Below are 57,001 nucleotides of genomic sequence, written 5' to 3' on the forward strand. Positions count from 1 at the left end.
ATGATGCAAGAAAAATACGCTTTACCCGGTAACGATACCCGCCTGCCCGTAACCGTTTTGTCGGGTTTTCTCGGGGCCGGGAAAACGACACTGCTTAACCATATCCTGAACAACCGTGAAGGGCGCCGCGTGGCGGTGATCGTCAACGATATGTCGGAAGTGAATATTGATGCGTCACTGGTGCGCGACGGGGGTGCAGAGCTGTCGCGCACCGACGAGAAGCTGGTGGAGATGAGCAACGGTTGCATCTGCTGCACATTGCGCGAAGATCTGCTGCTTGAAGTAAACCGCCTGGCACGCGAAGGGCGCTTCGATCAGCTGGTGATCGAATCGACCGGCATTTCAGAACCCCTGCCAGTCGCGGAAACCTTTACGTTCGAAGATGAAACCGGGGAGAGCCTGTCCGCCGTGGCACGCCTGGATACCATGGTGACCGTTGTCGATGGCTACAATTTCCTGCACGACTATGAATCCCGTGACAGCATCCGTTCACGCGGTGAGTCGCTGGGTGAGGGCGATGAACGCTCGGTCGTCGATCTGCTGATTGAGCAGATTGAATTCTGCGACGTACTGATACTGAACAAAATCGATCTCATCAACCCCGATCAGCGCACACGGTTATTTGCCATCCTGCGCAGCCTCAACCCCCGCGCACGCATTGAATGTGCCCGTTTTGGTGAAGTTCCGCTGGACCGGGTACTGAGTACCGGTCTGTTTGACTTTGACGAGGCGGCACAGGCTCCGGGCTGGATGCAGGAGTTACGCGGCACCCATGTCCCGGAAACCGAAGAGTACGGTATCAGCAACTTTGTCTGGCGCGCCCGTCGCCCGTTTCACCCCGAGCGTTTCTGGGTATTATTTTCCGCAACACTGCCAGGCGTCGTGCGTTCGAAAGGCTATTTCTGGCTGGCATCACGGCCTGGTTATGCCGGCAACTGGTCGCAGGCTGGGGGCGTGGCACGTCAGGGGATGGCGGGTAGCTGGTGGGTCAGCGTGCCACGCGAACGCTGGCCACAGGATGAGGAGTCCCTGCTGGACATTATGCACCACTGGCAGGAAGGCATCGGGGATGCCCGACAGGAACTGGTATTTATCGGCATAGAGATGGATGAAGCCAGGCTGCGTCAGCAGCTGGATAACGCACTGCTGACGGAGAGTGAGATGGCGGCTGGCCCGCAGAGCTGGGCCAGATTGCACGACCCGGTTCCCGCCTGGTTTAACTGATCACCCCTGCCAGGGACGGCAGGTACCCGGTTAATTATTGCATCTGGCGTTGGCGCTCAGTATCGTGTGCGCAATTTCTTCAGACTCGCCGGACACCACAATGACCTCTCATACCCCAAAAGATCCTTTGCATGGCCTGACGCTGGAAGCCCTGTTAACTGCGCTGCAAGCGCGTTATGGCTGGGAGGCGCTGGCGAAGCGCGTCAATATCAACTGTTTCAAAAGCGATCCGAGCATTAAATCCAGCCTGAAATTCCTGCGCCGCACCCCATGGGCGCGTAAAGAAGTCGAAGAGTTGTACATTGCTTCACTGGATGAGGTGGAAGAAGCCCCGGCAGACAGCCCCTGGGGCAACTGGCAGGGAAAGAAATAGTCGCCTGATCGCGCGCTGATGGTGCAACACATTTTATAAGTGGCACACATTATGCTTAATACGCTTATCCAATTTCATCGCTGGAGAGCGTCTAATGCGTGCCACCACACCTTCACCGCTTATGTACCTGACAGCATCGCGACAGTGTGAAATTGCTAATCTGCGTAATTTGCTCCATACCGGCCATCTGACAGCCATCATCAGCCAGCTTATCCATGAACTGCAGCGCGAACGCGGTGCCAGCAATATCTGGCTCTGTTCTCAGGGACGGATGTTTGGCGACGAACTCCCCCAGCGTGCACGCCAGGTCAGCCAGATCATCGCCAGTATGATGGCAAAACTGCCCGCCATTCCCTCTCCGGAGAACGCATCACAGGGCAGCAGCCGGGTATTCAGCAGGATTGCCTCTGCGATCTACGCGCTGAGCGAGCTGCCCGCGCTGCGGGATGCCATCCGCCAGTTCACGCTTAGCCACGCCCAGGCCATGGCACAGTTCAATCACATTATCCGGCAGTTGCTGAACCTCGCTTTTGAAATGATCGATACCGCTTCTGACCCTGAAGTATCCCGCGCCCTGATTGCTATGTTCAGCTTTATTCAGGGGAAAGAGCTGGCAGGGCAAGAAAGAGCCACCGGATCTGCCGGTTACGCCGCGGGTGAATTCAGCCAGGAGCAGAGCGAGAGGATGGTGGCGCTGATCGGTGCACAGGAGCGCTGTTTTTCCAGCTTCAGCCAGTTTGCCGATGAGGAAAACCTGCAACGCTGGCGCAGCATTGCCACCTGCGACAGTGATGTCGAACGGCTGCGGCGCATTGCCTGCACACGCACAACGCCGGAAGCCGGAGGGACAGAGATGGCCCTGCGCTGGTATCAGCTGATGACCCGTCGTATCGACGGCCTGAAGGTGATCGAAGATGGCCTTGCGCACCACCTGACCCGCTGCTGTCACGACAGCATACGCCGTGCTGAAACCCGGCGCGAGGAGCAGGAAGAGGATATCCATCAGGCGGTCAGCGGGCTTGAAAATCGCTCAGCGTACAGCGTTTATGTGGCAGGGCGCGACGGGTTTCAGCAAGAGGTACAGCAACTGGATAGCGGGGGGCTGACACCGCAGTTGGGACGTTCAGTACTGGAGCTGGTTCAGGCCCAGTCCGAGAGGTTACAGGCCCAGGACAACGAGCTGGCTGCGATGCGTGCCACGCTGAATGAACGTAAACAGATTGACCAGGCCAAGGTGTTGCTGATGCGTCACCACAACTATAACGAAGAGCAGGCCTGGCAGACCCTGCGTAAGATGGCGATGGACCAGAACAGACGTATTGCCGATGTTGCCATCGCACTGCTCTCCGTGGCCGCCGCTTTTACGTCACGCGCAGAGTAATACTTGCACAAACAGTGGGCACTCTGTGCTTCGCAATGGGGCACGGGTCGTTCGCTGTGAACTTCTCAACAGGATAATCCGCACGGCAAACGCCTGACACCATGCGGTTATTCCTTCCTCTCCTGACCTGGCACATCGCTTGCATGACTAAAAAAACATAATGACGCATTTTTGCACCAATGGCGGTGTAAGAGTGCTTTGGATAAAGGCGTCCAACCGCATGCTCAGGCATGTCGGTAGGACGCCTTTTTTTATGCTTTTTTTCAGGAAGCCAGACGATGAGCAAACCGATTTTTCCGCTATCCAGACGTCAATTTCTCACGGGTAGCGCCCTTCTGGGCGGCAGCTACCTTGTTCCCGGGCTGATGAACAGCGTCTGGGCTGCCGGCTCCGATGCCCCGGAGAAAACCAATATTCGGGTAGGCTTCATTCCCTTAACGGACTGTGCCCCCGTCGTTATGGCGGCGGTAAAAGGCTTCGACAAAAAATATGGCATCACCCTGACTCCGACCAAAGAAGCGAGCTGGGCTGCCGTGCGCGACAAACTCACCTCGGGAGAGCTGGATGCTGCACATGTGCTGTACGGCATGATCTATGGCTTGCAGCTGGGTGTCGCCGGGCCACAGCATGATATGGCGAACCTGATGACACTGAATCAAAACGGCCAGGCAATCACGCTATCAAATCAGTTGAAAGAAGCAGGCGTCACTACGGCGGAGGGGCTGAAAAAGACCATTGCAGCTCAACCCGCAGGCAGCTACACCTTTGCTCACACCTTTCCCACCAGCACCCATGCCATGTGGCTTTATTACTGGCTGGCCAATGCCGGTATCGACCCTTTTGCCGATGTCCGTACCGTCGTGGTACCGCCGCCACAGATGGTGATGAACATGAAAATCGGCAATATGAGCGGCTACTGCGTAGGCGAGCCATGGAACCAGCGTGCCATCAGCGACAACATCGGTTTTACCGCCGAAACCACCCAGAATATCTGGCCCGATCATCCGGAAAAAATCCTGGGCACCCGTGCAGCATGGGTGAACGAGAACCCTAACAGCGCGCGGGCACTCACCGCCGCCGTGCTGGAGGCCGCACGCTGGATCGATGCCTCTGACGACAACCGCCGTGAAACCGCGCAGGTGATCGCCAGCCGCGCCTACCTCAACACCAAACCTGAAACCATTGAGGGCCGCATGCTGGGCCACTACGACAACGGTCTGGGAAAACGCTGGCAGGATGCACACCCGATGCGTTTCTTCAACGACGGGCAGGTCAACTACCCCTGGCTGTCTGACGGAATGTGGTTCCTCACGCAGCAAAAACGCTGGGGTCTGCTGAAACAGGAGCCGGATTATCTGGCCGTGGCAAAGCAGGTTAACCGCATTGATATCTACACACAGGCAGCCAGCGCGGCAGGCAGCATCTCACTCCCGCAGAGCGGGATGCGCAGCAGCACCCTGATCGACGGCAAAGTCTGGGATGGCAGCAATCCGGCAGAGTATGCCGCCAGTTTCGCCCTCAAAGCAGGAGGTCAGTCATGAAAAATCAGGCAACCGTCATACCGCTGGTGAACGAAACCACCACGCAGCATGCACAAATCATCCCGCTGAATAACCACCCTGCACCTAAAACGCGGCGACGCTATACGCTGCGCCCGCTGTTCCAGCGCATCATTCCTGGCGTATGTGGGATGATCCTGCTGCTGGGCGTGTGGCAGATTGCCGCACTCTACAGCACCGGTTTTCCCGGACCGCTCTCCACCTGGCAGGCGGCAGTCACGCTGTTCGCCGATCCCTTCTACAACGCCGGGCCCAACGACCAGGGTATTGGCTGGAACGTCCTGGCTTCGCTGCAGCGTGTCGCTATCGGGTTTGGCCTGGCGGCACTGGTCGGGATCCCGGCGGGCTTTCTGCTGGGAAGATTTCTGTTTTTAGGGCGCATGTTCAGCCCGATTATTGCCCTGCTGCGCCCCGTCAGCCCGCTGGCCTGGCTGCCCATTGGTTTGCTGCTGTTCCAGCGCGCAGAACCGGCTTCCAGCTGGACTATTTTCATCTGTTCCATCTGGCCAATGGTGATCAATACGGCAGAAGGCGTGCAGAGAATTCCCCGGGACTACCTCAACGTTGCGCGGGTGCTCAACCTCTCCGAATTCACCATTATGCGCAAAATCCTGTTCCCGGCGGTGCTGCCCGCGGTACTGACCGGCGTACGCCTCTCCATTGGCATTGCCTGGCTGGTCATCGTCGCCGCCGAGATGCTCACCGGAGGCCTGGGCATCGGATTCTGGATCTGGAACGAGTGGAACAACCTCAACGTGGAAAACATTCTTATCGCCATTGCGATTATCGGTGTGGTCGGTCTGCTGCTGGAACAGGTGCTGATGCTGCTCGCACGCCGCTTTTCCTGGCATGACAGCCAGCAGGAGAACAAATAATGCCGAACATTATTGATGTACAGCAAGTCAGCCAGCGCTTTAACACCGCCCAGGGCGATTTCCTCGCGCTGGATAACGTCAGCTTCAGCATCCGCAAAGGCGAAACCCTGAGCCTGATCGGGCATTCCGGCTGCGGGAAATCGACGCTGCTGAATCTGATCGCCGGACTGACGCTGCCCAGCGAAGGCGGTCTGCTGTGTGATAACCGGGAGATCGCCGGGCCGGGACCAGAGAGAGCGGTGGTGTTTCAGAACCACTCGCTGCTGCCATGGCTGACCACCTACGACAACGTGGCGCTGGCGGTAAACCAGGTCTTTAAAGGCAGTATGAGCAAGGCAGAACGACACGAATGGATCCTGGAAAATCTTGAACAGGTGCAGATGGGGCATGCCCGTGATAAACGGCCGGGCGAGCTCTCCGGCGGCATGAAACAGCGCGTCGGTATTGCCCGCGCGCTGGCCATGAAACCCAAAGTGCTGCTGATGGATGAGCCTTTTGGGGCTCTGGATGCGCTGACCCGCGCCCGTCTGCAGGACGCCGTGATGAGTATTCAGCAAAAACTGAATACCACCATCGTGCTGATCACCCATGACGTCGACGAAGCGGTGCTGCTCTCCGACCGCGTGATGATGATGACTAACGGCCCGGCGGCAAAAATTGGCGAGATCATGAATGTAACACTGCCCCGTCCCCGTTCCCGGGTGGCGCTGGCGGATGACCCGCAGTATCACCAGTTGCGTCAGCGCGTGCTGCATTTCCTCTACGAAAAACAGTCAGCGGCATAAGGGGCACATCATGGCGGAACATCTGGTGGTGATCGGCAATGGGATGGCAGGCATGCGTATGGTGGAAACCCTGTGCCAACTGGTGCCTGGCCGTTACCGCATCACAGTGATTGGCCGTGAACCGCTGGGCAACTACAACCGCATCATGCTTTCTCCGGTACTGGGCGGTGAAAAAGCCTTCGAGGAGACACTGCTGCATACGCCCGACTGGTACCACCAGCACGGCATCACGCTGTACAGCGGAGAAACCGTGACATCACTGGACTCGCACCGACAAACGCTGACCACCGGACAGCGGACCCTGAAGTGGGATCAGCTGGTGCTGGCCACCGGCTCGCTGCCGGTTTTTCCTGAGATCCCCGGTATCCGGCTGCCGCATGTTCAGGGATTTCGCACCCTGGCAGATGTCGAACAGATGCTCAACAGCACGGGCCCTGTGGTCGTACTGGGCGGCGGACTGCTGGGTATCGAAGCTGCCGCGGCCCTGCGCCTGCGCGGACGCGCGGTCACGCTGATCCATCGAAACAGCTGGCTGATGGATCGGCAGCTTGATCCAGAAACCGGTGGTCTGCTGGCCGCCACACTGGCGCAGCGGGGTATCGACTGCCGCCTCGACACCGCGCTGAGCCGTGTCGATCCGACCAGGGTAACGCTGCGTGACGGCACCCGGCTTCCCGCCACCTGCGTGCTTATCGCTATCGGCGTGATACCCGACACCGCGCTGGCACGTGAAGCCGGGATCCCCTGCCAGCGCGGCGTGGTGGTAGATCGTCAGTGTCGTACCGCCCTGGCAGGTATCAGCGCGCTCGGTGAGTGCTGTGAAATCGAGGGTGAAACCTTTGGTCTGGTCGCCCCCTGTTTCGCCCAGGCAAAGGTGCTGGCACAGCGGCTGGCGGGCATGCCCGTTGCGGACTATGTCAGTGAAGACAATGGCACTCGCCTGAAAGTCAGCGGCATTGAGATGTTCAGCGCCGGGGATATCTCCTCACGACAAAACCGGCACAGCGCCAGCGCCTTTGATCCCATTGCGGGTCACTACCGGCGCCTGTTTTTTCGACAGCAACAGCTTGTGGGGATCCTGCTTTACGGGGATACCGGCGACAGCGCCACCCTGCTTGCCCACCTGCAGAACGCGACCCCACAGAGTCCGCACCTGCTGCTTAACCCGGAACACACAACGCAGCCACAGGCTGCAGGACATCATCAGATGAGCAAACCGACCCTTGTTGTTATTGGCCACGGCATGGTAGGCCACCATTTCCTTGAGCAGCTGGTTAACCGACAGCTGCATCAGCAGTTTCATATTGTGGTGTACGGTGAAGAGCGCCATATGGCCTACGACCGGGTACATCTTTCGGAATATTTTGCCGGTAAGGGTCACGCCGAGCTGTCGATGGTGAGTGACCATTTTTTTGACGACTATGGCATCGAACTACGCACCCACTGTGCGGTAACGGAAATTGACCGCCAGCGCCGCTGTGTTCGTGATACCCGCGGTCACGAGATGGCATGGGACAAACTGGTACTGGCCACCGGATCCTGGCCTTTTGTGCCGCCCATCCCCGGAGGGGACAGCGACAGCTGCTTTGTCTATCGCACGCTGGATGACCTTGATGGCATCGCCGCTAAAGCACAGAGCGCGCGGCACGGCGTGGTGATTGGTGGTGGCCTGCTAGGCCTGGAAGCGGCCAATGCGTTGAAGCAGCTCGGTCTGGAAACGGCAGTGGTGGAGTTTGCCCCGCGCCTGATGGCCGTACAACTGGATGAGGGCGGGGCGGCCATGCTGCGGCACAAAATCGATGCGCTGGGGGTACAGGTGCTCACCGGTAAATCCACCCAGGAGATCGTCCGTCAGCAGGATGGCCGCTTACAGCTCCGCTTCGCGGATGGCAGCCAGATCGACACGGACCTGGTGCTGTTCTCAGCGGGTATACGCCCGCGTGACCAGCTGGCTGCCGCTGCCGGGCTGACCCTCGGACCCCGTGGCGGTATCGATATCAATAGCAGCTGTATCACTTCCGATGACGATATTCTGGCCATTGGCGAATGTGCACTGTGGAACGGGCAAATTTTTGGGCTGGTGGCACCAGGCTATCAGATGGCACGCGTGGCTGCGGCGGTACTGGCCGGGGAAGAAGCCGCATTTACCGGTGCCGATATGAGCACAAAGCTGAAACTGCTGGGCGTGGAGGTGGCATCGTTTGGCGATGCCCACGGCCGCACGCCTGGCAGCAAGAGCTACTACTGGAACAATGAACCGCAGGAAATCTTTAAAAAAATTGTCGTCTCTGCCGATGGCAAACAGCTGCTGGGTGGGATCCTGGTGGGCGACAGCAGCGAGTACAGCACGCTGCTGCAAATGATGCTGAACGGTATGCCGCTGCCTGCCGCTCCCGAACATCTGATCCTGCCGCAGCGGGAAGGCGGGGCGGTAAAAGCGCTTGGCGTGGCAGCGCTGCCGGACAGTGCCCAGGTCTGCTCCTGTCATAACGTCAGCAAAGGCGATATCTGTGCAGCGGTATCCGGCGGCTGTGGCGATATGGCTTCGTTAAAAAGCTGTACCAAAGCCGCTACCGGCTGCGGCGGTTGCACAGCGCTGGTAAAACAGGTGATGGAGTATCAGCTGGCCAGTCAGGGCGTGGAGGTGAAAAAGGATATCTGCGAACACTTTGCCCACTCACGCCAGGAGTTGCATCACCTGATACGCGTCGGAGAGATCAAGAGTTTCGATGCGTTGCTGGCGAAGCATGGCCGCGGGCTGGGCTGTGAGATCTGCAAACCTCTGGTGGGATCACTGCTGGCATCGGTATGGAATGAGTACCTGCTTAAACCCCAGCATCTGCCGTTACAGGACACTAACGATCGCTATTTTGCCAATATTCAGAAGGATGGCACCTACTCAGTGGTACCACGGGTCCCGGCGGGTGAAATCACCGCACGTGGCCTGATTGCCATTGGCGAGGTCGCAGAGCGCTATAATCTCTACAGCAAAATTACCGGCGGGCAGCGCATCGACCTGTTCGGTGCCCGCCTCGAACAACTGCCGGATATCTGGGAGACGCTGCTGGCCGCAGGATTTGAGACCGGGCACGCCTACGGAAAATCACTGCGCACGGTGAAATCCTGTGTGGGCTCCACCTGGTGCCGCTACGGTGTTCAGGACTCCACGGGTTTCGCGATTGCGCTGGAAAATCGCTATAAGGGGCTGCGCGCGCCGCACAAAATCAAAATGGCGGTCTCTGGCTGTACCCGTGAGTGTGCGGAGGCACAGAGCAAAGATATCGGCGTGATCGCCACCGAGAAGGGCTGGAATCTTTACGTCTGCGGTAACGGCGGTATGAAACCCCGCCACGCTGACCTGTTTGCCAGCGATCTTGATGACGCCACGCTAATCCGCTACGTCGACCGCCTGCTGATGTTTTACATCCGCACCGGTGACCGGCTACAGAGAACCAGCGTCTGGATGGACAATCTGGAAGGAGGGCTGGATTACCTGCGCCAGGTCGTCATTGACGACTCGCTCGGCATTGCTCATGAGCTGGAACAGGAGATGGCCCGGGTGGTAGACAGCTACCAGTGTGAATGGCGTACCACGCTGGAAAGCCCGGACCGTCTGGCTCTGTTCCGTTCAACACTCAACAGCAGCCTGCCTGATGAAACCGTGCAGTGGCAGCAGGAACGCGGGCAGATACGTCCGTCCGATGCGCCTCTGGCGATTGTGCAGGATGCCACCCCTCTTCCCTGGACCGATATCTGCCGACTGGATGAAATTCCGGCGCAGGCCGGGATTGGCGCGCGCATCGGAACCCAGCGCATTGCACTGTTCCGCCTGAACGATCGGGTTTTCGTGCTGGATGATAACGAACCTGGCACGCGGGCCAGCGTCTTGTCACGCGGCATACTGGGCGATGCAGGCGGCGAACCGATGGTCATTTCACCGCTGTATAAGCAGCGTTTCCGCCTGAGTGATGGTCAGGCGCTTGACGGTAGCGGGCTCGCCGTACGTTGCTGGCCGGTGAAAATCGAACAGGACCGGGTCTGGGTAGCCAGTGAGGAGATGGCGCAGGTTCAGGTGGTAGCCTCATGAACACCACCTGTCCCTACTGTGGTGTCGGCTGCGGAGTGACCATCACCCGCGATGACAGTGACAGGGTGCAGGTCAGCGGTGATAAACAGCACCCGGCCAATCTGGGCCGCCTCTGCGTCAAAGGGGCGGCACTGGGCGAAACACTCGGCCATCAGGGCCGCCTGCTGCATCCGCAGGTCAACGGTGAGCGCGTAAGCTGGGAAAGCGCACTGGACACGGTGGCAGACCGCCTACAGACGGTGATCGGCGAATACGGCCCGCAAGCCGTGGCCTTTTACGCCTCAGGGCAGCTTCTGACCGAAGATTACTATGTGGCTAACAAGCTGATGAAAGGCTTTCTTGGCGTGGCCAATATTGATACTAATTCCCGGCTCTGCATGGCCTCGGCAGTGGTCGGCTACAAACGGGCACTGGGTGCAGATGCCGTCCCCTGTTGCTATGACGACCTGAACCATACCGATCTGGTGATCCTGGCGGGTTCCAATACCGCCTGGGCGCACCCGGTGGCGTTCCAACGCCTGGTTCAGGCCCGTAAAGAGAATCCCCGCCTGCGCGTAGTGGTGATTGACCCACGGCGTACCGCCACCTGCGATATTGCCGACCTGCATCTGGCGCTGAAGCCGGGCAGCGATGCCGCGTTGTTCACCGGTTTGCTGAACTGGCTGGCGCAGCATGGCGGTATCGATAACGAGATGCGTGCGGTCGTTAACGGGCTGGATGAGACGTCAGAATCCGCATCCGCATGGAGCAGCGAAGCGGTAGCGGACTTCTGCCAGTTGCCACAGGAGAAGGTGGAAACGTTCTTCCAGCTGTTCCTTCACGCCAGCAACGCACTGACGCTCTACTGTATGGGCATCAACCAGTCGAGCAGCGGCAGTGACAAATGTAACGCCATTATCAATGTCCACCTTGCCAGCGGAAAAATCGGCCGGGCAGGCAGCGGGCCATTTTCACTGACCGGGCAGCCCAATGCGATGGGGGGCCGCGAAGTGGGCGGTCTGGCCAACCAGCTGGCGGCGCATATGGGGTTCAGCGCGCAGGAGGTGGATCGGGTGGCACGATTCTGGCACAGCCCGGGGGTAGCCGATAAACCCGGTCTGATGGCCGTCGATCTGTTTCACGCTATCGGCTGCGGGAAAATCAAAGCCGTGTGGATTATGGGCACCAACCCGGCAGTGTCACTGCCGGATGGTCTGACGGTGACGCAGGCGCTGAAGCGCTGTCCGCTGGTGATCGTATCGGACGTCTGTGCACAGACGGACACCACTGCACTGGCCGACATACTGTTACCCGCCCAGGGATGGGGGGAAAAGAACGGCACGGTGACCAACTCTGAACGCCGGATTTCACGTCAGCGTGGTTTTGTTGCACCGGCAGGCGACTCACGCCCGGACTGGTGGATCCTCGCCAGGGTCGCACAGCGTATGGGGTTTCCTGAAGCGTTTAACTGGCAGCATCCTGCAGACATTTTCCGGGAGCACGCGGCACTCTCGGGCTTTGAGAACCAGGGCACCCGGGCCTTTGATATCAGCGCACTGGCGGATATCACTAACGCGCAGTGGGATACGTTGAAACCGATACAGTGGCCGGTTAACGCAGCACATCCCGCAGGGTGTACACGCCTGTTCAGCGATCGCCGTTTCTTCCACCCTGATGGCAAAGCCCGCATGCTCCCGGTGGTGCCCACGTTGCCCGTCGCACAGCAAAATGAGCGCTGGCCGCTGCTGCTGAATACCGGCCGCATCCGCGACCAGTGGCACACCATGACACGCACCGGCAACGTGCCGCGGCTGATGCAGCACATCAGCGAACCCTTCTGTGAGCTGCATCCGCAGGATGCCGCCCGGTATCATCTGCGAGAAGGTGATCTGGTACGCGTTCAGTCAGAAAATGGCTGGATAGTGTGCCGTGCGTGCCTCAGCGAAGATCAGCAACCGGGTTCCCTCTTTGTACCGATGCACTGGAATCGGCAGTTCTCCAGCCACGGTAACGTGGATGCGCTTATCGCTGCCAACGTCTGTCCGCACTCCGGGCAGCCGGAGAGTAAGCAGACGGCAGTGCGCGTACGACGCTGGCAAAGTGACTGGCAGGCTGTACTCTGTCTGCCTGGTGACTGGCAGCCCGGCGCAGGGGTCTGGTGGTCACGCATTGCGGAAAACGGCGTTACACGCTGGCTGCTGGCCGGGCAGGGTGACGCGCAAAGCTGGCTGCATCAGCAGGGTTTATTACATGAGATGGCGCTGCAAACCGCTCAGGCTGAGGGCGAATACTTTCATCTGCTGGGCTGGCAACAAGGCAGGCTGGCACTGGCGTTCTGGAGTGCCGCAGAGAGGCCGGCGATCGACGCCCCCGCGGTGGTTGCCGCCTTCAGCGAGCCCCCCACTGATGCTGCCGGACGCTTTGCATTACTGGCAGGAAGGCAGCGGGGAGGTGAGGCACGTGGAAAAACGGTTTGCAGCTGTTTTGGCATCGGAGAAAATCAGATCCTGAACGCCATTGCCGGAGGATGCGGCACCCCAGCCGCACTGGGTACAGCGCTGAAATGCGGCACCAACTGTGGTTCATGCCTTCCTGAGCTGGCCCAGCTGATCGCGCTAACGGCTAACGATAAACGACATAGCTAGCGGCTCAGCTGTATCCAGCGCCGCCCGGTCAGCACTGTCAGCAACACAATGGTCGCACCTGCGGCCAGGTGCATCGTAAAATCAAGCCTGTGCAGGTGAACTTCGTGGCACAGCGACAGCAGCGTCGATGACATAAAAGCGATGCCCGACCCCGCCAGCGCCAGGCTTTGTCGTGGATAAAGAGAGCGGGTGCGGTTAAGGCAGACAATCGAAATCACCATCATCGGCAGGCTGGCCGAAAGCATAAACAGATAGCAGTGAATACCTTCGCCAAAACGCCCGGCGCCGGCAGTCGCGGCAGCAGAGGCCGTGTTCAGCAGGTTGATCGCCAGCCAGACCACGGCCAGCAATGCGGCCCACCTCAGCCTGAGCGGTTTTAGGCCGGCAATACTCAACGTAAACGCCCCGGCCATCGCACTGGCCCCTATGCCAAACGCCAGCACCAGGGTGAGCAGCGCCAGCCCCGCCCCCGGTTGGGACCAGTCGGTGAAACGGCTGTGCCATGCCCAACTGCTCAGCATGCCACAGGGCAGCACGGTGATAATCCAGGCCACCACACGCCAGCCGACGGGCCAGGTACGTTTTACGGGCCGGGCTGACTGGCTGAGTGTGTCGATCAGTTGGTCATGATTTTTCATCATTCCCCCGTCCATATTTACGCAGGTTGAGCATCGCGCGATGCAACAGTGATTTCACGGCAGACACTGACAGATGGCTGGCGGCAGCGGCCTGCGCCAGGCTCTGCTCGCGCAGATGCACACTCTCCACCATCTCGCGCTGACGTGCAGGCAGACTGCCCAGATATCCGGCTAATTCATCCTGAACGGCCCGTTCTCTGTTTTCAGCGCCGTCGCTTTCAGCAGCCTGGTTCAGTAAGGCATCATCATCCTGAACTTCCGGGCGACGTCCGCGCTGGCGTAACGCATCAATGGCCCGCGCCGACGTTATCGCAGCCACCCAGGGCAGGATCGGCCGCTGCGGATCGTAGGTCTGCCGCACACGATGGATCGCCAGCAGTGACTCCTGAACCACATCTTCCACCAGCGCTTCATCACGGATTTTTTGGCGTGCAAAGGCCCGGATGGCAGGCACCATCGCTTTCAGCAGTTGGTTATAGGCGTTCTGATCTCCCGCCTGCGCACTGGCCATCAGATGCGGCCACGTCTGCGCCCGGGTATCCGTTTCAGCCATTCACTGCCCTGATATTCAGCGCAGCGTCAGAAGACATTGCGCTGGCATTCACACACAGATCGCATTAGGTTTTTTTCCCGGTTTCTGTTGCATGGTCGAGCGCGTCGATCACGATACGCGGCGTCAGCACCTGCGGCAGCACCACAGGTTTGCCACCATCGGCGGGGTACACCACATAGAGCGGCAGACCACCGCGTCCAAAATCACTGAGCGCCTGTTCCACATCTGGATTGTATTTTGTCGAATCCGCGACCATATAAATCGTACTGGTACGCGCCATCGCGGCTTTGACCGCCTGTGTTGAGAGCGATGTCCGATCGTTCACCTGGCACGTGATGCACCATGAGGCAGTAAAGTTCACCAGAATCGGTTTACCCTGTCCTTTGATGGCATCAACGTTCTGCGGTGACCAGGCCACCGCAGCGGCGGCATCCGTACCCTCGTCCGCCTCCGTCTGTGAAGAAAGTGAGGTCAGACTGGCCAGCGGCGGCACCACCAGCAGCACAAACAGCGCTGTGGCAAGGTGTTGCGACCAGTGGCGGCGTCCCATCATACGGCGTTTCTGCGCGATGCCATAAAGCCAGGCGGCAAAACTCAGCACGAGGCAGCAGGCCAGAATCAGCGCCAGCGCCGCAGAGCCAGCCTGCCGCTCGAGGACCCAGATAAGCCAGGCGACGGCGCCCAACATGGGAAATGCCAGTGCATGTTTCAGCGTCACCATCCAGGCCCCCGGCGCAGGCAACACGCGTGCCAGCAACGGGAAGAAGGAGACCAGGGTAAACGGCGCGGCAAACCCGAGCGCCAGTGCGGTAAAGATAGCCAGACTGACCAGCGGCGGCTGCGTCAGCGCATAGCCAACGGCACTGGCCATAAACGGTGCACTGCAGGGCGTGGCAACGATAATCGCCAGTGCCCCGGTGAGCGCGGATCCCGTTAAACCGCCGCGCCCGCTGCCCACTTCCCCCACACGCTGTACCGAGAGCCCCACTTCAAACAGCCCAAACAGATTCAGCGCTGACGCCAGCATGACCAGAATCAGCAGGGCAATCACCAGCGGTGACTGGAGCTGAAAGCCCCAGCCAACGGCCGACCCACCCGCACGGGCCAGCAATAATGCGCCGGCCAGCAGCAGCATGGTGATCACCACCCCGCCGAGAAATGCCAGCCCTTCCGCACGGGCCTGAGCGGGTTGGTCGTGATGGCGGATCAGACTCAGTGCTTTCAGTGAAATCACCGGAAACACGCACGGCATCAGATTCAGGATCATGCCGCCCAGAAAGGCGGCTGCGATGGCAGTCAGCATACTTTACCTGCTTAAGTGAACAAGGTTATGCCGGGTTGGCCTGACGGTATTTTTTCACAGCATCCATCGCTTTCTGGATATGCGCATCCGGGTTCTTATCGGTATAACTCAGCAGGATTTTGCCGTCCGGCGCGATGACATAGGAGGTACGGTCAGACAACGTCTGCCCCTTCATCTGCATGGTGCTCTGATACTCGCCGGCAACTTTCGCGCCCGGATCGGCGGCAACGGTAAATTTGTCGCGGCACTCCAGCTGGGAAAATTTGGCAATCTGATCCACATTCCCTGCGGTCACACCAATCACCGTCGCACCCTGTTGGGTAAATTCGTCGGTGGCTTCAGCGAAGTCGTGGGCTTCCAGCGTACAGCCGGCGCTAAAGGCAGCAGGGAAGAAGTACAGCACGACCGGGCCTTTTTTCAATGCCTGCTGAAGTGAGAAGGTGGTCGGTTTCCCGGCCAGCGCCGCCTTAAGCTCAAAGTCAGGGGCTTTTTCACCGACCGCCAGGGCGGCAAAGGCGGACGTCACAGGCAATGCCAGGCCAAGAACGGCAGCAACAGCCAGGGTACTCAGGGTGTTTTTCATACGCATCATGATCTCTCCAGTGTGGCGACAGGCGACAGCGCCTGATGACCTTAACCAGAGGTTCGCCCGACCGCAGGCAAAGGTTGCGGTCGGATGAAAATATTTTTTGAGAAGCCGTCACCTGAAAAACTATTGATGACTTACTGGCTCACGGGATTGCCGGCTGGCGATCGGGAACCCCTGCTCTGAACGCACAACAACTATAACAGCAACCATTAACACCACGAGGAGAGCCCAGGGAAAAGACCCCGTTCCATAATGTTCCAGCAGCAAACCGCCTGTCATGCCTCCCAACGCGATAGCGCTGTTCCACGTCACCACATTCATCGATAACGCCACATCGGCATGCTCACCCGCAGCATCCGCCAGCGCCGTCTGGAGCAGTGTTGCCGCGCCGCCAAACGTCAGCCCCCAAAGGGCTATGCCAGTGTAAATCACCGCCGGGTTGCTCGCATCCAGACCAAAAACGAGGGACACCGCCGCAAAAGTTGACAGTGACAGCAGCACCGCTTTACGTAAATGGGTATCAATAATTCTGCCTGTGATAAAGATCCCGCCCAGGGCAGCAATACCAAAGACCAGCAAGACCCGATCAATGCTTCCGGCCAGACCCGCAGGGGCAATAAACGGCGCGATGAAGGTATACAAAATATTATGTGCAAGCATCCATGCGAGGACAACCCCCAGAACGGAGCGCACGCCGGGAAGACCTAACACGGAACCCAGCTTGACGCCTTTGGTGCCTGGCTCACCCGGGTAATTGGGGACGGCCAGAAGTATCCAGCCAATGAGGATGACCGACAGTCCTGACATCACCGCAAACGTCAGGCGCCATCCCAGAAGTCCACCCATCAATGTGCCTGCCGGCACCCCGAGAGACAAGGCAATCGGCGTGCCGACCATCGCCAGTGCCAGCGCCCGCCCATGAAGCGAGGGAACGACCATTTTCCGCGCATACCCGGCGATCAGGCTCCATGCCAGGCCTGCTGACGCGCCAGCGAGAAAACGTGCGATTAAAATGACGGTGATATGAGATGACAGCGCCGTCAGCGTGTTGAAAATCAGAAATCCGCACACCGTGCTGAGAAGAACGGATCGGCGTGACCATGTTCGGGTCATCATCGTGAGGGGGATGGCGGCCAGTAGCGACCCCACTGCATATGCCGTCACCAGCTGCCCGGCCAGAGACGGTGAAATATTGAGTCCGCGGCTCATTTCCGGCAGGAGTCCGGCGGGTATGGTCTCGGTCAGTATGCAGATAAAGCCTGCCATTGCCAGGGCAAGCAGGGCAAATACGGGCAGTTGCTGAGCTTCTCTGGTGCGTTGCTGTACGTTCATCATTCAACCTGTTCAGTCAATTCGGGGCTTGCCGTTATCGCTTCAGGCGACGATGGCGCTATCACGGGCATACAATATATACCGATCGATACATATGTTGCATTGCCGCTCTCAGCGTTGTCAATTAAATATGTATCGATTAGTATAAATCGCGGAGGAGGTGATAATGAAAACAGGCCGACCAAGACAGTTCGATCGGGATGACGCGGTGATAAAAGCCATGCACCTTTTTTGGGAACATGGTTACGATTCAACCTCACTCGCGATGCTGAAAGCATCAATAGGCAAAGGGATTACAGCCCCCAGTTTTTATGCCGCTTTTGGGTCAAAAGAGGCGCTTTTTAATGAGGCCGTGAACTGTTATCTGAACACGCATGCACAGGTGACAGAATCTTTGTGGGACAGTAGGTTGCCTGCCCGGCAGGCACTGGAGACAGCATTGATACATTCAGCCCGGATGCAGTACGGGGCTGAGCATCCCAGGGGATGTATGGTCACACTCAGTGCCATGTTTACCTGCACGGCAGAAAACAGACATATCCTCATGCCGCTGGAGGCGTCCCGCCGCCGTACCCGTGAAGGAATACTGCATTGCGTAAAAAGGGGCATCAGCAGCGGTGAGTTATCGGATAACGAGGACACACTGGCACTGGCCGTCAGCTTTGACAGTTTCCTAATGGGGATATCGACACTTGCGCGGGATAATGTGCCGCTGGCAGGCGTGGAACGGGCCATTATTCACATGATGGGATTATGGGATGCTGCCCGTGTGATAGCAGAAGAATGATAACGTTTAACGAATGGCGGAACGGCCAGCCCGCGGACGAAAACTACTTCTGCATGCGCGCAATATTGTCATCGATACGTCCCTGTAGGGTGCGCAGCGTCTCAGCGGTGATGCGTCCGGGAAACAGCTCCTCCGCCTTGCTGGCAAAACCGGAGGCAATGGTGCAATGCTTCTCCAGCCTCGCATCTATCTGCGAGGCGGTCAGTTCCGTTTCCTGTTCACCCAGTGCGAGCAGATGTTCGCGGCCAATATCCAGCGCTTCGCCCATCACGTCCATCTGATGATAGCCACCCGGGCCTTCACAGTATGTCACATCATATGCCGGCGCCAGCGTCCACTCGCCACTGGCTGACATACAATACGCGAAGTTCTTCGGATGATCGTCGCGATTGTTGAACACCACGTTGAACACCACCCGTTCAAATGCCAGCGCTTTCTGCCTGACATCATTCGTGCACAACTGGGTGGCACGCAGAAAATTGGTGTAGTCCAGCACGCCCGCCATCTGATAATTGGCCCCGGTGTAGGCCGCAAGACTCTGCATCGGTACACGCAGGCCGTTTTGCCGATCAAATCGCCGCGAAGCAAAAGCAGCCTGTCCGTTGGGAAGGGCAAAATACGCGGTGTCTGGCGTACTGATACGACATTCACGCAGACACTGGGCATAAACAGCTTCGATGGCACAGACTTCCGGATGCTCCTGCCGGGAAGGGAACTTGATGAGCCAGGCCTCAAGCCCCGGAGTGCTGGCGGTGCTGAAGTGACCGCTATTCGGATCGCGATACAGCAGCGCTTTCGGTCTTGCACCCTGTGGGGAACCGCCCATCTGCAACAGCCTTTGCAAAAACTCACCGCCTTCGCCCTCCAGCACGTCCTGCACTTCTGCTGAGAGCTGCGCAAGGGCAATCTCTTCAACCTGGCCTGCGGCCTCAGCCTGCGTCGGTTCAAATGACATCGCCCCCATCGCATTGTTGCCGATCCAGGTCAGTCTCTCTAACGGTCCAATCCGTGCCGCATTTAGCCCGCGCTGGCGAAACAGTCTGTCCATTAACAGCATGCCCCAGCCATCAGGGAGCGCGTCGTAAACTGGGCCGGGAAGGCCCATCTGGTGAACAGGGAAGTCTTTGCGTAAGCGTGGGCCTTTCAGCGGCAGGGTGAGGGAGGCCAGCTCCAGTCCACGACGGATGGCCTCTTCACTGTACTCAAACAGGATCACCGGCCGCCCGGTGATCGCCGTAGAGGATACCAGCGATCCCCAGAGCCAGCGGTCGCCCCATCCTTCGTACCAGACATCCACTTTATTCACCATGATGCGTACTCTTTTTGACCCGCTGACGGGTGGCGGTTTTCTCAAAACGCAGCAAATCGTCCAGACTGTCGATCTGAGGGGCAAAGAGCGACTCCAGCTCTTTCCCACGGCCGAGTACCATCGCCACTCTCACCAGATTTTCAAACCCCACATTGCGCCCGGACTCCAGGTTGGACACGGTGTTCACACCGATCCCGGCCCTGGCAGCCACGTCGGCCTGGGTCATTTGTTGCAGGAGGCGCTCTTTGCGCAGTCGCTCGCAGAGCAACTTAACAATTTCATCGGGCTTGCTGAGGGTTAAATCCATCATAATGGTTTTTATTGCCATTTACTGGTTATAATACCCAATATTATAGAGTTAAATAGCATGCGAGTGAAGGGATTAAGCAGGAATATTTTACATGCCTGTGATTTAGGCAAGTTAAAGAGCAAAGCATTTATTATCATAAAATCAATAACTTAACTTCGCATAACGTTAATTATGTTAAATTACATCTAGAGTTGGTGTTGAAAAAGTCCCGCTTGGTTAATTTTAATGAATTAAAAAATTGGTTTTTTCATTATTAATTTTATTTCACTACTTGGTGACCAAACTTTATCTTTTGTAACTAATGCAGGCAGAAATATTAGGAGGATTAGTGGAAAACTTGCCAAGCGAAACGCGGCTGGCAATATAGACCATTCTAACTTTTTGGTGGAGTCAGGATAAAAAATGATGCGTTTGATAAAAACAAAGAGGAAATAATTTTACAGATACCAGTGTAAAAACTGACATCCGCAATTTTATTATTATACTGCCGTTACAATAAGTGGCTAATCCCGTTTCAATCCATGCACATTAACAAAGTACTCACTTTGCTCAGCACTCATGGTATCGAAGTCGGTTTCTCTCACTACATTAAAAAACATTTTTCTTCTATTCACTCTTAATGGGTGCTTTTCTATTTTTTGATGTTTGAGGAAATCTTTTAATTGCACCGGGTCATTAAAGTGATTAATAATGTCAGAGGCAGATAAAGCATCACTCTCCCACATTGAAAAAGCGGGTTTTTTATCTGTAATTTGAAATTCATCCTCGCGACTTATTATTCCAGAATTAATATAACGCGACCTTATAAGCCTACCAAAAGAAGACGAATCGCTGACGTAGACACCATTAATTTCACCTGGAATAGAGAATGGAAGATTATTCATGATGACGGGTATCAATTCATAATCAATGATATCTTTCCCAAAATTCTCCCTGAATACTTCTGGGTATGAAGTCAGTCCTTCCACCAATCTTTTTACCTGCAATATGGTATCGGAAATTAATTTTTTCTTTTGATAAGCTCTCGTTACAGAACCACCAGACAAATTAGTGTTTTTACACTCTAAGATAAAGGCTTTATCATCCAGTAAGAAAACAGCATCATACTCAAATTCTTCACTACCACGCTTGAACTTAAAACTTTTATTGGTAAGGTTATGTTCATTTAACTTACTGATAATATCCTTTTCAAAGCCGTAACCTTTTTTTGTCAGATCCGCTTGTTTAGACGAGAACTTTGAAAGTACTATGTTACTTATGGCTGGGGAAGTGTATGCAGGAGTAAACAGAAAAAATGAAGAATCTGACATTTTCACAAGTGGCGAATCATATATATCTCGACTATCATCGCCAAATGTAATATTCGCAATAAAAATACCTGCTTTCTCTTCGCTGAATCCTCCGAGTCGCAGCACACTATTTAGTTCGCCCTTAGTATAAACCACTTTATTTTTTATTTTTTTAGACAGATAGGCTATGACAGAATACCCCCTGACCCATTCACGAAGGCTCAACTCTAAAACAACATCATTAAAATCATGACTCGCGACTGCTTCCATCAGCGCATTTAAGTACGGTAACTCTTCAATTATAATAGGCTCTCGCATGGTTCCTGACCAATCAGTAACATACTTTGGCACCCTGCCTTCTATATTATTATTTGCAAGAGTCTCCCAAAAGTTCTGACTTAATTGCCTGGATAGCCTTTCATTAGAAATTTCATCATACCGCTCAAAATCATCAATAGTCCGGTTGAACATTAGAGCGTCTTCCAGACCATCTTGTTTATAATTGTCAGGTATATCTTCTTTTTTTGCAATTTGTATATCATTATCAAAAAGAATGCAGCTTTTAGTACAGGTAATAAGTTCATTCCATAGCAGTGAGTAATAGAACACTTCGGAAGCTTCAGCAATGACCGATTCTTCAACGTGAATTCGCCCTGGGATTATTATTTCTCCTGAATCCGATAACTTATGCTCATAAGAGAACATTTTTATAGTCAACGTTAGAAACCTAACTATTTTATCCAATGCTGAGTCAGGTGAAAATGACTCACCATCTTCATTTAAAATATTTTTACTGTTTAATGTCAATGGTTTAACGTTTTCACCATAAGATTCAATATTTGACTCTACTGAACTGAGCAAATAGCAACCTTTATTTAAAGCATTCTCAATTACAGCCCAGCACTGAGTCTGAACATCCTTCGCCATGAGTGGAGTCGCGTTCAGCTCTGTCTTGATATCGTCAATGTAACTTTCAGACACCTGACATACAGCCAGTATTTTTTTTAAGCTTTCTGAAACCTCCTGACAATTGACATTGGAAATTAATTTACCGAAAAAATCATCTCTCCTCTTCCTTTTTTTAATATCATGCATGTGGAAGTTTTTGAAATTCCTTGTCTCATATTCAACTAAATTTCTGAGGGAAGCATTCACGGAAAACTCAGGCAAAGAATCAACTAACTTTGTGGTTTTATATTTTGAACATTCTTTTGATATTTCTTCAAAATTTATATGTGACATCAAAACTTCCTTTTTATGAAAAAACAAGTTGCTCTTTGGGATTAATCTCATGATATACCCTTTGACTAAAATACTTCCAGTGCATTTTTCAATGTGCCTTTGTTAAGCGTCCTCCACAGCGTCAGCCATTCATCTTCAACACGACTGCACCTTAATCTTCCCCGTGCGGTAAAACTGGTATTCTTCCGCACGCCCTCGCCCTGCGTTCTCACCCCATATCTTGTGCCTTGCCAGCAGTGAATAGCCACTACATGTGGTTTTTTATGCGAATTCCGGCGTTCGGCGGCTGAACCGGCCCGGATTTTTTTTGCGGAATCATCCTGTAAATTGAAGAAACTTCCGCAATGCTGATCGGTCAGCAAATAATTATTCTTCTTGACTAATCACTGATAAAGACTTGTTAACGGGTCAGATCGCCCAGACTATAAGACCCGTTAACAGATTCCCGGAGCGTAAAATGCCAAACATCATTCTAAGTGATATCAGTGCCAGCATTAGCGAATTGAAGAAAAACCCAATGCCAACAGTGGGTTCCGGCAAAGGTTATCCTGTTACCATATTGCACAGAAATCAGCCTGCGTTTTTACTGCATTACTGCTGAACTCTATGAGCGCATGCGTGACGCGCTGGACGATCAGGAACTGGCTCGGCTGGTCATAGATCGTCGAAATCAGGCTCTACATGATGCAGGTCTGGACCAATAATTTACCCTTTCAGTCTGCCTGCCGCTTTCAGCGTCGCTAATCGTCTCTTTTCAATAAAGGGGGCAAGCCGTTCTCTTATCTGTCTGACCTGCTCTTGCGGTGCAGAATGCAGAGATCCGCTATTAAAGGGGGGCTCGGGATCATATTCCAGACCCAGCTGAATGTTTTGTGCGATTTCAACGCCGTAAAGTTCGGCCACCACATACAACGCAAAGTCGATCCCCGACGTCACGCCCGCACCGGTAATACGATTACCATCCCGAACCACCCGCTCACTGACAGGTTCTGCGCCCAGAAGAGCAAGCTGGTCGGACGATGACCAGTGAGACGTGGCTTTATATCCCTGAAGCAACCCTGCCGCCCCCAGGATCAAGGAGCCTGTACAGACGGACGTCACCAGCCTGGCCTGCTGGCTTTGGTGCCTGATAAACGCAAGCGTGCTGTCATCGTCCATCAGGTTTATCTGCCCCGGACCGCCAGGTATGCAAATCACATCTAACGGCGGACAGCTTTCGAAGGTCTGTGTCGGTAGCATCGCCAGCCCGCGATCGGAGATGACAGGGTCGAGGGTCTTCCAGATAAGGTGGACTTTCGCCCCAGGCGCACAGGCAAAAACCTCATACGGTCCGGTCAAATCCAGTGAGGTTAATCCGGGGAACAACAGCATGCCGATAGAAATGTCTGGGAAATCACTCATGGTCGCATCCTGAGAAGGGAAAGATTACAACACCCGTTTAAACAGCCGCTGCACGCTGGCGTAAAGCAGGCCCGCAACATCATCCAAATGGAAACACCATTCAGGATACACGACAGGTTACTCAACATGTTCACGCTTCTTTTGCACAAGGTTATCCGCAGAATGTGCGTCAGCACGTGCCTGTATTGCGCCGGCTCCTCTGAGAGAGCAGCGCACGTCAGGCGCATCCTGTCTGTATCCCACTGATATTTGTCGCCTCTCTCTCACATTTTTTATTGATTAAACAATTTCGTCATGTAATCAATAAAGTTTGGCTTACAGCCGCCGATACCGATCCTAGCCTGGCCCCGCTTCACGGCCGATAATCTGGAAAGCGAATCTGAATATGAGCGGGACTTTTTGTAGCGACGAGGCTAAACGCCTGGCGGCCCTTGAGATGCTGAAGGCCGATGATGCGGACCGTGATGATATTCTCGAAAAATTTACCCGGCTGACCAGTGAGCTGCTGGGCATCCCCGGCAGCTTTGTCTCCATTCTCGATGACGAGAATCAGTTTATAAAAGCATCCTGTAACTTCGACCTTAAACAAACGTCACTGCAGAATGCTTTTTGCCGCCATACGCTGGCGCTGGCAACCGTGCTGGTATGCAACGATACGCATCGTGATCCGCGCTTCAGCCAGCATCCCCTGACGCTTGGGGAGCCTTTTATAAGGTTCTATGTCGGTGCTCCCCTGCGTAATCGTGATGGCATACTCATCGGCACCCTGTGTGTTACCGATATCAAACCTCAGACATTTTCTGATGACAAAATTGAATTGCTGGAGCTGTTAGCCGGTCTGGTCATCGGCTATCTGGATGCGTGGTACATTGCCGGTTATCAGGACGTGGTGACACGGTTACCGAATCGTCAGCGCCTGCTGAAAGATATCGAACTGTTGCAGCAGGCCGGTAACGATGAGACTCATCATCTGACCCTTATCGACTGCATTGATATGCCGCGTGCATATGAGATTGCGCGTTCGGTAGGAATGAATGCGGTAGAAAGCCTGCTCAAAGAACTGACATCCATGCTGCGTTCGCGTCTGCAGCTGGAAGATGACGACGTGCTGTATACCGTCGCGGTTGGCCGTTTTGCGTTGTTGAGTGGCAAGAATAATGGTGCCCGCGCCCGTGAGCTCAGCAAGCGGCTCGGCGGCATACGCGCCCAGATTTTTGACAATATTACGATTGATGCTAAACCGCACCTCGGTGAGGTGAGCTTTGTTCCGGCTGAGTCACAGGTCACTGAAGTGCTGCGTCGGGCGGTCAGCGCCCTGCATGAAGCCATCACGCTGAAGCAGAGTTACATGGCCTACAATGCTGACAGTGATGGCCGTAACAGCCAGAACTTCCGCCTGTTGCATGACCTGGCGGCAGCGCTGCGCGGCAACAAAGGGCTGTACCTGGTTTATCAGCCGCAGATCTCCCTGCTGCACGGTAAACCGGTCGGACTGGAAGCCCTGCTGCGCTGGGATCATCCGCTGTTCGGCAATATTCCGCCGGATGAATTTATCCCGCTGGTGGCACAAACCAGCCTGATGGAAGAGTTAACTGACTGGGTGATCGACCACACCCTGGCGCAGCTGCGTCAGTGGCGCAGTACCGGGCTAAACCTGCCGGCCTCGGTGAATCTGTGCGTCAGTGATTTTTCACGTGCGGACTTTGCCGATAAGCTGGAAGAGAAGATGCTCAATGCCGGGCTTAATCCCGACGATCTGTGCATTGAATGTCTTGAGACCGAGCAGGTACTGGGGAATCCTGATGCACGGCGGGGGCTGGATAAACTTAAGCTGCGCGGTTTCCGCATAGCGTTGGATGATTTTGGTTCCGGCTACAGCAATATCAATACGCTGTGCCGTATTCCGGTGGATGTGATAAAGCTGGACCGATCGCTGATCCAGAAGCTTTCTCACGACCCGGCCAGCGAAGTTATCGCCCGCCATGTCATCACCATGCTGAAAGAGCTGCACTATGTGGTACTGGCCGAAGGGGTGGAAGATCAGCAAACCCTGGCCTCATTGCAGCGTTTAGGCTGTGATGAGATCCAGGGGTTTTATTATTCACGCCCTCTGGCACCGGAAGGTCTTGAGCACTGGCTCAGCAGCCACTACCCGGCGGCCGAAGACAATCAGGACTCAATCCAGACCGTCTGAGTATTGGTAAACTCACGCAGGCCGAAGTGTGACAGCTCACGGCCAAACCCGCTTTTCTTCACGCCACCGATCGGCACACGCGGATCGGAGAAGCTCGGGGAGTTAATAAACATCCCCCCCGTTTCAATCTGCGACGCCAGCTGTTGTGCCCTGGCAAGATCGCGGCTCCACAGGCTGCCGCCCAGGCCGAACTCAGAATCATTGGCCATCTCAACGGCATGCGCAGCATCGTCTGCCACAATCAGCGAGGCCACCGGCCCGAACAGTTCCTGATCAAAGCTGGTCATGCCGGGTTTGACATCACTGAGAACCGTTGGCGCATACCAGTTCCCTTCTCCCGGTAGCGCGTGGCCGCCCAGCAGCAGCGTGGCGCCCTCTTTCAACGTTGCCTGCACCTGCGCGGCCAGTTCATCACGCAGATCGAAGCGTGCCATCGGGCCAATCCAGGTCCCTGACTCACGCGGATCGCCAACTTTCATCGCTTTGACGGCACTGACAAATTTCTCGCTGAACTGTTCAAACACCGCCGCCTCCACAATAATGCGTTTTGCCGCGATACAGATCTGTCCGTTGTTCATAAAACGCCCGGCGATAGCGCCCTTCACGGCCGCATCGATATCTGCATCGGCCAGCACGATAAAAGCATCGGATCCGCCCAGCTCCAGAACGCATTTCTTAATCGCGGCCCCGGAGAGCGCGGCGATGGCCGCACCGGCACGCACGCTGCCCGTTACCGTCACGGCGGCAATACGTTTATCGCCGATCGCCTGTGCCACACCGTCATTGTCAGCATTCACGACAGCAAATAAGTTCTGCGGCACACCGGCATTCGTCAGAATATCTCGCAATAACAGCGCACAGCCCATCACGTTCGGTGCCGGTTTAAGCAAATAGCTGTTGCCCGCCAGCATGATGGGTACAGCACCACGCAGCACCTGCCACACCGGGAAGTTCCACGGCATCACGGACAGCACCGGGCCGAGTGGCAGATAGTCCACGAAGGCTTTGTTACCTTCCACCAGCGTCGGTTCACGCTTGAGGAATGCCGGACCATGCTCACCATACCATTCGCACAACCTGGCGCTTTTTTCCACTTCAGCCAGCCCCTGATCGACAGGCTTACCCATTTCACGGGTCATCATATCGGCCAGTGCCTGGGCCTGCTGACGCAGTCCGCCTGCGATGTTTTGCAACAACGCCACACGGTCGCTCATTGCACTGTGGCGCCACTGCTGAAACGCCGAGTTAACAGACGCCAGCGCCTCGCTGACATCCGCGCTGCTGGCGAAAGGATAACGGGCAATGATCTCGCCCGTCGCCGGATTACGTGAAACTGCTACCGCAGAAGAGACATTTGTCATGATGACCGCCTTATCAGAAAACAGAGAATGTGGCGCCGCGTATTCACCCAAACGACGCGATATACCGTCATCATAGGCTTGCGAGAGATTCTTTTAAAATGAATAATAGAGAAAATTATTAGCTTAAAAAGAGAATGATATGGAATTAGCCCAGCTTGAAATTTTCCGTGCCATTGCAGAGGAAGGCAGCGTCACGGCGGCCGCTGAAAAGCTACACCGGGTGCCGTCCAATATTTCCACACGTCTGAAGCAGTTGGAAGAGGAACTCGACTGCGCCCTGTTCCGGCGCGAAAAACTGCGTCTGTACATTACCGACAGCGGCAAAACGTTCCTCGACTACGCCCAGCGCATTCTGGCCCTGACGGAAGAAGCGCGGCAGAGCGTGTCCGGTCAGCATCCCAGCGGCATCTTCACCCTGGGGGCGATTGAAAGCACCGCGGCCGTGCGCTTGCCGCCGCTGATTGCGCGTTATCATCAAACCTGGCCCCAGGTCGAGCTGGATCTGACCACCGGCCCGTCCGGGGATATGATCGATGGTGTGCTGGCCGGACAGTACAGTGCCGCCTTTGTTGACGGGCCGCCAAAGCATCCACAGCTGGAGGGCGTGGCGGTGTTTGCCGAAGAACTGGTGCTGATTGCCGCGCTGAATCATCCCCCGGTACCCAGCGCGGCCAGTATCTCCGGTTCAACTATCTACGCGTTCCGCGCCAACTGCTCCTACCGCCGGCATTTTGAAAACTGGTTTTCACGGGAAGATGCCGCACCGGGTAAGATTTTTGAGATGGAGTCTTACCACGGTATTCTCGCCTGCGTCAGCGCCGGGGCAGGACTGGCGCTGATCCCCGCCAGCATGCTGGCCAGTATGCCCGGCAGGGACAGCGTACGATCCTACCCGCTTAGCGGCGGACGCGGCAAAATTGCCATCTGGCTGATCTGGCGTAAAGGCACACAATCCACTAATTTACAGGCCATGACCCGGCTGTTACAGGCCAGCGTTACCGATGAACAGGCAGCCATCACCACTGAAAATACAGGGAAGAAAAGAGAACCATGAAGATGACAACAGGCCTGACGATCGCCGCATTCTTACTCGCCGGCAGCGCCCACGCCGGATGGTATGTGGTGGATAACTATGAAGGTTCGCTCGGCGCCTGGCCGATACATCTGTCATTGCAGGAATACGACAGCTATGGCAGTGGGCTCAACATCAAGGGCAGCTATTATTACGATAAGTATCATGCCCCCATCCCGCTATACGGTAAACGCACCGCTGACGCGATCGAACTCTGTGAAGTTCATGGTGCAGAGGACTATGACCGTGCGCTGGTTCAGGGAACACAAAAGGGTTTTGATACGCACTCCTGCCCGTTTCGCCTGACGCGCAAGGGCGAAGCGCTGACCGGACACTGGCAGCAGGGGGAAAAACGCTATGTCGTTGCACTGAAGCACACCACCTCGCTGGACAATACCAACGAGGGCAGCGTCACTGGCCAGCTGGTTGATATTCCTTTCTGGGGGCAAACCGCGACCCACAGCTTTATTGGCCACTATCAGGCCAGCACGGATGGCATCGCCATCGACAGCATCAGTGTCGTCAATAAAAAAACCGGCAACACTGACCAGACGATTAACCCGCAGCGGCCCCCGTGTCAGTTTGGCTTCTTTATGACGGCGATTTATCAGAATATGGAGAGTGATAACACAGGAAAAATGGTGTGGCTGAACTGCTACAGCGAGAAGGCCGATATCACCGTCGATTACCATTTTGATAGAACCCGACAGCGCTATATCACCACAGAATAGCGGGATCACAGATGGCAAACGCAGGGAGGCGGCGGGCCATCCGTGATATCGCGATTTATTCGGGTGTGCGCGTGTTCTGCAACAGCAGCAGTGAGCAACGCACCACCGGGTACAGTGCCTCACGGCTGACGCCATCACGGGCCTGAACAGAAAGGCCATGCAACACCGTAGCGTAATAGTTTCCCAGACTTTCCGTATCGGTTCCCGCTAACAGTTGCCCAGCCTCTGCCGCCTGCTGCATTCGCTCAACGATCCCCCGGGTGCGACGGGTGCGTTGCTGCATCAGCCATTCACTCAGCAGCGAATGATCTTCACTTAAAGCGCCCGTCGCCGACACCACCATACAGCCCAGCGGCGCCTCAGGGCGGGCATATAAACGGACGGCCTGTTCCAGCATCTCTCTGATGGCCACCTGGATATCAGGGTGCCGCAGGGCGCGTTCAGCAAATCCCCCTTCCTGCTGCTCGTAATGGCCGATAGCTTCACGGAACAGCTGCTCTTTCGAGCCGAACGCTTTATAAATACGTGCCGAGGCGATCCCCAGCGCCGCCACGAGGTCAGACAGGGAAGTGCCTTCATAGCCGTGGCGCCAGAACAGATCCCGGGCCTGAACCAGTGCCATCTGCCGGTCAAATTCTCTTGGTCTGCCCGCCATAATATTTCCAATTAGTCGCGAAAATCAGCACCTATTATCCTGCATATTTTGTAAAAGCCTACTGTAAATCAATCACCTCAAACACAGGAAGATGAACCCTTTGTGCTGCCGCCGCGATCACAGGTTGCCAGAAACAGGCCGCGCCCCTATTGTTTGTTGATTGACAACCAATAGGAAAGTATATGAAAACCCTCAAAGGCCCCAGCCTGCATCTGGCACAGTTCAGCGACGATATTTATCCCTTTAATACCCTCGACAATCTCGCCAACTGGGCACAGGAAAAGGGGTTCAAGGCGTTACAAATTCCCGCCTGGGATAGTCGTCTGTTCGACGTCAATACGGCAGCACAGAGCCAGACTTACTCCGACGATCTGCGGGGACGCCTGGCCGAACGCGGTCTGACGATCAGTGAACTGACCAGCCATATTTTTGGCCAGCTGATGGCCGTTCATCCCGCCTATGACACCCTGTGTGACGGCTTCGCACCGCCCGCGCTGCGCGGTGAACCGTCGGCCCGACAGGCCTGGGCGAAAACACAGTTGCTGGCCACCCTTAAGGCAGCATCGCGTCTGGGCTTAGAAGATGTCGGCACCTTTTCCGGCTCACTGGCCTGGCCCTATATCTTTCCTTTTCCCCAGCGCCCGGCGGGACTGGTGGAGAGTGCCTTTGATGAACTGGCCCGCCGCTGGCGACCCGTGCTGGATGAGGCAGGAGAGCTGGGCGTGAATCTGTGCTTTGAGATTCATCCGGGGGAAGATCTGCACGATGGCATCAGCTTCGAGATGTTTTTACAGCGTACCGGGCACCACCCTCGCTGCAAAATCCTGTTTGATCCCAGCCACTTTGTTCTTCAACAACTGAAGTATCTGGATTTTATCGATATCTATCATCCTTTCATCCGCATGTTTCACGTGAAGGATGCCGAGTTCATACCAACGGGGCGCCAGGGACTCTACGGCGGCTATCAGTCCTGGACCGAGCGCGCCGGGCGTTTTCGTTCGACCGGTGACGGGCAGGTGAACTTCCCTGCCATCTTCTCAAAACTGGCGCAGTACGATTATCCCGGCTGGGCCGCGCTGGAATGGGAGTGCTGTCTGAAGAACAAGCAAGATGGCGCACAGGAAGGGGCCGAATTTATCCGTCGTCACATTATCAACGTGGCCGATACCGTGTTTGATGATTTTGCCGCTGCCCGCGTCAGCCAGACGCAGATAAACACACTGCTGGGAATCGACTGATTATGGAAAAGAAACACCATTATCTGCGGATTGCAGGACGAAAACTGCACTGTGTCACCGAGGGTGAAGGCCCGGCCGTGCTGCTGCTGCCAGGATGGCCGCAAACCTGGTTTGCCTGGCGTGACGTCATGACAACACTGGCACAGCAAGGCTTTACCACGGTGGCCATCGACCCGCCGGGCACCGGAGAGTCTGAGGCACCCGCAGGCGGTTACGACACCGGGAATATCGCGGCAGTGGCCCACCAGCTGATGACACAGCTGGGACACACCCGCTACCAGGCCATCGGCCACGATATCGGTATGTGGGTGGGTTACGCGCTGGCCGCTGATTTTCCCGAGGCGATTGAACGGCTGATCCTGACCGAAGCGGTGATCCCCGGGCTGGCACCCGCCCCGTCAATTTTTGTTGATCCCCAGGAAAATATCTTCCTCTGGCACTTTATGTTTAATCAGCTGGCCGACCTGCCAGAGGCGCTCACCACGGGCCGCGAACGCGCCTATCTCAGTTTTATCTTTGACAAATGGTCATGGCAGCGTCACCGGGTGGCGGCCGATATCTATATCCAGGCCTATAGCGAGCCCGGACGGCTTCAGGCTGGTTTCAGTTATTATCGCGCCATACCTGAAACCGTGCGTCAAAATCAGCGCCGCGCCCTGACACCGCTGCCGATGCCCGTGCTGGCCATTGGCGCAGAACATGCCACCCGTGATGCGCCCTATCTGACGATGCAGCCCGTCGCACCTTACCTGCAAAATGCCATGGTGGAGAACTGCGGCCACTTTATTACCGAAGAGTGCCCTGAGGCATTCTGTCACCTGGTCCTGCCATTTTTACAGGGAATAACCCATGCCGCTGAATAAAGACGTTGCGGCCTGGCTTGCCCGGCAGGTGCCGGCAGAGTCGTTGTCACTGGCGGCACTTCGCCACCAGACCGATCTCAGTCTGATAACGCAGCAGGGCGAAGCCCGCGATGGGCATTATCAGCACAGTTTCACCTTTCCCGCGAGCGACGGGCACGCCATCACCGTACGGGTCTATGTGCCCTGCGCGCTGGAACAGGAGACAGGACGCCCGGCGCTGATCTGGGCTCACGGGGGAGGATGGTGCCTGGGCAGCCTCACGGCGTGGGACCGACCCTGCCGCCTGCTGGCAGAAAACACCGGGTGCGTGGTATTTTCTGTCGACTACCGGCTTGCACCGGAACACCGCTGGCCCGTGCCGTTAAACGATCTCTGGCAGGCGCTGTGCTGGATCAGCGACCATGCCACAGACTGGGATCTGGACAGCACACAGATTGCCGTGGGAGGTGACAGTGCCGGGGGGAATCTTGCGGCAGCGGTATGTCTGATGGCACGGGACCGGGGAGGTCCTGCCATTTATCATCAGCTGTTGCTCTATCCGGCGCTGGATGCCAGCCTGTCACAACCCTCTTATCAGACCTGTGGGCAGGGCTTCGGGCTGACAAAAGAAATGATGGCTTTCTGCTGGCAGCATTATCTTGGCCAGCAGCCGCTGCCGGAAACATCGCTGATTTCCCCCCTGCTCCTGTCATCGGCACGCGGCTTACCAGCGACAACATTGTTACTGTGTGAATACGATCCGTTGAGGGATGAAGGCGAGGCCTTTGCCCGGCGTCTTATCACGGAAGGTGTGAACGTAAACCTCCACTGGCTCGATGGCCTGATCCATGGTGCCATGCACATGACCGACATCACCCCGGAGGCAGAGCGCTGCTATACCCTGTCGCGCTTTATCTGAAGAGATTCAGCGCCCGCGCACGGGCGCTGAAACCTGTCGCCGGATTGCAGCCAGCGTCCGGCGACGTATCAGTCCACTGGCTGCACGGATCAGCAACCAGTAAGGCAGCAGTTTAAGACGGGTACGGGTATCCGGGCAGCCAATAAAGGTTTCAGTACATAACCGCCACGCTTCTCCATCAGGTAACAGGTGAAAATGCAGTACCAGCCGGGCCCCCCCCTTATCCTGAAGCCGTCCGAAGTCAGCCGCATCCTCCAGCGTAATAATCCCCATATCCGGCCGCCAGAAACGCCCGGCCAGACCAAACGACATCAGCTGATCCTGACGTTGCAACAGCGTAAATGTGTGCAAACCAAATTCCGGCTGTGGGTTGATTTGCCTGCCCAGGCGCAGCACCTTCCCCGGTAGCTCCCGCACCGTCATCAGAGCATCAGCGACCCGATCGTTACGCATATCATACTGTTCCACCGCATTAAGGATGGCCTGCGGAGTGGCATAAATCGGCGCGGAGTGGTGTTTTTCGTAGAAGTGAGTCGAGGGTAGGTACGGCGTATAGCAAAGAGACTGCTGTCGGTCCTTTTCACTTACCCATCCCAGAATGGTCATTGCTGCTCCTGATTCACATGGCTGGCTTCCGTGTCGATAGTAGCGTAGTGGCTTTTTTTTCGCATAAAAAAACCGCCGGATAAGCGGCGGTTTTCAAAATACATTTTAGTGATAGCTGATGGTGGTGCCATACAGACTGTTCGCACCCGTCACCCGGGCTATCGCTAACGGTCTTGCCGCAGGTAAGGCAGGCGTTCCCGAGAGCTGAACGTCCAGGGATACCAGCGTGGTGCTGCCGGTAACATAGGTCGTGGCCACCGCAGGTGGAACCGTACTCACTTGCCCTTCAGGAAGTGCTGCCAGGCTGGCACCAGACATCGTGCTCAGGATGACGGCAACAAGGGCGGATTTGCTAAGTTTCATACTATCCCCTTGATGCTCATTCATAGTCATCGCTATTACTGGTAAATCACCGCGGTGCCGTTCAGTTTATTGTCACCGACAGTGGAAGTGATTCGGAATGATTTCGCGCCCGCCTGGTCCGCTTTTGCAGACAGCTGGGATTCCAGTGAAGAGAGGTTAGACGCGCCGCTGGCAGAAATGACACCTACCTGCTGTTGCTGAGCGGGATCGGCATTCACGAGATCAGCGGCAAAACCGGCGAAAGATACGGAAGTCAGTGCGATAGCGGCCAGGGTCATTTTGATGGTTTTCATAATTTTACTCTCAGTTGAATTCGGTTGTTTGATGTTGCCGTCGTTATTAATTAACGATCGATAGGTAAATGTTATGCCTGTTTGTGATCTCCGTCAACATTGTTTTATTAACGATCGCTAATTTAAAAACTAACATCTTGAATTTATTTACAATAAAGTTATATTTTTTTCTTCTTAACGCCAGATCACAGCACATGTAAACGCCGCTCGACAGCGGGGTTTAATGTTTTTATACTGATTGATAATTAAATGACCGAGCGGGATTGCGTAAGTGAGGAATGATGAATACTGAGCAGGACGCAGGCATCAGAAAAGGCCGGGGACGGCCAAAAACGTTTGACCGGGAAGCCGCGCTGGATAAAGCGCTGGAACTGTTCTGGCGCCATGGCTACGAAGGCACGTCACTGGCAGATCTGGTGGAAGCCACGGGTGCGAAAGCGCCAACGCTGTATGCGGAATTTACCAATAAAGAAGGGATGTTCCGTGCCGCTGTCGATCGCTATACAGAGAAGTTTGCCCGCCAGAGTGAAGCGGCGCTGAGCTGCCCGGAAAGCTGTGTTGCGAGCGGTATAGAGAACTATTTCCGTTCAACGGCTGCCTGTTTCACCGACGGTAAAAAACCCGGAGGCTGCTTCTTTATCTGCACCTCCAGCACCCTGTCAGCGGATTCGTCGGAAGTGGCCGAAATGCTGCGCGACCGGCACAGCAATCAGGAACAGCATCTGCTGGCGTTTTTGCAGGCGCGGCAGGCGGCCGGAGAGCTTGACCCGAACACCCGCGTCAGTGCGCTGGCGGCGTATCTCTGCTGTTTGTTGCAGGGGATGTCGGTACGTGCGCGTGAGGGTGCGACGCGCGCGGAACTGGATCAGTTGATTGATACATTGATGTTGCAGTGGCCGCTGTTAAGTAAACTGGGCTGCTGAAAGCGGAAGGGATCACCCCCTTCCGTTTTTGCCTGATATTTTCAGCGCGTGGGACGTTCCAGCCCCAGATGCCCGCGTAACGTATCTGACTGATACTCGTCACGGAACACGCCTCTTTCCTGTAATAACGGCACCACCTCGTTGAAGAAGGCATCTGACGCGCCCGGCACCCAGGGCGGCATCACCACAAATCCATCGACTGCCCGTTGCTGATACCAGAGCGCGATCCGCTCCGCCAGCGCAGAGGCTGTACCGGCAACGGTAAACCCCGATCCGGCAATCCAGCGGGTAAACTGCCGCACTGTCATGCCCTGCGCACGTGCCTGATTCAGCATTGGCGCAAAACGCTCACGTCGTGCCAGTGTATCGGCAATGTCCGGCATCGGGCCGTCGAGATCGTGCTGCGCCCAGTCATAGTTCATGGTGTTCGACAGGTGCGTCAGCGTTGCCAGCGGATGATGCAGACGCGTCAGCTCGGCGAGTAACTCATCGGCTTCTTTCTGCGTACGCCCAATCACCGGTTGCAACCCCGGCAGGATCTTCAGGCTGTCCGCCGCACGTCCCTGCGCCACCACCAGCGCCTTTAACTGCGCGTAATACGCCTGGGCCGAGGCCAGATCCGGTTTCTCAGCGGCAAAGACGGCATCGGCTTCGCGTGCTGCCAGCGCCATAAACGGTCCGGAACCGCCCGCCTGGAAGGTGACCGGATGCCCCTGTGGCGGGCGTGACAGATTCAGCGGCCCACGGCTGGTAAACCAGGGTGTCTCAATGCCTGCATAGCGAATACATTCGCCGCGTGCATATACTCCGCTTTCACGATCCGCCACGATGGCATCGTCGGCCCAGCTGTCCCACAGGGTACGCACCGCCTGAATAAACGCAGCGGCTTTCTGATAACGCTGATCGTGGCTTAACAGTGTCTGACCGTAGTTTGCGGCTTCTGCATCGCTGGTTGAGGTCACTACATTCCAGCCGGCACGTCCCCCCGTGAGGTGATCAAGGGTTGCCAGCGTGCGCGCGGCGGCAAACGGCTGGATCACTGAGCTGGATATCGTCCCGGCCAGCCCGATTTTCTCCGTGACCGCCCCCAGAGCGGAAAGCACCGTAAACGGCTCCGGTCGCTCGGTCACCCGATAGCGCACGGCATCGGTGACACTGTCACCATACACATCATCAATCGACAGCTTGTCGGCCATAAAAATCAGGTCAAACTTCGCCGCTTCCGCCTTTAATGCCAGCGATTTCAGTACGTGCCAGTCCGTCGGGCTGGGCCGTTCCGCGCCCGGCATACGCCATCCTGAATAGTGACAACCGGTGGCATCAAGAAACAGGGCAAGATGCAGAGACATACAGGTTATCCTTTTGCCGGCTGATGGCTGACGCTGAGATCGCTGTCGAACCACTTCTCAGAAATTTTCTTCAGCGTACCGTCTGCGCGCAGCTCGCCCAGCGCCTGGTCCACTTTAGCCTTCAGCGCGCTGCCCCGCTCATCTTTGCGGAACGGCAGCGCCACCTGTTTCTCACCAAAGGTTTCTCCCACCACCTTCAGCGGCAAATGTTTGCGCTTAATCTGCCCCAGCAGGATCACCTGGCCGGAGACGAACGCATCCACTTTCCCCTGCGCCACGCTGCTGACAATCACGTCCATCCCCTCAAAAGTCACCAGCTTAATCTGGTTCTGCGGGTCAAACTCCTTCAGCACCTTCGCATAGTTAGAACCGAGTTCTGCCGCCACAGTTTTGCCTTTCATATCACTCAGGCCATGGATCGTGGTGTTATTTTCACTGACCGCCAGTGCCGCAGCGGAGTAGTAATACGGGACGCTGTAATCATACTTTTTCCGGCGCTCCGGGGTATCCGCAAAGTTACCGACCGTATCGACCTTACCGGTTTCCAGCGATCCCAGCACACCGACCCAGTCAGAGGTCACCCACTCCACTTTATAGTGAATTTTATCGGCCACCGCCTGCAAAATATCCGCGCTAAACCCCTGAACTTCACCGTCCTGCACAAAGTAGTGCGGGTAACCGTCCGGCGTGGCCCCCACGCGTAAAACAGGCTGTTCGCTTGCTGAGTCAGATGGCTTGTCGCAACCGCTCAGCAGCGACAAAACGCAGGCCATCAGCGCTATTTTTTTCCCTTTCATTGTTCTGTTTTCCCGATTAATCAGACTTTATAAGGTTTGCCGATATAGCGTTCCAGCTGTCGCTGGAGTGCACTCAGCACAATGGTCAGTGCCCAGTACACCAGGCCCACCGCGAAGTAGGCTTCAAAAAACTTCAGTGACTCTGTAGCGATTAACTTCCCCCCCGCCAGCAGCTCACTGACACCCAGTGTGAACGCCAGCGAGGAGTTTTTGATCAGGCCAATCCAGATATTGCCCGCACCGGGGATAGCATTGCGGCATGCCTGGGGCAGCACAATACGCCGCGCCGCCTGGATGTGACCCAGCCCGGAGGCCAGTGAGGCTTCCCACTGTCCTTCGTCCACTGAATCAATTGCCGCTCGGAACACTTCCGCCAGATAGGCCGCACTGTTGAGGCTCAGGCCGAGGATCACCGCGTGAATAGCATCGAGGTTGTTCATTAACGGAAACACCTGCGGCAAGCCAAAGTAGATCATCAGCAGTTGCACCAGCACCGGCGTACCGCGAAAGAAAGAGATATACACATGAGCAAAGGCCGCCAGCGGGCGTGCTGCCCGCAACAGCAAGGCCACGCCCAGCCCCAGCACGGTGGCCAGCACAATGGAAAGCAGCGAAATGGTCAGTGTGACCGGCAGGTACTGAAGGATCTGGGGGATAATGCCCAGCATGTAAGCCACATCAAAATGCATCGATAACCTCCCTGTCGCGTTCAGGCAACATCATGAAGAAAATGCCGGGCGCGACCGCCGGTAGTGATGTCGAACAGCTCGGCGGGTGGGCCCTGTTCAATAATCCGGCCCTGATCCATAAAGAACAGGCGGCTGGAAATATCGCGGGCGAAATGCATCTCGTGGGTGACAATCAGCATAGTAAAATCCCGTTCAGCCAGCGCAGCAATCAGGTTAAGAATATCGCGGCGTAACTCCGGGTCGAGCGAAGAGGTGGGTTCATCCAGCAGTAAGACTTCGGGTTCCAGACTCAGCGCACGGGCAATGCCCACCCGCTGCTGCTGACCGCCGGACAGCGTTGCGGGATAAGCAGCGGCCTTGTGCGCCAGCCCCACGCTGGTCAGCAGTGCCATTCCACGCTCTGCGGCATCCGCACGCGAATAGCCGAGCCCGTAGATCAGCACTTCAGTGATGTTCTCTAACGCCGTTTTATTACGGAACAGGTTGTAATGCTGGAACACCATCGCGCTCTGCCGGCGAAAAAGGCGGGTATCACTGCGGCTGAGCCGACGGGAATCAACGGACATATCGCCAATCGTCAGTTGCCCGCTGTCGGGTTTCACCAGCAGATTAAGGCTGCGTAACAGGGTGGATTTGCCGGAACCGGAAGGACCGATAATCGAAATCACCTCACCCCGTTCAACGGTAAAATGAATATCATTAAGTGCATGATAGTGCTGAAAGGTTTTGTTTAATCCGCTAACCGATATCATCGTCGCCCCGGGTAAATATTGACATCCGGGCAGTGTAACGTTGCAGAAATGAGGAAACGAATGCTTAAAAAATATAAGCTTAGCAGGGAATAGTCAGAGGGAAAAAAGGCCGGTTGCCCGGCCTTCTGTCAATATCAGTTGTTAACCGGGATCACCGCGCCTTTGTATTTGGTACGGATCCAGTCCTGAATCGCTTTCGAATGCAGCACGGTCACCAGCGCTTTCACATCCGGCTTGTTCTCATCACCACGGTGCACAGTAATGATGTTCGCATATGGGTTATTCTCACCGCTTTCAACGGCAATCGGGCCTTTCACCGGGTCAAGACCCGCATCAATCGCATAGTTGGCGTTGATCACCACCGCATCACCTTCATCATTGTTGTACATCTGCGGCAGCAGTGCGCCTTCAACATTGGCGAGGAACTTCAGGTGTTTCGGGTTTTCCACGATATCACTGATACGCGCATCAATTTTACTGACGCCCGGTTTCAGTTTGATCACACCGGCTTTCTCGAAGATAGACAGGATACGGCCTTCTTCAGCCACCGCATCACGCATGATAACTTTGCCGTTCTGCGGCAGATCTTTCAGCGATTTGTACTTCTTCGAGTAAATGCCAATTGGCTCAATGTGGATAGCGCCAGCGCTGACGAAATCGTAAGTTTTATCCCCGGCGTGATCTTTCAGCACGCTGTTCAGGTAAGGGATATGCTGGAAATAGTTAGCATCGATATCCCGGCTGGCCAGCGCAGTGTTCGGCAGAATGTAGTCCTGGAATGGTTTGATTTCCAGATCAATGCCCTGCTTCGCCAGAATCGGTTTCGCCTGCTCAAGGATCTCAGCGTGCGGGACGTTTGATGCGCCAACGGTCAGCGTATCGGCCCAGGCACTCAGACTCAGTGCGCCCAGAGTGGCCGCAGCCAGCAGCGTCAGTGTTTTTTTCATTTTGTTTTTCCTAAAAAGTTAACGTTTGTCGAGCCGTGCCGTGAGCACATCACCTAAGAACTGGATGATAAAGACAATCACCAGAATCATTGCCGTCGCCACCAGCGTCACATCGCCGTGGTTACGTTGAAAACCTTCCAGATACGCCAGATTACCGAGTCCACCCGCACCAATCACGCCAGCCATCGCGCTGTAGCTCACCAGCGCAATGAGAGTGACCGTGATACCGGATACCAGTGCCGGAGAGGATTCCGGCAGCAGCACGCGGAAGATCAGGGTACTGAGACGTGCGCCCATCGAACGCGAGGCTTCAATCACGCCTTTGTCCACCTCACGCAGGCCAATTTCCACCAGGCGCGCATAGAACGGCGCCGCGCCAACGATCAGGGCAGGCAGCGCGGCATCCGCGCCGAGAATGGTGCCGATCAGCGTTTTGGTAAACGGAATCAACAACACGATTAAAATGATGAACGGAATGGAGCGGAACACGTTGACCAGAACCGAGATCACCGAATAAATCGCGCGGTTCTGGAACAGTCCGCCACGGGCGGTCAGGAACAGCGCCAGGCCGAGCACAATACCGAACACAAAGGTCGCCACGCCGGACAGCGCGGTCATATACAGCGTCTCACCGGTGGCGGCCCAGAGCTGATCCAGTTTCAAATGCGGGAACAGATTCTCAAACATGGCTGACGACCTCGGTAGTAATGGCATAAGTATGTAAATCGTCGAGAATGTTCGACAGCTGGGCAGGCGTAGCAGGGACCTGCAACCAGAGTTCGCCAAAGGTACCGTGAGTGGTCTGGGTCATTTTTCCATGCAGAATATTGAAGGGTAAGGCGTACTTCAGCGTCAGCTCACCGACAATCGGCTGGCGGGTGCTTGCGCCGACAAACGTCAGTCTGAGCACCGCCCCCTCAGCCGCATTGATCAGTTCCGGGTTAAACGGGGTATCTGCACTGCTGTATTCCGCCGTCTGCTTAACAAACATGCGGGTAATCGGCTGCCGGGGATGGGTAAACACCGACAGCACTTCACCTTCTTCAACGATTTTACCGTCTTCCATCACTGCGACGTGGTGACAGATTTTGCGCACCACGTGCATTTCATGGGTGATCAGTACGATGGTCAGTTTCAACTGACGGTTAATATCCAGCAGCAGATCGAGAATGGCATCGGTAGTTTGCGGATCGAGCGCAGAGGTTGCTTCATCACACAGCAGCACATCCGGGCTGTTGGCCAGCGCACGAGCAATACCCACACGCTGTTTCTGCCCGCCACTGAGCTGCGCAGGATAAACCTGCTCTTTACCGGTCAGCCCCACCAGCGCGATCAGTTCCTGCACCCGGCGCTGGATCACCGCTTTTGGTGCCCCGGCAATTTGCAGGGAGAAGGCGATATTTTCGCTAACGGTGCGTGACCACAGCAGGTTGAAGTGCTGGAAAACCATGCTGATTTTCAGACGGGCCTGACGCAGGGCTTCACCGCTGGCCAGCGCGATGTCCTGCCCGGCGATAATCACGCTGCCGGAAGTCGGTTTTTCCAGCCCGTTAAGCAAACGGATCAGGGTACTTTTTCCTGCCCCGCTGTAGCCGATAATGCCGTAAATCTGCCCCTGTTCAACCTGCAGGCTGACATCATTAACGGCGGTCACCGGGCCTGATTTGGCGTTAAATATTTTTGAAACGTTGCGCAAAACTATCATCTGATGCCTGTTTTCTGCCGTCGTACCAGCGAAAAACGCTGATTAATTAAACTGATTATTATGCGTACATTATTGGTAGCACTAATTGCCAAACGATAGTAATCAGGCCGGGATTTATTGGAAACGATTGAAATGACATGGCTTATAGCTAAATGAAATAAGAAGGGTGAGGTAGTGGCGGATAAAACCACGAAAGCAGAGATATTTTTCCGGCTGGAGTCGCCTGATGAACCCGTGGACTTCACGTCCTCACCGACATGGCGTTACCACTGGAATGAACAGTCAAGGGGCGTGCGAAACTGCAGAAAGGCGATAATCCGAGGGGATCTTTTAGTCGTCATCCGTGGCATTGAGCACCAGGCCAACGGCTTTCGCCTGGGCCAGGCTGAGTTTGAGCTGCTGTTCGATTTTTTGCACGGACACACCTGTTTCAATCGCGGTTGAAAGGGCAACAGCGCGACAGATTTGAGTTTTGGTCATTGGATAATGTGCTGTTTTTTTGTCATGTCGAAAGCCCCGTTGTTCAGGACCTGATTCCAGTTCTGATAAGAACGGCTCTCAAGGCCGTTATCAGTTACAGTTACAGTTACAGTTACCCTCTCGTCTGGAAAACAGCTGACACCATGCGCCTTTCCCTGCGTCATTACCTCCACGCCCGTCTCCGGTTACTGATAGCCATTGTGGCCGGGCTGGTCTGTTTCGTCGCCTTACCGGCTTCACTGGGCATCCTGCAACGACTGCTGATCGGCTGGAATGTTCTGGCCTTGCTGTATCTGTTTTTCCTGTGGAGTCTGATGCTGCGCACTGCGCCGAAAAATATTCCACATATCGCCAGAACCCAGGATGAAAGTGCCACGCTGGTACTGAGTCTGGTCACGCTCGCCTGTCTGATCAGCATCATGGCGATTCTGATGGAGCTGACGTCGCTGAAAGATCTCAGCGGAACACCGCGTGCACTCCATATGCTGCTGACGGCCAGCACGCTGATCCTCTCCTGGGCGCTGCTTCCCAGCGCCTTTGCAATGCATTACGCCCATCACCACTATCTGCACCGCACGCCGGACGTCACGCCGATGATCTTCCCGGAAAAGCCCGACGAACCGGGATACTGGGATTTTCTCTATTTCTCTTTCACCCTGGCCGTCGCCTCGCAAACCGCCGATGTGGCAACGGGCACCACCGACATGCGCCAGATTGCCCTGCTCCAGTCGGTGATCTCGTTTGTCTTTAATCTGGCTATTCTGGGGCTGTCAGTGAATGTCGCGGTGGGGTTGTTAAGTTAGGTAACACAGGCAAAACTTCTGCCTCCGGGAGGAGGCAGAATGACATTACAACACGCTGGCCAGGAACTCGCGCAGGCGCGGATGCTGGGGGTTATCCAGCAACGCGCGGGCATCACCGCTTTCCACCACCTGGCCGTTATCCATAAACACGATATTGTCGGCCACCTCGCGGGCAAAGCCGATTTCATGGGTCACCACCACCATCGTGATACCGGAATGCGCCAGCTGTTTCATCACCTGCAATACCTCGCCGACCAGCTCCGGGTCCAGCGCCGAGGTCGGTTCATCAAACAGCATCACTTCCGGTTCCATCGCCAGCGCGCGGGCTATCGCCACACGCTGCTGTTGACCACCGGATAACTCGCGTGGCCAGGCCTGTGCACGGTGCGCCAGCCCGACCTGTTCCAGCAGCTTCAGCGCACGCGCTTCCACCACTGGCCGTTTTTCGCGACGGATACGCAACGGGGCATCGCTGATATTTTGCAGCACGGTGCGGTGCGGAAACAGATTGAACTGCTGGAACACCATACCAATGCGCTGGCGCTGCACGGCAACGAGCTTTTCAGGCAACTCCACCAGATGCTGCCCCCGGCGACGGTAGCCCACCAGCGACTCACCGACGTGAATGGTCCCGGCATCCAGCTTCTCCAGATGGTTAATACAGCGCAGCAGTGTTGATTTACCCGAGCCGGACGGCCCGAGGATCACCGTCACCGATCCGGCTGCAATATCCATATTGATATCCCGCAGCACCGTTTTCCCGGAGAACTGCTTGTGAATGCCGCGCAGGCGGATCGGTTCACTCATGACTGCGCCTCCTGTTGTTCAACGGCTTTGCGGAACCAGCGTTTTTTCACCGGCGCATTCCCCCGGCTGAACCACACTTCCACATAATGCTGCCCCACCGACAGCACCGAAGTCATTAGCAGATACCAGCCGGTCGCCACCAGCAGCAGCGGGATCACTTCATAGGTGCGCTGATAGATAATCTGTGCCGAATAGAGCACATCCTGCAGCGCAATCACCGATACCACAGCGGTGGTTTTCAACTGACCGATCACCTCATTACCCGCCGGGGGCAGAATAGTGCGCATCGCCTGCGGCAACACGGTCTGACGAAAAATCTGACCAGGGCGGTAGCCCAGCGCTTTGGCGGCTTCCAGCTGGCCGGGATTCACACTCTGGATACCGGCGCGGATGATTTCAGCCGCATAAGCAGACTGGTGCATCACCAGCGCAATCACCGCCGCACTGAACGGGCTGATGACTTCGTTGGTGCTGGCGCTCCACAGCGTGCCCAGATATGGCAGAGAGAGCGTCAGCTTCGGATAGAGCGCGGCAATGTTGTACCAGAGGAACAGCTGCACCAGCATCGGTACTGCGCGGAAAAACCAGGTATACGCCCAGCTGACACCCACCAGCACCGGGTTGGCTGACAGACGCATCAGCGCCAGCAGCGTGCCCCCGGCAAACCCGAACAGCACGGAGATCACCGTCAGTTTGAGGGTCATCAGCACGCCATTGAGGATCGACGCTTCCGTCAGGTTCTGCGCCACCACGTCCCATTCAAAACGCGGGTTGCTGACCACAGACGAGCCCATCAGCGCCACCAGCAGCAGCACGATCAGCGCGCTGAACCAGCGCCCGTAATGACGATGCCCGACAATACGCAGCCCGGCGCCGGGGTCGTCAGGCCGCTGACTCATTTCGCGATCTCTTCATTCAGACCGGCGGCTTTTACCGCACCGAAGCCGATTTCCCATTTATCGAGGATCTGCTGGTAAGTACCATCTTTGATCAGCGAGTTCAGCGCCGCCTGAATTGGCTTCTCCAGCGGTGAGCCTTTCGGCAACGCCATCGACACAATGGTGTCTTCGATAGTGATCTCACCCGCCAGCGCCAGTGCTTTCACCTGGCTGGCCTGATAGCGCAGGCCTTCATACGGCCCGAAGAACATCGGTACACGGCCACTCATCACTGCCTGTACGCCAGCCGGACGGTCAGGGAAGACAGGAATGGTGATGGCTGGTTTTTTATCGGCGATGCAGGCATCGCTGGCGGTTTGCAGGCGGGTGATCTGAGAAGTGCCCGCCCCTGCGCCAACGGTTTTACCGCACAGTTCAGCGAAGGTGTTGAACGGCCCCAGTTCAGCGTCTTTACGCGAGATCAGCGCCAGCTTCGATGCATTGTAATAACCGACAAAATCCACCTGCTGCAGACGCTTTTTGTTGGCATCAATATTCGAGGCGGCCAGATCGTAACGGCCGGATTTCAGACCCGGAATGATATTGTCGAACCCGCCGGTATCACGCCAGTGCACGGCAATCCCCAAGCGATCGGCCACCGCACTGACGATATCAATTTCGCGCCCCGCGAGGGTCTTGTTATCCGCCTGGTAGAAGGTGGTGGGCGGCGTATTCGGGTTGGTACCCGCCACGATATACCCTTTTTTCAGGATATCTTCCGGCAGCTGGGCATGTAACGTTGCATCAGCCTTCGGTTTGACGCTGGCGGTAAACGCCACGTCCTGGTCAGCCGCCAGTGCAGAAGTGAGCGGCGCCAGGGCCAGCAGAGCAGCGGTCAGGGCAGAAAGTTTCATCAGTTATTCCTTCTCAGTCGCCAGCGCGGGGACGGCGGCAAAATTTTCATCAAACGGCGGCAACCCGAGGTTTTCACGCAGGGTGCGGTACTGGTATTCGGTACGGAACAGGCCACGGCGCTGTAACTCAGGCACCACCAGCTCAACAAACAGTTCCAGCTGGTTTGGCAGCACGGCAGGCATAATGTTGAAGCCATCGGCCCCTTCCTGCTCCAGCCACAGCTGGAAATCATCGGCGATATCCTGCGCCGTTCCGACGATCACGCGGTGTCCACGGGAGCCCGCGGCCACGGCAGCCAGCTGGCGCAGAGTCAGGTTCTCGCGTGCGGCCAGCTCAGTCAGCAGCTTCACACGGCTCTGCCCCCCTTCCGTACCGCCAATTTCCGGTACCGGGCCGTCCAGCGGGTAAGCGATCATATCCACACCAAAGCGCGCTGACAGTTGCTCAATACCGTTATCGATGTCGACCAGCTCATTCAGCTGGTTCCAGGTTTCCTGCGCTTCTGCGCGGGTACGACCCACAATCGGCATCACGCCCGGCAGGATCAGCAGATGGTCAGGATGACGCCCGGCCTCACGTACAAACTGTTTCTGGCTGCGGTAAAAAGCCTGGCCCTCTTCCAGCGAGGCGGCGGCAGTAAACACCACTTCGGCGGTTTCCGCGGCCAGCTTCTGGCCTGCCGGGGAAGAACCGGCCTCAATGATCACCGGGCGCCCCTGCGGCGAACGGGCAATATTCAGCGGTCCCTGCACCTGGAAGTACTTGCCGTTGTGATTAGCGGCATGGATTTTCGCTTCGTCGGAGTAACGGCCGCTCTCTTTTTCACGCACGATAGCGCCCTCTTCCCAGCCGTTCCACAGCTTGAAAGTGACATCGAGAAATTCGCGTGCCATATCATAGCGTTCCGCATGGGATGGCAGATCTTCACGGCTGAAGTTACGCGCAGCATCAATAGAAAACGAGGTCACCACGTTCCACGCGCCGCGACCCCGGCTGATGTGATCCACCGAGGAGAGCGCACGCGCGAGGTGAAACGGCTGGTCAAAAGTGGTTGAAGCCGTGGCTGCCAGGCCAATGTGTTGCGTCTGCACGGCCAGCGCAGAAAGCAGCGTCAGAGGTTCCAGACGGGACATGGTAGACGGCAGACGATGTACGCTGGTGGCCAGCGCATCGCCGACGAAGAACATATCAAACTTACCCTCTTCACCCTTTTTGGCGATCCAGGTAAACCAGTCAACATCAGTGGGTGAACCGCTGGCACCTTCCGCACGCCAGCCGCCCACATGGTGGCCCAGCGCCTGAACAAACAGACCAAGGCGCAGCTGACGTGACGACGTTTTTTGCACAGACATGGGAGATCCTTTTCGTTATTGGCTAATCAGAAAAATAAGACGGTGTAATGCAGCAGCATCCTGCAGACGGGCATCGTTAATGATGCTCTGCGCCTGGGGTGCAGGCAGTGCGGCAAGACTGCGCTGTAATTTGGCCTGCACATCGGTATAAGCGGCGGCAGTGGTGCGACGGGTGACGCAGTGGCTCAGGGTACTACCATCGCGCAACCACAGCGTGACGCGGTGAAAACGCCGATCCGGGTCCAGTTCATCGGCCGGTGCCGTCAGGTCTGGCTGACGTGTCACCCGCGCGGCCAGTGCCGCGATAGCCGATTTCACCGGGGCTTCGCTGTAGTGTTCCAGCGCTACGCTGCCGTTAATCAATGCATCGGCGATGACGTATTCAAGACTGAAGCGCGCTTCCACGCCGTTTTTTGGCGCAATAATATTGGGGGCTGTATCTGCGCCTGGCGGGAAACTGACCTCAATACGTTCGATGTCGTCCGGGCTGGCGTCCTGCCCGGCAGCAAGCCGCTGTTCGCGCAGGACAAACGCTGCTTCGGCGGCGCTGTGAGTGCCGCCGCAGGTCGGATAACGTTTAAACTCCAGACCCGGTTCCACGATGCGCCACGGCTGACCCCAGCCGCTGAGCAAGGCCTGCGGTTGTTCCACACCAAAACCCAGCGCCTGCAGGAAGCTTTCCAGTACACCGTTGCTCTGCGCACGGAACCCGGCCTGCGCCAGCAGTGCGCTGTTAACGGCACTGCGTGCGGCCAGCCCGGCGTGCAGGGGTTTGGCGGCTGAACCGAACTGGCTGCGCAGCCCCGATGCCTGCGTTGCCGCCAGACCGAGGGCAACCTGGGTTTCTTCCTGGCTGAGCGCCAGCAGACGGCAGGCAGCTCCCGCAGCGGCAATCGTGCCCAGGGTGGCGGTGCTGTGGAATCCTGCGGAATAGTGACGCGTACCGATGGCTTTTCCCAGGCGGCCAGCCAGCTCAACGCCGACAATATAGGCATCGAGGAACCCGTCTGCGCTGACCGTTCCTCTCTCTTTGCTCAGTGCCAGCAGCGTGGAGAGCACGACCGTGGTGGGATGACCGCGAAAGTTCGCATGATAATCATCGAAATCCAGCGAGTGGCTCATATAGCCGAGCTGTAAGGCAAGATTCTCGACGGAATGCTCAGCCGGGTAAACGCGGAAGATCGCATCCAGTCCGCTGTCGATAACGCTGCCATGCAGTACAGGAAACAGACAGGCGAAATAATCCGTTACCCCGTCACGGGCATTGCTACGTTCAGGTTCGCCAGGATGGAGGCTGAAAATGGTCTGCGCCAGCAGCGGGGTAAGCGACATGTTCAAAAGACACCTTTTTTAATAAGGTATTGACATAAATCAATACGTTATAAGTTAGTGTTATTTTCTTCGCTTAGAACGCCGCCAGCCAATAACCAACGGTTATAGGACATTCCAAAATAAACTAAGGAAAAACGTTATGAACAGTATCTTTTTCATAACATCCTGTTTCTACCCCTTGGGGGATGACCTGGGTTGATCGCGATATCAGCGACTGTGCGGCCTGAGCGAAAAACGCATTGACCTTGCGAGGTAACACGCTAAGGTGATTCTTATATCAACAGCCCAACAGCAGGAATGTTCCTGAAGGAGTGACAGATGGCGACAGAATACGCAACCCTCGCCGGAGGCTGCTTCTGGTGTACCGAAGCGGTGTTTAAACAGATTAACGGCGTGGAGTCACTGGAGAGCGGTTACATTGGCGGTCATACCGAGAATCCGACATATAAACTGGTCTGCAATGGCGATACCGGACATGCGGAAGCGATCCGCATTGCCTTTGACCCGGAAAAAGTCAGCTATGGCGACCTGCTGGATATCAGCTTCGCCACGCACGATCCCACTCAGTTGAACCGCCAGGGCAACGATATAGGTACCCAGTACCGTTCGGCTATTTTCCCGAACAGCGTCAGCCAGGCAGAAGAAGCCAAAGCGGCCATCGCTCGTGCGCAGGCTGAGCACACTGATCCGGTGGTAACCACCATCGAAGCCGATGCCACCTGGTATCCGGCCGAAGACTATCACCAGGATTACTGGGCAGGTGAAGGCCAGGAAAATCGTTACTGCCTGGCGGTGATCCCACCTAAGCTACAAAAACTGCGTAAGCGTTTTGCGGCAAAAACCGTCACGGGTTAACTATCCCCCCGCGCCAGCGGATGCAGGGCTGGCGCGGCGTATTGAGATTGCCGCCGTTATCATCCCCATCACAGACAGTACCGCCAGCAGCCACATGACCCATTGATAGCCCTGAACCGCCCCGCCCGCCTGATACAGACGCGTCGCCACTGCGAGGCCCAGCGCCCCCCCCAGGTTATGCAGCGTCCATGAGATCCCGATCCCCTGCCCGTGCTGTGACGGAGGCAATGCGCCCAGCGCAGCGGCAACAGAAGGCCCAAGGATCGCGCCCCATCCCATGCCCATCAGAACAAAAGCCGTTATCACCCAATACACCGACTGCGTGCTGCTGAAAGTGCTCTGCAACAGTGCGGATGCCGCCAGCAGCGTGAATCCGCTTGCCATAATCGGCCAGGGCCCGAGGCGATCGCCCAGCCTGCCTGCCAGCGGAGAAACCAGCGCCATCACCAGCGTAACTGGCAACAGCATCAGACCAAGCTGCGCGTCATTTAATGCATAAAGCTCAATCAGCCTGAATGGCATCAACATAAATGCCACACAGTAAAAAATCGCCAGCAATACGGATAATCCACAAGCCCGGCGAAATGTCTTCTCCCGCAGCACGCTGAAATCGATCAGCGGCTGTTGCGTGCGCCGTTCCACCCGCACAAAAGCGGCCAGCAACAGGATGGCGATGCCCAGCGTCACCAGTGAAGGCAGACTCAGCCAGCCCCAGCGCGCGACAAAACTTGCCCAGAGCAGCAACGGCACCAGTCCACTTACCATCAGCAACCAGCCGGGGTAATCCAGCCGCAGGTGACGACGCACGGAATGCCCCGGGATATTGCCGACGCAAAGCGCAAAGCTGAGCAGAATAAAGGGCACATTCAACAGAAAGATGGAACGCCAGCCAAACTGACTGACCAGCAGCCCTCCTGCCACCGGCCCCAGCGCGAGGCCCACGCCGTTGGCCGCAAACAGCAGTCCCAGCGCCCTGCCCCGCTGTGATGCCGGCATCACCTCCACCAGGATCGCGGCTGTCGCGGTATACAGCACGGCACAGCCTGCCCCCTGCAACAGACGAAAGAGATTAAGTATCGCCAGATCGGATGACAGTCCGGCACCCAGCGACGCCAGACCAAATCCGATTATGCCGGTATACAGCACCTGCCGCTGTCCGAAATGCTCGGCGAGGCGGGCGGTGAGAACCATGCAGCAACAGAGCGCCATGACAAACAGGGTCATCGCCCACTGGACTGCATCCACACCCACGGAAAACTGCCGCTGCAGCGCAGGCAGCGCGGTGTTGACGATGGTGAAATCAATGCAACCGAGAAAACTGGCCAGGCAGATACCGGCCTGTAAACGGAACAACTGTGACGGGTTTGTCATAGCAAAAGATGCCTCAAATCAGAATGCCACCAGCGTGACACGATTTAATGTCTTCATTTACGCGATTATTTCGCCATACTGACGAATTAATATCGCCAGTCAGGTGTGCGTATGATTAACAGCGACAGACTTAACAGTATCCGTGCCTTCGTTCAGGCCGCCCAGGCGGGTGGCTTCAGCCTGGCGGCTGAACAGCTTGGCCAGTCCCGTTCCACCGTCGGTAAGGCCGTCGCGCGGCTGGAATCCCGCTTGCAGGTAAAGCTGTTTCAGCGCACTACGCGTTCACTTTCCCTCACCAGCGAAGGTCAGCGTTTTTATGAGGACTGTCTGCAGATTCTGGCCAGCCTGGATGCGGCAGAGAACCGCCTGGCGCAGCACGCCCGTGAACCTGCCGGGCGACTGCGGGTCAGTGCCCCTCCCCTGTTTGGTGAGAAATGGGTGCTACCGGTGTTAATGCCGCTGACACAGCGCTGGAATGCACTGGCACTCGATATGCAGTTCTCCACCCAACGTATTGACCTCGCGGCTGAAGGCGTCGACCTGGCGATCCGTATTGGCGATCCGGGCCGGCATGCCGATTTGACGGCGCGTCATCTGGGGTCACAGCCGTTGCTACTGTGCGCCTCTCCGGCTCTGGTAGGTAAGGTTCTGCAGATAAACAATCTGGATGACCTCAGCGCTTACCCGCACCTGACGCTACTCGAACAGGAGCGTTCTCAGCCGTGGTTACTGAAGAATCAGCAAGATGAACTACTGCACTGGCCGCCCGCTGAACGGCTGCGTCTCAGTACCATGAGTGCCGTGTATGCTGCCTGTAAAGCAGGACAGGGTATTGCCCAATTGCCGCACTGGCTGGTGAATGACGATATACGCGACGGGCGGCTGGTTGAGATCCTGCCGCAGAGCCGGGGCAGCAGCCTGCCGATCTATGCGGTATGGCTGAAAACGCCGGCGATGCCACAGCGACTGCGCTACGCCATTGATGCCCTGCTGGCCGCCTTTCCTCATTAATGGCTACCAGGAGTAATGCCGCCCGCTGGTAATGCTAAGCAGAATATGTCGTTCGTCTGTATTTTGCATGGGTGGTAACGTCGGAGGATTCCATCAAGAGGAGAAACCTGTGAATCAACCCCTTCAGCGTCCTGTTGCTGTCGTGACTGGCGGCACCAGTGGTATAGGGCTGGCGATAGTCAGAGAACTGGCGGTGAGTCATCTGGTGTATGCGGTTGGCCGTTCAGCCTCTGCACTGGCCGCACTGGAACAGTATGAACACGTGGAAGCGGTCAGTCTGGATTTGCTGGATAATGATGCAGTCCTGAAATTTGTCTCTCGTCTACCTGCGCTGGATGTCCTGATACACTCAGCCGCGATTTCCGAACGGCTCACCGTTGAACAGGCAACCCCTGCATTGTGGCAGAAACAGTTCGCCATCAACCTTTTTGCGCCAGCCGAGCTGACACGCCTGGCATTACCTGCCCTGCGTCAGCAGCAGGGCCAGGTTATCTTCATTAATTCCGGTTCAGGCACGCTGGCACTTGCCGGACATGCCGTCTATTCCGCCAGTAAATTTGCTCTCAATGCGCTGGCTCATGCGCTGCGCACGGAAGAGAGTCAATACGGCGTTCGGGTCTCAACGGTTTCTCCGGGCCCAACGGATACCCCGATGAATCGCACCAGCCGCGAACGTGCCGGCGACTTCGCTGCCATCGACCCACTCGCCTACAGCACGCCAGAATCAGTGGCTGCCGCAGTGCGACTGGTGGTGAATGCTACTGAGGATACGCAGATTACCGATGTGGCGGTTCGTCCACGTCGTGACAGTGCCCACCGTTAACCGAGGAGGACAGTATGCAACCGGCTTTTTTTTTCACACTGAAACGGCATATCCGCTTCAGTTACTGGAACGAGCTGTGCGAATAATCCGCTGACTGAACCCGGCCGGACATTGCTTCCTGTTATCTGACAGGGAGCAGTGCTGGCTGGTTTCTTCATCTTCCCCTCCCCCTGCCCTGACTCTTTTTTGCCTCCCCCTTTATCATTGAAATCAACATAACCTGCAATGCACGTATTGTGACGTCTGATAACGACAGGATTCAGGGATTCAGGGATTCAGGGATTCAGGGATTCAGGGATTCAGGGATTCAGGGATTCAGGGATTCAGGCAGATTTTTTCCGGGCACGCTGGGTATTACCAGCATCTCAGCATCTCAGCATCTCAGCATCTCAGCATCTCAGCATCTCAGCATCTCAGCATCTCAGCATCTCAGCATCTCAGCATCTCAGCATCTCAGCATACTCAACCAAGGCAGAGTAATGATGTCAACGAAATGATTGCAGGATTGCAGGATTGCAGGATTGCAGGATTGCAGGATTGCAGGATTATTTTGAACGGATATCAGGGCAGGGGAAACATAAAACTATCCATCTCAAGGTGAGCTAATCACATCATCCTGGGATTCCATAATCCTGAAATCCTATGATTCACACACTGCGTGTTACAGCCTTTAATTCCGTTAAGTGGTTCGTTCGCAGTACTGTCAAACTCCTCACGGTGAAACCGAGAAGCGCGATTCCCATAAGGCTTCACATTAAGAGCGATAATAAAGAAAAAGCACTCAGGGGAGAAATTTATCGCTGAGATAATGATGCACGCAGTCATCATTACAGATGATTAGCCGTTCAGGCTGACGTCATAGCCTACAAGCCCGATGGATAATGCCAGCATATAACCCTATGATTACATGATTACATGATTACATGATTACATGATTACATGATTACATGATTACATGATTACATGATTACATGATTATCGAATGTCAGGATATTGTTTACAACTGGTTATTACGATATTCTGGCATCTCAGAATCCTAAGATTTTAATATCATAGAATCCTGGGATTACATAATCCTGAGATTCCAGCCTGAAACCTGCAGGAGTGCGTCATGGCGACAAAAATCATCTCTTTCCTGAACGGGAAGGGCGGGGTAGGGAAGACCACAACGTCCATCAATATTGCCACGTGTCTTGCGCGCAAAGGGCACCGTGTTGTCATGGTCGATACCGATCCTCAGGGCAGCATCAGCAACTGGTACGACGAAACAAAATGCAAATTTGATCTTGCAGAAGCCGCCTCAGAAAAAGAAGTCTATACCGTCCGTAAGCAGCTGAAGGATTACGACTACGTCGTTATCGATGGTGCAGCCGCCATCACTGCAATTTCCTCCGCAGCTGTTATGGTCAGTGACCTGGTACTGATCCCGGTAACACCTTCCCCCCTCGATTTTGCCGCCTGTGGCGCTATCCTGGCCGTGGTCGAGGCAAGGGAGAATCTGCAACCGGTGATAGCACGCTTCCTGATCACCAAAAAAGTGGCCTCTACACGCATGCTGGAAGTGCTGAAAGAGTCGATCGAGGATACGGGGGTTCCAGCTCTCAGAACAGCCACAACGCAGCGCCAGGTTTATATCCGCACGATGCTGGATGGCGGGACCGTATTTGATACCACCGACGGCAATGCGAAAGGGGAGATTGAAGTGATGACGAATGAGATCCTGGAGTTACTGGCATGAAAATGAAACTCGGACAGCACCGTCAGCTGGCGCCTGCACTGGATGCTGTCAGCAAACCTGTCGGCGGAACAGTGAAAAAACTGCAGACGAACATCGATGAAGAGTTGCACCGTCGCTTCAAAACAACCTGTTTCCTGCAGGGGCGTGAAATGAAAGATGTCCTGACTGAGCTTATTGAGGGCTGGCTGCCTGAGAACGAAGCCAGATAGCAGACATCCTCATCCCCTGATCATGCAAACGATCCTTTCTGGCTACGATTACCGATAGTAAAACGGATCGCCTGAAAGGATCCTGCTTCAAAAAAAGATCCCATAGTGTTTGTTTTTCTTTTTATAGTTTAGATCTTTCTCTTTTAGGGCCCGATTTCATTTTGATAATCAACAGATTACAGAGCAATATGTGGAGTGATTTCCTGCGCCAGGTGGAGTGATTTTATGCTCTATGTGGAGTGATTTCCTGTTATATGTAGAGTTTTTTCCTGTTGATAACTTTCTGATTTATCAGAATATTATTATGTGGAAAAATTTCCTGTTGATAACTCTTTCCCCGATCCTGTCTGACGATCCCTCGGCTCTCATGCTTTCATCCTCCTTCTTTCCGCTAATATGTGGATAAATTTTCTGTTCCCGTGCCATAAAAAGTGACTGTGTCACATTAACGCAGACGCTGATGCCAGACAACAATACGACAGCATGAGATAGTTATTCAGTGCAGCCAATAAGTTAACCGTCATCGTTACCGGAAACGTGGAAGGATTTTCTGATCATCAGATTGAGCATCCCTTATGTGGAAGAATTTTATGTTTGCGGGTGTTCAGCCCTCTGAAAACTAAAAGTGGAATGATTTTCTGTTGCTCAGCGGATAGGTGACCATGTCACTTTATTCGTATATGTGGAAAGATTTTATGCAGCTCGCCACAAGCGACACATCGGTGAATGAAACGTGGAAAGATTTCCTGTGATACGTGGAGTGATTTTCTGCAAAAGGCCGTTTACACGGCTGAGTAGATCACTAACATCAACGGCAGGGAAGGGCGATAATGTCTTATGTGGAAAGATTTTATGATGGCTTTATCTATAACCATATGAAAATTAATAATAAAAAATACTTTGGAACATCTATGCTGCAAAAAACGTCTGAATCCGGAGTTTGTCTACAAGAGAAGTTACCTGTGTGGAAAGATTTTCTGTTCCTGTTGGGGGGCTAATGTGGAGTCTTTTTCTGTTGGAAACTGAATGAAGAACGATCCTTTGGGTGGGATAAATGATCCATGCGAGTGCATATGTGGAAGTATTTTATGTTTGAATATGACGGTGCGCCGTTTAACTTACTGATTTAAAATAGGTAATAACTGTTATTTTTCACTTTACCTCAATAATTTTTGTGTGGAATACTTTGCTGAACATTCCACAAAGGGATCCTGCTACATGGAGCTGAACAAACTGACCGTTGTGCAAGGTAATGATCTCCTTGAAGGGGCTTACAGCGTCACGCTTGATGAAATGCGTTTGCTGAACCTTGCACTGGCACAGATCGACAGCAGGAAGCCCCAGCCCGATGCGCTGTACCGCCTTTTTCCTCATGATTATCAACGTATCTACGGCCTTAACCCAACCAGCAGCCATCGCCAGTTGCGGGAAGCAGCCGAGAGCCTGATGAAAAAACCGGTCACCATCTACCTGCCCGATCGTAAAACGGGCAAGATGCGTACCGTTCAGCTATCGTGGTTTTCTCGTCTTGAATACGTGAGCAGCGATGAGCAGAGTGCTGTCGTTCTCCGCTTTGGGCAGGATGTCGCTCCCTATCTCTATGAGTTGAAAGAGTCCTTTACCAAGCTGAATTTTGCCAATATTGCCAAGCTCGACACGTCATTTTCCGTGCGGCTTTACGGCTGGCTGATCAAAGCGAAAAACCTCTATGGACGAAAAAGCAGTAAGGCGATTGAGGTGACGCTGGCACTGGACTGGATGCGGGAAAAGGCCGGATTACAGGGGAAATACGAGGACTATCGCGACTTCCGCCAGAAATTGCTTGAGCCGACGCTGGCGCGAATCAATGCCAATACGGATATTTCCGTGATCTGGGAGCCGATCAAAAAAGGTCGTACAGTCGTATCGATTAAATTTTCCTATGTGGATGAATCCACTCCGGAAGCCAGTAAGCCGCTGCGGCCGAAATTTCCCCGTCGCCCGCGTGCAGTGGTGGGATCGGAGCTTGAAGGTGACTGGGCACGGCGTTGCATCACTATCATGGAACAATACCGCAATCGTCTGACAACGTACGATCAGAGCGAGAAAGTTCCACTGACGGACGTCAGGAAACTGGCGGGGTGGTACAAGATTATCGGTGATAAAATCAGCCATAAGCGAGTGATGAGCGAAGTGACTGAACGTGCCAAAAAACCTCAGTAAAATCAGTTTGTTTCCTTTTTAAGGATGGAAGTTTTGCAGGGGTTAAACGAAGTTACTCACCGTATTATCCCCCGTTTCTGTGGATAAAATTTCGTAGCCAGCGGTGGGGCTTCGTTTGAAAACAGATTCGGTAGATGCATTTCCTCACGTAAGAAACCTCACTGCCTCATATTTACTCCATTCAACGTTCCTCTTCTGGTCTGCAGCGAGTCGGTATTCCGCAGGAAAAAATTGTTCGCTTTGAGGCTATTGAAGATCCTCAGGGAGGCATAGGTTGTGCCTCATCCTATTCTAAGGATGAATTTTACCGGGTTGAATTTGCCCTCTCCAACAGTTATCTGGTGAACCGGCCCTATTACGGCAGGCATCATTGCCGGACGTGACAGAAAATTTCTCCACATTAAGCGTATTTTCGCCGTTGACGGGAACCTTCCTGATGTGGAAAGAAAAAAAACTTATTGAATAATAAGGCTTTTCAGCCGTGTGACTCACACTTGTTTACTGGCCGAGAGCTTCTACCGTGATAAATGCGGCGCGCAGGCTTTCAGCCGTTACCGGAACGGGCAGGGCATGAATCGACTCTGCCGGGCGCAGTGTGTGTGCAATCACCTGGTCAATCTCCGTGTGGTTATTGATGTCAACACCCAGCGCTGCCAGTGTGGTGGGCAGATTAAACTGCTGGTAGGCGGCAATCAGCTGTCGGGCGGTATCGATCTGCGATAACAGTACACACTGCACCAGGATGCCGTAGGCCACTTTTGTGCCGTGCAGATAACGTACAGTCTGAGGCAGGATCGTCAGACCATTGTGGACTGCGTGCGCCGCAGCAATGCGCGTGTAGCGCTCCCCCAGCCCACCGACCATCCCACCGCCCGCGATAATGGCATCAATAACATCACGGAAATTCTGGCTTAATACGCCATTGCGCTGATCCTCCAGCGCAGCTGCGCTCTGGTTTAGCAGAACATCACGCAGCGTGGCCGCCGTGTCGATCCCCAGCCGTACCGTCAACGGCAGGGTATCTGGCTGCGGGGCCAGTACCACCGCTTCATACCATTTCGCCAGCGTGTCGCCAATCCCGGCCAGCAGATATTCCACCGGAGCGCGTAGCACTATTTCAGGTTCCAC

Annotated in this window: 53 protein-coding genes and 1 pseudogene (1 of these 54 cut by a window edge); 24 read left to right on the plus strand and 30 right to left on the minus strand. The window is 55.3% G+C overall.

The window, feature by feature from the left end:
* Positions 1–3: 3 nt before the first annotated feature.
* The 8 genes from zigA (at position 4) to LJN55_RS23415 (ending at position 12,908) form a co-directional block, all read left to right on the plus strand.
* Entirely contained in the window at positions 4–1,224 is a 1,221-nt protein-coding gene (zigA, locus tag LJN55_RS23380) for a zinc metallochaperone GTPase ZigA (protein ID WP_227536510.1), read from the plus strand.
* Between the two features lie 100 nt (positions 1,225–1,324).
* The gene (locus tag LJN55_RS23385; protein ID WP_133846765.1) at positions 1,325–1,597 is read left to right on the plus strand and encodes a VF530 family protein; all 273 of its coding nucleotides are present in this window, start codon (positions 1,325–1,327) and stop codon (positions 1,595–1,597) included.
* Positions 1,598–1,691: 94 nt separating this feature from the next.
* Complete coding sequence (locus tag LJN55_RS23390; RefSeq protein WP_159338408.1) at positions 1,692–2,978, plus strand: nitrate regulatory protein; 1,287 nt, start codon at positions 1,692–1,694, stop codon at positions 2,976–2,978.
* A gap of 278 nt (positions 2,979–3,256) precedes the next feature.
* Positions 3,257–4,519, plus strand: coding sequence for a CmpA/NrtA family ABC transporter substrate-binding protein (locus LJN55_RS23395; RefSeq protein ID WP_133846763.1), 1,263 nt, complete (start codon positions 3,257–3,259; stop codon positions 4,517–4,519).
* Positions 4,516–5,412 (plus strand): nitrate ABC transporter permease, encoded by an 897-nt coding sequence (ntrB, locus tag LJN55_RS23400; protein WP_171149752.1) that lies wholly within the window; start codon positions 4,516–4,518, stop codon positions 5,410–5,412. Before LJN55_RS23395 ends, ntrB begins: the two co-directional genes overlap by 4 nt.
* Positions 5,412–6,197 carry an ABC transporter ATP-binding protein gene (locus LJN55_RS23405; RefSeq protein WP_133846761.1) on the plus strand — a complete coding sequence of 262 codons (786 nt, stop codon included), beginning with the start codon at positions 5,412–5,414 and terminating at the stop codon, positions 6,195–6,197. Before ntrB ends, LJN55_RS23405 begins: the two co-directional genes overlap by 1 nt.
* Positions 6,198–6,207: 10 nt before the next feature.
* Entirely contained in the window at positions 6,208–10,284 is a 4,077-nt protein-coding gene (gene nirB, locus LJN55_RS23410) for a nitrite reductase large subunit NirB (RefSeq protein WP_171149753.1), read from the plus strand.
* The gene (locus LJN55_RS23415; protein ID WP_200643720.1) at positions 10,281–12,908 is read left to right on the plus strand and encodes a nitrate reductase; all 2,628 of its coding nucleotides are present in this window, start codon (positions 10,281–10,283) and stop codon (positions 12,906–12,908) included. Before nirB ends, LJN55_RS23415 begins: the two co-directional genes overlap by 4 nt.
* Here the strand turns inward: LJN55_RS23415 and LJN55_RS23420 are convergent.
* From LJN55_RS23420 to LJN55_RS23440, 5 genes are all read right to left on the minus strand, one after another.
* The gene (locus LJN55_RS23420) at positions 12,905–13,546 is read right to left on the minus strand and encodes a DUF1109 domain-containing protein (protein ID WP_133846805.1); all 642 of its coding nucleotides are present in this window, start codon (positions 13,544–13,546) and stop codon (positions 12,905–12,907) included. The genes LJN55_RS23415 and LJN55_RS23420 overlap by 4 nt on opposite strands.
* Positions 13,533–14,099: a sigma-70 family RNA polymerase sigma factor gene (locus LJN55_RS23425; RefSeq protein ID WP_133846758.1), complete on the minus strand. Its 567-nt coding sequence runs from the start codon at positions 14,097–14,099 to the stop codon at positions 13,533–13,535. The genes LJN55_RS23420 and LJN55_RS23425 overlap by 14 nt, the downstream gene beginning before the upstream one ends.
* A gap of 64 nt (positions 14,100–14,163) precedes the next feature.
* Positions 14,164–15,402 carry a protein-disulfide reductase DsbD family protein gene (locus LJN55_RS23430; RefSeq protein WP_227536488.1) on the minus strand — a complete coding sequence of 413 codons (1,239 nt, stop codon included), beginning with the start codon at positions 15,400–15,402 and terminating at the stop codon, positions 14,164–14,166.
* A gap of 25 nt (positions 15,403–15,427) precedes the next feature.
* Positions 15,428–15,991 (minus strand): peroxiredoxin, encoded by a 564-nt coding sequence (locus LJN55_RS23435; protein ID WP_133846804.1) that lies wholly within the window; start codon positions 15,989–15,991, stop codon positions 15,428–15,430.
* 123 nt (positions 15,992–16,114) lie between these two features.
* Positions 16,115–17,326, minus strand: a complete 1,212-nt coding sequence (locus LJN55_RS23440; protein ID WP_259152866.1) for an MFS transporter — start codon at positions 17,324–17,326, stop codon at positions 16,115–16,117.
* 160 nt (positions 17,327–17,486) lie between these two features.
* Between LJN55_RS23440 and LJN55_RS23445 the strand changes: the two genes are divergently transcribed.
* Positions 17,487–18,110 (plus strand): TetR/AcrR family transcriptional regulator, encoded by a 624-nt coding sequence (locus LJN55_RS23445; protein ID WP_227536512.1) that lies wholly within the window; start codon positions 17,487–17,489, stop codon positions 18,108–18,110.
* 43 nt (positions 18,111–18,153) lie between these two features.
* Here LJN55_RS23445 and LJN55_RS23450 read toward each other — a convergent pair whose 3' ends face one another.
* The 4 genes from LJN55_RS23450 to LJN55_RS23465 all read right to left on the minus strand — a co-directional run bounded on the left by LJN55_RS23450 (position 18,154) and on the right by LJN55_RS23465 (position 22,622).
* Positions 18,154–19,419 carry a type II toxin-antitoxin system HipA family toxin gene (locus LJN55_RS23450; RefSeq protein ID WP_227536489.1) on the minus strand — a complete coding sequence of 422 codons (1,266 nt, stop codon included), beginning with the start codon at positions 19,417–19,419 and terminating at the stop codon, positions 18,154–18,156.
* Entirely contained in the window at positions 19,409–19,726 is a 318-nt protein-coding gene (locus tag LJN55_RS23455; RefSeq protein WP_133846801.1) for a helix-turn-helix domain-containing protein, read from the minus strand. Before LJN55_RS23455 ends, LJN55_RS23450 begins: the two co-directional genes overlap by 11 nt.
* Positions 19,727–20,232: 506 nt before the next feature.
* Positions 20,233–22,260, minus strand: coding sequence for a hypothetical protein (locus LJN55_RS23460; protein ID WP_227536490.1), 2,028 nt, complete (start codon positions 22,258–22,260; stop codon positions 20,233–20,235).
* Positions 22,261–22,325: 65 nt separating this feature from the next.
* Positions 22,326–22,622, minus strand: a complete 297-nt coding sequence (locus LJN55_RS23465; RefSeq protein WP_227536491.1) for a hypothetical protein — start codon at positions 22,620–22,622, stop codon at positions 22,326–22,328.
* 95 nt (positions 22,623–22,717) lie between these two features.
* Here LJN55_RS23465 and LJN55_RS23470 point away from each other — a divergent pair.
* Positions 22,718–22,964, plus strand: a pseudogene (locus LJN55_RS23470) (type II toxin-antitoxin system Phd/YefM family antitoxin).
* Position 22,965: 1 nt separating this feature from the next.
* Here the strand turns inward: LJN55_RS23470 and LJN55_RS23475 are convergent.
* On the minus strand, positions 22,966–23,661 hold the full coding sequence (locus tag LJN55_RS23475) for a DJ-1/PfpI family protein (RefSeq protein WP_227536492.1): 696 nt from the start codon (positions 23,659–23,661) through the stop codon (positions 22,966–22,968).
* Between the two features lie 385 nt (positions 23,662–24,046).
* On the opposite strand from LJN55_RS23475, the gene LJN55_RS23480 reads away from it, so the two are divergent.
* On the plus strand, positions 24,047–25,855 hold the full coding sequence (locus LJN55_RS23480) for a sensor domain-containing diguanylate cyclase (RefSeq protein ID WP_227536493.1): 1,809 nt from the start codon (positions 24,047–24,049) through the stop codon (positions 25,853–25,855).
* On the opposite strand, the gene LJN55_RS23485 is transcribed toward LJN55_RS23480, so the two are convergent.
* A complete protein-coding gene (locus LJN55_RS23485) occupies positions 25,831–27,216 on the minus strand; it encodes an NAD-dependent succinate-semialdehyde dehydrogenase (protein WP_227536494.1) in 1,386 nt (461 codons plus the stop codon). The two genes, LJN55_RS23480 and LJN55_RS23485, sit on opposite strands and share 25 nt — an antisense overlap.
* A 139-nt stretch (positions 27,217–27,355) precedes the next feature.
* Here LJN55_RS23485 and ptrR point away from each other — a divergent pair, with 139 nt between their 5' ends.
* Positions 27,356–28,270 carry a putrescine utilization regulator PtrR gene (gene ptrR / locus LJN55_RS23490; RefSeq protein WP_227536495.1) on the plus strand — a complete coding sequence of 305 codons (915 nt, stop codon included), beginning with the start codon at positions 27,356–27,358 and terminating at the stop codon, positions 28,268–28,270.
* The gene (locus LJN55_RS23495; protein ID WP_227536496.1) at positions 28,267–29,019 is read left to right on the plus strand and encodes a hypothetical protein; all 753 of its coding nucleotides are present in this window, start codon (positions 28,267–28,269) and stop codon (positions 29,017–29,019) included. Before ptrR ends, LJN55_RS23495 begins: the two co-directional genes overlap by 4 nt.
* A 55-nt stretch (positions 29,020–29,074) precedes the next feature.
* Here the strand turns inward: LJN55_RS23495 and LJN55_RS23500 are convergent, their stop codons facing one another.
* Positions 29,075–29,674, minus strand: a complete 600-nt coding sequence (locus LJN55_RS23500; protein WP_227536497.1) for a TetR/AcrR family transcriptional regulator — start codon at positions 29,672–29,674, stop codon at positions 29,075–29,077.
* A 182-nt stretch (positions 29,675–29,856) separates the two neighbouring features.
* On the opposite strand from LJN55_RS23500, the gene LJN55_RS23505 reads away from it, so the two are divergent.
* Genes LJN55_RS23505 through LJN55_RS23515 form a run of 3 tightly spaced genes read left to right on the plus strand, consistent with a single transcriptional unit; the run spans position 29,857 to position 32,673 of the window.
* On the plus strand, positions 29,857–30,912 hold the full coding sequence (locus tag LJN55_RS23505) for a sugar phosphate isomerase/epimerase family protein (protein WP_133846750.1): 1,056 nt from the start codon (positions 29,857–29,859) through the stop codon (positions 30,910–30,912).
* 2 nt (positions 30,913–30,914) lie between these two features.
* Positions 30,915–31,775 (plus strand): alpha/beta fold hydrolase, encoded by an 861-nt coding sequence (locus LJN55_RS23510; RefSeq protein WP_227536498.1) that lies wholly within the window; start codon positions 30,915–30,917, stop codon positions 31,773–31,775.
* Complete coding sequence (locus LJN55_RS23515; RefSeq protein ID WP_133846748.1) at positions 31,762–32,673, plus strand: alpha/beta hydrolase; 912 nt, start codon at positions 31,762–31,764, stop codon at positions 32,671–32,673. Before LJN55_RS23510 ends, LJN55_RS23515 begins: the two co-directional genes overlap by 14 nt.
* A 6-nt stretch (positions 32,674–32,679) precedes the next feature.
* On the opposite strand, the gene LJN55_RS23520 is transcribed toward LJN55_RS23515, so the two are convergent.
* The 3 genes from LJN55_RS23520 to bhsA form a co-directional block, all read right to left on the minus strand.
* The gene (locus LJN55_RS23520) at positions 32,680–33,279 is read right to left on the minus strand and encodes a hypothetical protein (RefSeq protein ID WP_227536499.1); all 600 of its coding nucleotides are present in this window, start codon (positions 33,277–33,279) and stop codon (positions 32,680–32,682) included.
* Between the two features lie 105 nt (positions 33,280–33,384).
* Positions 33,385–33,642, minus strand: coding sequence for a hypothetical protein (locus LJN55_RS23525; RefSeq protein WP_133846746.1), 258 nt, complete (start codon positions 33,640–33,642; stop codon positions 33,385–33,387).
* Positions 33,643–33,677: 35 nt separating this feature from the next.
* A complete protein-coding gene (gene bhsA / locus LJN55_RS23530; protein ID WP_133846745.1) occupies positions 33,678–33,935 on the minus strand; it encodes a multiple stress resistance protein BhsA in 258 nt (85 codons plus the stop codon).
* Between the two features lie 281 nt (positions 33,936–34,216).
* Here bhsA and LJN55_RS23535 point away from each other — a divergent pair, with 281 nt between their 5' ends.
* Positions 34,217–34,858, plus strand: a complete 642-nt coding sequence (locus tag LJN55_RS23535; protein ID WP_133846799.1) for a TetR/AcrR family transcriptional regulator — start codon at positions 34,217–34,219, stop codon at positions 34,856–34,858.
* Positions 34,859–34,899: 41 nt separating this feature from the next.
* Here the strand turns inward: LJN55_RS23535 and LJN55_RS23540 are convergent, their stop codons facing one another.
* The 8 genes from LJN55_RS23540 to LJN55_RS23575 all read right to left on the minus strand — a co-directional run bounded on the left by LJN55_RS23540 (position 34,900) and on the right by LJN55_RS23575 (position 41,577).
* Complete coding sequence (locus tag LJN55_RS23540) at positions 34,900–36,207, minus strand: NtaA/DmoA family FMN-dependent monooxygenase (RefSeq protein ID WP_133846744.1); 1,308 nt, start codon at positions 36,205–36,207, stop codon at positions 34,900–34,902.
* Positions 36,208–36,212: 5 nt separating this feature from the next.
* Positions 36,213–37,004 carry an amino acid ABC transporter substrate-binding protein gene (locus LJN55_RS23545; RefSeq protein WP_227536500.1) on the minus strand — a complete coding sequence of 264 codons (792 nt, stop codon included), beginning with the start codon at positions 37,002–37,004 and terminating at the stop codon, positions 36,213–36,215.
* A gap of 20 nt (positions 37,005–37,024) precedes the next feature.
* On the minus strand, positions 37,025–37,693 hold the full coding sequence (locus LJN55_RS23550; RefSeq protein ID WP_133846742.1) for an amino acid ABC transporter permease: 669 nt from the start codon (positions 37,691–37,693) through the stop codon (positions 37,025–37,027).
* A 20-nt stretch (positions 37,694–37,713) separates the two neighbouring features.
* Complete coding sequence (locus LJN55_RS23555) at positions 37,714–38,445, minus strand: amino acid ABC transporter ATP-binding protein (protein ID WP_159338419.1); 732 nt, start codon at positions 38,443–38,445, stop codon at positions 37,714–37,716.
* Positions 38,446–38,579: 134 nt separating this feature from the next.
* Complete coding sequence (locus tag LJN55_RS23560) at positions 38,580–39,392, minus strand: MetQ/NlpA family ABC transporter substrate-binding protein (protein ID WP_133846740.1); 813 nt, start codon at positions 39,390–39,392, stop codon at positions 38,580–38,582.
* A gap of 18 nt (positions 39,393–39,410) precedes the next feature.
* Positions 39,411–40,079 carry a methionine ABC transporter permease gene (locus LJN55_RS23565; RefSeq protein ID WP_133846739.1) on the minus strand — a complete coding sequence of 223 codons (669 nt, stop codon included), beginning with the start codon at positions 40,077–40,079 and terminating at the stop codon, positions 39,411–39,413.
* Positions 40,072–41,097: a methionine ABC transporter ATP-binding protein gene (locus LJN55_RS23570; RefSeq protein WP_159338420.1), complete on the minus strand. Its 1,026-nt coding sequence runs from the start codon at positions 41,095–41,097 to the stop codon at positions 40,072–40,074. The genes LJN55_RS23565 and LJN55_RS23570 overlap by 8 nt, the downstream gene beginning before the upstream one ends.
* A 330-nt stretch (positions 41,098–41,427) precedes the next feature.
* On the minus strand, positions 41,428–41,577 hold the full coding sequence (locus LJN55_RS23575) for a hypothetical protein (RefSeq protein ID WP_227536501.1): 150 nt from the start codon (positions 41,575–41,577) through the stop codon (positions 41,428–41,430).
* 143 nt (positions 41,578–41,720) lie between these two features.
* On the opposite strand from LJN55_RS23575, the gene LJN55_RS23580 reads away from it, so the two are divergent.
* Entirely contained in the window at positions 41,721–42,380 is a 660-nt protein-coding gene (locus LJN55_RS23580; protein ID WP_227536502.1) for a DUF1345 domain-containing protein, read from the plus strand.
* 45 nt (positions 42,381–42,425) lie between these two features.
* Here LJN55_RS23580 and LJN55_RS23585 read toward each other — a convergent pair whose 3' ends face one another.
* The 5 genes from LJN55_RS23585 to LJN55_RS23605 are packed head-to-tail and all read right to left on the minus strand — an operon-like array spanning position 42,426 to position 47,664.
* Positions 42,426–43,187, minus strand: a complete 762-nt coding sequence (locus tag LJN55_RS23585; RefSeq protein WP_159338421.1) for an amino acid ABC transporter ATP-binding protein — start codon at positions 43,185–43,187, stop codon at positions 42,426–42,428.
* Positions 43,184–44,086, minus strand: coding sequence for an amino acid ABC transporter permease (locus LJN55_RS23590; RefSeq protein WP_159338422.1), 903 nt, complete (start codon positions 44,084–44,086; stop codon positions 43,184–43,186). Before LJN55_RS23590 ends, LJN55_RS23585 begins: the two co-directional genes overlap by 4 nt.
* Positions 44,083–44,979, minus strand: a complete 897-nt coding sequence (locus LJN55_RS23595) for an ABC transporter substrate-binding protein (protein WP_227536503.1) — start codon at positions 44,977–44,979, stop codon at positions 44,083–44,085. Before LJN55_RS23595 ends, LJN55_RS23590 begins: the two co-directional genes overlap by 4 nt.
* A 3-nt stretch (positions 44,980–44,982) precedes the next feature.
* Positions 44,983–46,332, minus strand: a complete 1,350-nt coding sequence (locus tag LJN55_RS23600) for an LLM class flavin-dependent oxidoreductase (protein ID WP_227536504.1) — start codon at positions 46,330–46,332, stop codon at positions 44,983–44,985.
* Between the two features lie 15 nt (positions 46,333–46,347).
* A complete protein-coding gene (locus LJN55_RS23605) occupies positions 46,348–47,664 on the minus strand; it encodes an MmgE/PrpD family protein (RefSeq protein WP_227536505.1) in 1,317 nt (438 codons plus the stop codon).
* A gap of 318 nt (positions 47,665–47,982) precedes the next feature.
* On the opposite strand from LJN55_RS23605, the gene msrA reads away from it, so the two are divergent.
* Positions 47,983–48,519, plus strand: coding sequence for a peptide-methionine (S)-S-oxide reductase MsrA (gene msrA / locus LJN55_RS23610; RefSeq protein WP_227536506.1), 537 nt, complete (start codon positions 47,983–47,985; stop codon positions 48,517–48,519).
* Here msrA and LJN55_RS23615 read toward each other — a convergent pair whose 3' ends face one another.
* On the minus strand, positions 48,520–49,890 hold the full coding sequence (locus LJN55_RS23615; protein WP_133846729.1) for a DHA2 family efflux MFS transporter permease subunit: 1,371 nt from the start codon (positions 49,888–49,890) through the stop codon (positions 48,520–48,522).
* A gap of 111 nt (positions 49,891–50,001) precedes the next feature.
* On the opposite strand from LJN55_RS23615, the gene LJN55_RS23620 reads away from it, so the two are divergent.
* From LJN55_RS23620 to LJN55_RS23640, 5 genes are all read left to right on the plus strand, one after another.
* Complete coding sequence (locus LJN55_RS23620; RefSeq protein ID WP_227536507.1) at positions 50,002–50,901, plus strand: LysR family transcriptional regulator; 900 nt, start codon at positions 50,002–50,004, stop codon at positions 50,899–50,901.
* A gap of 109 nt (positions 50,902–51,010) precedes the next feature.
* Positions 51,011–51,724, plus strand: a complete 714-nt coding sequence (locus tag LJN55_RS23625; protein ID WP_227536508.1) for an SDR family oxidoreductase — start codon at positions 51,011–51,013, stop codon at positions 51,722–51,724.
* 1,111 nt (positions 51,725–52,835) lie between these two features.
* Positions 52,836–53,462, plus strand: a complete 627-nt coding sequence (gene parA, locus LJN55_RS23630; protein WP_133846726.1) for a ParA family partition ATPase — start codon at positions 52,836–52,838, stop codon at positions 53,460–53,462.
* Positions 53,459–53,671, plus strand: coding sequence for a plasmid partition protein ParG (locus LJN55_RS23635; RefSeq protein ID WP_227536509.1), 213 nt, complete (start codon positions 53,459–53,461; stop codon positions 53,669–53,671). The genes parA and LJN55_RS23635 overlap by 4 nt, the downstream gene beginning before the upstream one ends.
* A 1,218-nt stretch (positions 53,672–54,889) precedes the next feature.
* Positions 54,890–55,873 carry a replication initiation protein gene (locus tag LJN55_RS23640; RefSeq protein WP_133846724.1) on the plus strand — a complete coding sequence of 328 codons (984 nt, stop codon included), beginning with the start codon at positions 54,890–54,892 and terminating at the stop codon, positions 55,871–55,873.
* 498 nt (positions 55,874–56,371) lie between these two features.
* On the opposite strand, the gene LJN55_RS23645 is transcribed toward LJN55_RS23640, so the two are convergent.
* Positions 56,372–57,001, minus strand: the 3' portion of a protein-coding gene (locus LJN55_RS23645) for an oxidoreductase (RefSeq protein WP_227536465.1). Its footprint extends 459 nt past the window's final position; 630 of the gene's 1,089 nt are visible here — the last part of the coding sequence; its start codon lies off the right edge, out of view; it ends in the stop codon at positions 56,372–56,374.

The organism is Erwinia rhapontici (assembly GCF_020683125.1).
Taxonomy (GTDB): Bacteria; Pseudomonadota; Gammaproteobacteria; order Enterobacterales; family Enterobacteriaceae; genus Erwinia; species Erwinia rhapontici.

What these genes read in the sequence shown, in the direction of transcription:
- zigA (WP_227536510.1), top strand. Translation starts at nt 4, where the DNA reads ATGCAAGAAAAATACGCTTTACCCGGTAACGATACCCGCCTGCCCGTA.
- LJN55_RS23385 (WP_133846765.1), top strand. Translation starts at nt 1,325, where the DNA reads ATGACCTCTCATACCCCAAAAGATCCTTTGCATGGCCTGACGCTGGAA.
- LJN55_RS23390 (WP_159338408.1), top strand. Translation starts at nt 1,692, where the DNA reads ATGCGTGCCACCACACCTTCACCGCTTATGTACCTGACAGCATCGCGA.
- LJN55_RS23395 (WP_133846763.1), top strand. Translation starts at nt 3,257, where the DNA reads ATGAGCAAACCGATTTTTCCGCTATCCAGACGTCAATTTCTCACGGGT.
- ntrB (WP_171149752.1), top strand. Translation starts at nt 4,516, where the DNA reads ATGAAAAATCAGGCAACCGTCATACCGCTGGTGAACGAAACCACCACG.
- LJN55_RS23405 (WP_133846761.1), top strand. Translation starts at nt 5,412, where the DNA reads ATGCCGAACATTATTGATGTACAGCAAGTCAGCCAGCGCTTTAACACC.
- nirB (WP_171149753.1), top strand. Translation starts at nt 6,208, where the DNA reads ATGGCGGAACATCTGGTGGTGATCGGCAATGGGATGGCAGGCATGCGT.
- LJN55_RS23415 (WP_200643720.1), top strand. Translation starts at nt 10,281, where the DNA reads ATGAACACCACCTGTCCCTACTGTGGTGTCGGCTGCGGAGTGACCATC.
- LJN55_RS23420 (WP_133846805.1), bottom strand. Translation starts at nt 13,546, where the DNA reads ATGAAAAATCATGACCAACTGATCGACACACTCAGCCAGTCAGCCCGG.
- LJN55_RS23425 (WP_133846758.1), bottom strand. Translation starts at nt 14,099, where the DNA reads ATGGCTGAAACGGATACCCGGGCGCAGACGTGGCCGCATCTGATGGCC.
- LJN55_RS23430 (WP_227536488.1), bottom strand. Translation starts at nt 15,402, where the DNA reads ATGCTGACTGCCATCGCAGCCGCCTTTCTGGGCGGCATGATCCTGAAT.
- LJN55_RS23435 (WP_133846804.1), bottom strand. Translation starts at nt 15,991, where the DNA reads ATGCGTATGAAAAACACCCTGAGTACCCTGGCTGTTGCTGCCGTTCTT.
- LJN55_RS23440 (WP_259152866.1), bottom strand. Translation starts at nt 17,326, where the DNA reads ATGATGAACGTACAGCAACGCACCAGAGAAGCTCAGCAACTGCCCGTA.
- LJN55_RS23450 (WP_227536489.1), bottom strand. Translation starts at nt 19,419, where the DNA reads ATGGTGAATAAAGTGGATGTCTGGTACGAAGGATGGGGCGACCGCTGG.
- LJN55_RS23455 (WP_133846801.1), bottom strand. Translation starts at nt 19,726, where the DNA reads ATGGATTTAACCCTCAGCAAGCCCGATGAAATTGTTAAGTTGCTCTGC.
- LJN55_RS23460 (WP_227536490.1), bottom strand. Translation starts at nt 22,260, where the DNA reads ATGTCACATATAAATTTTGAAGAAATATCAAAAGAATGTTCAAAATAT.
- LJN55_RS23475 (WP_227536492.1), bottom strand. Translation starts at nt 23,661, where the DNA reads ATGAGTGATTTCCCAGACATTTCTATCGGCATGCTGTTGTTCCCCGGA.
- LJN55_RS23480 (WP_227536493.1), top strand. Translation starts at nt 24,047, where the DNA reads ATGAGCGGGACTTTTTGTAGCGACGAGGCTAAACGCCTGGCGGCCCTT.
- LJN55_RS23485 (WP_227536494.1), bottom strand. Translation starts at nt 27,216, where the DNA reads ATGACAAATGTCTCTTCTGCGGTAGCAGTTTCACGTAATCCGGCGACG.
- ptrR (WP_227536495.1), top strand. Translation starts at nt 27,356, where the DNA reads ATGGAATTAGCCCAGCTTGAAATTTTCCGTGCCATTGCAGAGGAAGGC.
- LJN55_RS23495 (WP_227536496.1), top strand. Translation starts at nt 28,267, where the DNA reads ATGAAGATGACAACAGGCCTGACGATCGCCGCATTCTTACTCGCCGGC.
- LJN55_RS23500 (WP_227536497.1), bottom strand. Translation starts at nt 29,674, where the DNA reads ATGGCGGGCAGACCAAGAGAATTTGACCGGCAGATGGCACTGGTTCAG.
- LJN55_RS23505 (WP_133846750.1), top strand. Translation starts at nt 29,857, where the DNA reads ATGAAAACCCTCAAAGGCCCCAGCCTGCATCTGGCACAGTTCAGCGAC.
- LJN55_RS23510 (WP_227536498.1), top strand. Translation starts at nt 30,915, where the DNA reads ATGGAAAAGAAACACCATTATCTGCGGATTGCAGGACGAAAACTGCAC.
- LJN55_RS23515 (WP_133846748.1), top strand. Translation starts at nt 31,762, where the DNA reads ATGCCGCTGAATAAAGACGTTGCGGCCTGGCTTGCCCGGCAGGTGCCG.
- LJN55_RS23520 (WP_227536499.1), bottom strand. Translation starts at nt 33,279, where the DNA reads ATGACCATTCTGGGATGGGTAAGTGAAAAGGACCGACAGCAGTCTCTT.
- LJN55_RS23525 (WP_133846746.1), bottom strand. Translation starts at nt 33,642, where the DNA reads ATGAAACTTAGCAAATCCGCCCTTGTTGCCGTCATCCTGAGCACGATG.
- bhsA (WP_133846745.1), bottom strand. Translation starts at nt 33,935, where the DNA reads ATGAAAACCATCAAAATGACCCTGGCCGCTATCGCACTGACTTCCGTA.
- LJN55_RS23535 (WP_133846799.1), top strand. Translation starts at nt 34,217, where the DNA reads ATGAATACTGAGCAGGACGCAGGCATCAGAAAAGGCCGGGGACGGCCA.
- LJN55_RS23540 (WP_133846744.1), bottom strand. Translation starts at nt 36,207, where the DNA reads ATGTCTCTGCATCTTGCCCTGTTTCTTGATGCCACCGGTTGTCACTAT.
- LJN55_RS23545 (WP_227536500.1), bottom strand. Translation starts at nt 37,004, where the DNA reads ATGAAAGGGAAAAAAATAGCGCTGATGGCCTGCGTTTTGTCGCTGCTG.
- LJN55_RS23550 (WP_133846742.1), bottom strand. Translation starts at nt 37,693, where the DNA reads ATGCATTTTGATGTGGCTTACATGCTGGGCATTATCCCCCAGATCCTT.
- LJN55_RS23555 (WP_159338419.1), bottom strand. Translation starts at nt 38,445, where the DNA reads ATGATATCGGTTAGCGGATTAAACAAAACCTTTCAGCACTATCATGCA.
- LJN55_RS23560 (WP_133846740.1), bottom strand. Translation starts at nt 39,392, where the DNA reads ATGAAAAAAACACTGACGCTGCTGGCTGCGGCCACTCTGGGCGCACTG.
- LJN55_RS23565 (WP_133846739.1), bottom strand. Translation starts at nt 40,079, where the DNA reads ATGTTTGAGAATCTGTTCCCGCATTTGAAACTGGATCAGCTCTGGGCC.
- LJN55_RS23570 (WP_159338420.1), bottom strand. Translation starts at nt 41,097, where the DNA reads ATGATAGTTTTGCGCAACGTTTCAAAAATATTTAACGCCAAATCAGGC.
- LJN55_RS23575 (WP_227536501.1), bottom strand. Translation starts at nt 41,577, where the DNA reads ATGACCAAAACTCAAATCTGTCGCGCTGTTGCCCTTTCAACCGCGATT.
- LJN55_RS23580 (WP_227536502.1), top strand. Translation starts at nt 41,721, where the DNA reads ATGCGCCTTTCCCTGCGTCATTACCTCCACGCCCGTCTCCGGTTACTG.
- LJN55_RS23585 (WP_159338421.1), bottom strand. Translation starts at nt 43,187, where the DNA reads ATGAGTGAACCGATCCGCCTGCGCGGCATTCACAAGCAGTTCTCCGGG.
- LJN55_RS23590 (WP_159338422.1), bottom strand. Translation starts at nt 44,086, where the DNA reads ATGAGTCAGCGGCCTGACGACCCCGGCGCCGGGCTGCGTATTGTCGGG.
- LJN55_RS23595 (WP_227536503.1), bottom strand. Translation starts at nt 44,979, where the DNA reads ATGAAACTTTCTGCCCTGACCGCTGCTCTGCTGGCCCTGGCGCCGCTC.
- LJN55_RS23600 (WP_227536504.1), bottom strand. Translation starts at nt 46,332, where the DNA reads ATGTCTGTGCAAAAAACGTCGTCACGTCAGCTGCGCCTTGGTCTGTTT.
- LJN55_RS23605 (WP_227536505.1), bottom strand. Translation starts at nt 47,664, where the DNA reads ATGTCGCTTACCCCGCTGCTGGCGCAGACCATTTTCAGCCTCCATCCT.
- msrA (WP_227536506.1), top strand. Translation starts at nt 47,983, where the DNA reads ATGGCGACAGAATACGCAACCCTCGCCGGAGGCTGCTTCTGGTGTACC.
- LJN55_RS23615 (WP_133846729.1), bottom strand. Translation starts at nt 49,890, where the DNA reads ATGACAAACCCGTCACAGTTGTTCCGTTTACAGGCCGGTATCTGCCTG.
- LJN55_RS23620 (WP_227536507.1), top strand. Translation starts at nt 50,002, where the DNA reads ATGATTAACAGCGACAGACTTAACAGTATCCGTGCCTTCGTTCAGGCC.
- parA (WP_133846726.1), top strand. Translation starts at nt 52,836, where the DNA reads ATGGCGACAAAAATCATCTCTTTCCTGAACGGGAAGGGCGGGGTAGGG.
- LJN55_RS23635 (WP_227536509.1), top strand. Translation starts at nt 53,459, where the DNA reads ATGAAAATGAAACTCGGACAGCACCGTCAGCTGGCGCCTGCACTGGAT.
- LJN55_RS23640 (WP_133846724.1), top strand. Translation starts at nt 54,890, where the DNA reads ATGGAGCTGAACAAACTGACCGTTGTGCAAGGTAATGATCTCCTTGAA.